This window comes from Methylobacterium sp. Leaf361, assembly GCF_001424445.1.
Classification (GTDB): Bacteria; Pseudomonadota; Alphaproteobacteria; order Rhizobiales; family Beijerinckiaceae; genus Methylobacterium.
The window spans coordinates 1-49,564 of sequence record NZ_LMPY01000024.1; the positions used below are offsets into that span (position 1 = coordinate 1).

Below are 49,564 nucleotides of genomic sequence, written 5' to 3' on the forward strand. Positions count from 1 at the left end.
AGGATCGCGTCAGGGATGCGGGGTGCTTTGCGTCGTGCCATCGGGAACCTCCTTCGGGTCCACTATGGCCGCCCCCACACGAAATTCCTGACAGTCCCGCTGTTCGGAAAGCGCCCCTTCCACGAGTGGTTCGACCTTCGGCAACCTTCTGTTAACTATACCGGGCGAGGTAGCTCCCGCGATCGGCTGGGGGGCTGAGCGCCGGAAGAGCAGCGCCCAAATCCCGGGTGCGGCCTCGTTGGTGCAGTCGCAATAAGCCCGCACCTGGAACACCAGGGCGGGCTTCTATCGTCATGTCACGGGACGGACCCCACCCATCTCAGGTGAGCGCCTGTGGATGCAGCGACGGCGTGCCGGTGTAGGTGTCCAACTTTAGCGGACAGCCCCCATGCGATTTCCGATGGGACATCGACCGACGGACATCAGGCCTGCTGTAGGTGCCAAGGATCATCACCCGGCCGTGACAGGCGGGGCAGCGCTTCAGAGCGGCAGAGTAGGAAACCGCGGCTTCGTTCAAGCTGACGGCTTGCCATAACCCGTCGACCTTCACCTCGCAGGTGAGCGGCTCATCCACCGGCATGCTCTACGTCGTCAGACGCTGATCTCTTCCGCGGACAGGCCACCGGCCCGCAGGTGATCAGGGATGTCGCCGTGGTCGTAGTACCCGGCCTCATGTGCCATGGCATCGAGAGCGGCGATCGGGTCGGACGCCGAGCCGGTCCAGAGAATTGCACCCGTCGCGGCCTGACGGATCTGGAACACCTTCATCATCGGACCCTCAAGCTTCGGCGTATGGTTAAGCGCCATTGCTGCCGCTCGTTCCGAGGCCGCTCGCCGATCCAGAGTGAGCAACGGTGCGCCCGATCATAGGCTGGACCGATTGGCATTCCGGACAGGCGGCTGCTCTATAGGGCGGTGCCCAACTGAATTTTGAATGCAATTGTGGGCCACTTCACCGCTCGGCGCGTTGCCAAGCATGGCCATTGACGATCGATCTGCCCGCACCATCGCGACGCTGAAAGAGCTCGCCCGCGAGCTCAACGTCCCGGTTGAGGCGTTCCTCCGAGCCCCCACGGAAGGCGAAGCAGGAGACCTGCTGACCCTCGTGCGCCTGTGGTCAGCGATACCGGACACACAGGGGCGACGCCGGGTCCTCAGCGTAGCGCGTCAGGAAGCGGAGCGATCCGAGAGCAAGGAGCGCGCCTGATCCGTCCCAATCCATGTTGGGCAACCCCGCTTCTGGTCGCATGGTCTGGCTGCGCCGATCTGCTCACGGCTGACGAGCTCGCGTTGCCGCGTATGTGATAGGGTTGACGGACCCAGTCGTCGGTATGCCCTCTGGACGTATTCCATGACCGAGCGGGGGCGACCGCAACAGTTCGAACGTGGTCAGCCTCTCGAGACTCTCGCTGGCACGATCGAGCGTGTCACTTTCCACAGCCCGGAGACAGGCTTCTGCGTGCTGAAGGTCCAGGCGCGCGGCAAGCGCGACCTCGTGCCTGTGATAGGCCACGCACCCGCGATCAGCGCCGGCGAGTGGATCACCGCCACCGGCATCTGGCACACGGACCGCCAGCACGGCCTGCAGTTCAAGGCTGACACCCTCAAGGTCACGCCGCCCACGGGAATTGAGGGAATCGAGAAGTACCTCTCTTCCGGCCACATGCGCGGCATCGGCCCCGCTATGGCCAAGCGCATCGTGGCGGCCTTCGGGGAAGGCACCTTCGAGATCATTGAGGCCGAGCCCGCCCGCCTGATCGAGGTCGGCGGCATCGGGCCGAAGCGCGCCGCCCGCATCGTCGCCGGCTGGGCCGAGCAGAAGGCCGTGCGCGAGATCATGCTGTTCCTGCACGCCCACGGCGTCGGGACGGCCAGGGCAGTGCGGATCTTCAAGACCTACGGCCACGAGGCGATCGCGGTCATGACCGAGGATCCGTACCGGCTGGCCAAGGACATCCGCGGCATCGGCTTCAAGACCGCCGACGCCATCGCGATGAAGCTCGGCCTAACCAAGGAGGCGCCCCAGCGCCTGCGGGCCGGGATCTCCTTCGCGCTGCAGACCGCCACCGATGCTGGCCACTGCGCCCTGCCGGTGGCGGATCTCGTCGCGCTGGCGGTCGACCTCCTCGGAGTGGAGGCGCCGCTGATCCGCACGGCGCTCCTCGACGTGCTGGAGACCGACGAGGTCGTGCAGGACATCATCGGCGACAAGGCCTGCATCTTCCTCACCGGCCTGCACGCCGCCGAGCGCGCCATCGCCGAGCGGCTCCGGCGCCGGGCGGCGGGCAGCCTGCCCTGGCCGGAGATCGATCTCGCCCGGGCCCTGCCCTGGGTGGCGGAGAAGACCGGCAAGACGCTCTCGCCGTCGCAGGAGGCGGCCGTGCGGCTCGTGCTCGGCGCCAAGCTCGCGGTGGTGACCGGCGGGCCGGGCGTGGGCAAGACCTCGACCCTCGACACGATCCTGCGGGTCCTGCGGGCCAAGGGGGTCCGGGTGCTGCTCGCCGCCCCGACCGGCCGGGCCGCCAAGCGGATGAGCGAGCAGACGGGGCTGGAGGCCAAGACCCTCCACCGCCTGCTGGAGATCGATCCCAAGCACGGCGGCTTCTCGCGCAACGAGGAGAACCCCCTCCCCTGCGACCTGCTGGTGATCGACGAGACCTCGATGGTCGACGTGCCGCTGATGAACGCGCTGACCAAGGCGGTCCCGGAGCACGCGGGCCTGCTGCTGGTCGGCGACGTCGATCAGCTGCCCTCGGTCGGGCCCGGCCAGGTGCTGGCCGACGTGATCGCCTCCGGCGCGGTGCCGGTGGCGCGGCTCACCGAGGTGTTCCGGCAGGCGGCCGAGAGCCGGATCGTGGTCAACGCCCACCGGATCAATGCCGGGAAAATGCCCGAGCCGGCCCCGCGCGGCGCCGAGAGCGACTTCCACGTCATCGAGATCGACGCGCCCGAGCCGGCGGTGCAGACGCTGATCGAGGTGGTGACGCGTCGGATTTCAGCTCGGTACGGCCTCGATCCGGTCCGGGACGTACAGGTGCTCACCCCGATGCAGCGCGGCGTGCTGGGCGCGCGCAACCTCAACCACGAACTCCAGGCGGTGCTGAACCCGAACCCAGCGGTATCGGTGGAGCGGTTCGGCTGGCGCTTCTCCCCCGGCGACCGGGTGATGGAGAGCCAGAACGACTACGATCGGGAGGTGTTCAACGGGGACCTTGGCACCGTGGCGCGCATTGATGAGGACGAGGGCGCCGTGATCGTCGAGTTCGAGGGACGGGAGGTGATCTATCCCTACGGCGAACTCGACACACTGGTGCCGGCCTACGCCACGACCATCCACAAATCGCAGGGCTCGGAGTACCCCGCAGTGGTGATCCCTCTGGCGATGCAGCACTGGACGATGCTGGCGCGCAACCTCCTCTACACGGGCGTGACCCGCGGCAAGCGCCTAGTGGTGCTCCTCGGGCAGCGGAAGGCAGTGGCCGTCGCGGTCCGCGGTGGCACGATGAAGCCTCGCTGGACGAAGCTGCGGGAGTGGCTGGCGCAGCGCCTCTGACGCTTACGGCGATCGAACCAGAGCCCCAGCCCCAGCCCAGAGTGGTCCTGCCTCAGAACATCATGCTGCACAGTGGGACCATAGGTGCGGGCGTCGCAGCGCTTCCACGCCCGCCCTTCGAAAGGGGGCGAGCGCCGGGGCGGGCGTGGACGGCCAGTCGAAGCTGGCACCGTGATCTTCCGGCAGCTGTGGTCCTTCTGGAAGTCAGCCAATGGGCTGATCCTGTCGAATGGGGCTCGCGCATCCAGTGCCAGCTAGTAAGCTGCCGTGAGGAAGGCCAGTTCAGGACCGACCGCACGCGGATCTCACTCGTAAGGTCGTCGCGGTCGGATGCAGAGCAGCCAGACGACTAGCGCGAAGGCTGCACCGCTCGCAGCGGAACAGAGGATGAGGTTCAGTTCGAACCGTGGCGCGGTCCCGAACACGATGAGGCCTGCCAGGACACCCGGCAGGACACCAATGGCCGTGGCCGCCAGCGCACCCGCATCGAGCTTGCGTGCGGCCAAGTTCGTCACGGGCAACGTGATCAGCAGCGTTGGGCTGATTAGGACGGCACCCCACATCCCGAGGAGACCGGTCACCACCGGGGCTGTCCAGAGGGCCTCGAATGCCCGGCTCCAAGTCGTGCCCGCGATTACCGCTAGGCCTCCCGTCCGCAGATCGTCGATTGTCCGCCGTCAGCACTCCTGAGACAAATTGAGGGTCTTCACGAACGGAGGATGGCTGGTTCATCGTAGCCCCCAGGAGCGAAGATGAAACAGACGTCCGGGCCGGCGCGGAAGCCGGCAGAAGCCGTGATCAAGGACATCCGCCGCGCCACGCGCCGGCAGTTCTCGGCCGAGGAAAAGATCCGCATCGTGCTGGAAGGGCTGCGCGGTGAGGACAGCATCGCCGAGCTGTGCCGGCGCGAAGGCATCGCCAGCTCGATGTACTATGGCTGGTCCAAGGAGTTCCTGGAGGCCGGCAAGAAGCGGCTGGCCGGCGACACGGCCCGTGCCGCGACCGCCGACGAGGTCCAGGACCTGCGTCGCGAGGCGGGTGCGCTGAAGGAGGTCGTAGCCGATCTCGTCCTGGAAAACCGCCTGCTGAAAAAAAGTATGACCGGGGCTGGGGGCGACGAGGCATGAGGTACCCGGCCTCTGAGAAGCTGGAGATCATCCGGCTGGTCGAGCAATCCCATCTGCCGGTGCGCGCCACCCTGGACAAGCTCGGCGTCACCCGGGCGACGTTCTACCGGTGGTACGACGCTTTCCAGCGTGGCGGCCTCGAGCCATTGGCGGATCGCCCGTCCCGACCCAGCCGGGTCTGGAACCTGTTGCCCGCCGAGGTTCGCGATCAGATCGTCGCTCTCGCACTGGAGGAGCCAGAGCTCAGCCCACGCGAGTTGGCGGTGCGCTTCACCGACGAGCGGCGCTACTTCGTCTCGGAGGCGACCGTCTACCGCCTGCTCAAGGCCCAGGACCTGATCACCAGCCCGGCCTACATCGTGATCAAAGCCGCCAACGAGTTCCGGGACAAGACCACCGCACCCAACCAACTCTGGCAGACGGACTTCACCTATCTGAAGGTGATCGGCTGGGGTTGGTACTACCTCTCGACCGTGCTGGACGACTTCTCGCGCTTCATCGTGGCGTGGAAGCTGTGCGCGACGATGCAGGTCGGCGACGTCACCGCCACGCTCGACCTCGCGCTGGCGGCGGCCGGGCTCGATCATGTGCAGGTGGCGCATCGGCCGCGGCTGCTCTCCGACAATGGATCAAGCTACGTCGCGGGTGATCTGGCCGACTGGCTCGGCAGCCAGGGCATGACCCATATCCGCGGCGCGCCCCGCCATCCTCAAACGCAGGGCAAGATCGAGCGCTGGCACCAGACGCTCAAGAACCGCATCCTGCTCGAACACGCCTACCTGCCCGGCGAACTGGAGGCGCAGGTTGCCGCCTTCGTCGAGCATTACAACCAGGCTCGGGCTCACGAGAGCTTGGGCAACCTCACTCCCGCCGACGTCTACTTCGGCCGCGGCGAGGCCATCCTGCAGGAGCGGGCGCGGATCAAGCGCCAGACCCTCATCGATCGCCGCTTGCGCCACCACGCGCAGGCTGCCTAACCTCTCAACCCAGAAGGACCAGAGCCTCCGTTCCTGAGCGCCCCAAGTCGTCTCAAATCATCTGACGACGGACAAAACGGCACGAAGAACCACACTTCGGCGACGTTTCGTGAGCTTACGCATGCGGGGGGGCAGCACCCACTTCGGGAGCGAGTTTCACGGCGCTGCCGCCCCCCTTCGCCAGTCTCAGGTCGTGTAGTTACCCGCGAAGACCGCATGCTCGCCCGGCCTACGGGTGACCGTGCCTATGGCCGGCGGCCTCAAGGATGAGGTCCGCTACGGCCTGCGGCTGCGAGATCAGGGACAGGTGGCTCGCCTTGAGCTCCACGGTCCTCGCGTTCATCCGCTTGGCCATGAACCGTTCGAGCTCCGGGTCGATGGTCCGGTCCTCGGTCGACACCGCGTAGAAGCTCGGCTTCGACCGCCATGCCGCCTGGGTGGTCTTCCCCGCCAGCAACGCCTTGTGGAACGGTTGCTGGACCGCGAACAGCACCCGGGCCTTGTCCGCCGGCAGGTCGCCCGCGAAATCCTTCAGGAAGGCCGCCTCGCCCAGGCGCCCCTCGTCGCCGTCAAACACGATGCCGGCCGAGGCGGGTGGCGTCGGGTAGGTCTTGGCCAGCGCCGTGTAGTCCTCGCCGGCGTCCGGCGCCCGGGCCGCGACGTAGACCAGCGCGGACACCTTAGGGTCGACGCCGGCCTCGGTCACGATCATGCCGGAGAACGAGTGGCCGACCAGAACCGTCGTCCCCTCCTGGCGCGCCAGGACGCGCTTCGCGGAGGCGACCGCGTCCTCGAAGGTGGTCAAAGGGTTCTGCACCGAGGTGACGTTCAGGCCCGCCGCCTGCAGCTTCGGGATCACCTCGGACCAGCACGACCCATCGGCGAAGAGGCCGTGGACGAGCACGACGTTGCGCGCCCGCGGCAGGTCCTGCGCGACCGCCGTTCCCGGGAGCAGTGCCGCCGCGGCGCCCGCCGCGAGCGCGCGGCTTAGGTCTCGTCTGGTCATCATGGGTGCATGTCTCCGTCCGGGGTCCGGGAGCCGCGGGGCTCACGGCTGTTCGAAGGTCAACGTGCAAGCGTTACGGCCGAGAGCCGGGCGCAGGCGTCCAACAGCGCCTCCTGGGTGGCCTCGTCCCGCGTGTCCGGGTGCGGATCGCGCAAGGCCTCGTGGTAGAAGTACCGGCCGGTGGATCGGGCGAGCGGGTCGTCGCTGGTGGCGAGCCACGCCTGCGTGACGGGCGCGGCGGCCAGGTCGTCCGGCGCACCCGGGCCGCCCATCCGGGTCGGCACCCAACCCGGCTCCAGGGCGTTCGACAGCACGTCCGGCCATCTCCGGGCGATCCCGAAGGCCAGCAGCACGTCGAGGAACTTGCTCTCGGCGTAGGCCTGCGCCCCGTTCCAGCGCCGCCTCTCCCACTGCAGGTCGTCCATGTCCGGCCGTCCACCCGGATGCATGCCGGAACTGAGGTAGACGAGCCGGCCCGGGCGTTCGATCAAGGCGGTCAGGAGATAGGGCGCGAGCACGTTGACCGCGAACAGGTGGGACAGCCCGTCCTCGGTCACTGTCCGGCGGGGCTCGCGGTAGCCGATCCCGACGTTGTGGATCACGGCGTCGAAGCGGCCCATCCCGTTCGCCTGCTCCGCCACGGCGCGCATCCCGGCGAGGGTGACAACGTCCCCGACCACCACGCCCTGAGCCTCTGGAAGCGCCCGGCGCGCGGCCTCCGCGCGATGCTCGTCCCGGGCGTGGAGGGTCACCCCGTGCCCGTCCCGGGCGAGCAGCTGCCCCGCCATGAGGCCGAGACCGTCCGACGAACCGGTGATCAGGATGCGGGCCATGTCGAAATCTCTCCGGCGTCCGTCGGCGACCTTACCAAGGCAGGGTCGTGTTGAACCGGTCGAGATAGCGCAGGCCCGGCCTGCCCCGGTTGGCATCGACGGTGTCGACGACATGCGGGATGCTCTCCTCGACCGACAGCGCGGCGTCGCTGCCACCCATCTCGGTCCTGACCCATCCGGGCGCCAGCAGCAGCAACGCCCGGGGATCGCCCGGATGGCGGGTGGCATAGCCCTTCATCAGCATGTTCAGGGCGGCCTTGCTGGCCGCGTAGCCCTGCCACGCGGGGTTGTCGTTCTGCGCGATGCTGCCGAGCTCCGAGCTCATCACCGCCACGACGCCGTCGGCGGCCACCAAGCCTTCCAGGATCTCAATGGCCCGCACCGGAGCGAGTGCGTTGGTCCGCATCATGTCCACGAAGTCGTCTTCGGGAAGCGTCGCGGGTGTCGCCTCGATGGAGCGGGCGATGCCGGCGTTGATGAACAGGACGTCGATGCGCCGCCCGTCGAGCCGCCCGCGAAGGGCCTCGATGCTATCGGGATCGAGGATGTCCGCCGTCTCGACCTCAAGCCGACCGGGATGCTCGCTTCTCAGCGCCTCCAACTGCTTCGACGGGGTTCGGACCGTCCCCACGACGTGCCAGCCACGAACGCACCACTCCGCCGCCAGGGCCAGACCCAAGCCGCGCGAGGCGCCGACCACCAAAACCGTCCGATGCTGTCCCATCTCCGCCTTTCCCATGCGTTCGCCTCGTCGAGCGTGATCATGCGCCCTCGACGCTTGGGATTGCAGCGCCGATCTGTCACAACATTCCGGACCTGAGATCCGGAATGGCCATGCCCTACGATGGACGGCTGCTGGCCGGCGTGACGGTGTTGATGGCGGTCGTCGAGGCGGGCTCCATCACCCGGGCCGCGGAGGCGTTGTCGTTGACCCCGTCCGGGGTCGGCAGGGCCGTGCAGCGCCTGGAGACGCGGATCGGGGTGCGCCTGCTGGACCGCACCACCCGCTCCCTCCGGCTCACCGACGAGGGACGCCGCTTCTGGGAACGGGTCGGGCCGCTGCTCGACGGGATCTCCGAGGCCGCCGTCGAGGCGGCGGGTACGGCACAGCGCGTCCGCGGCCGGCTGCGGGTCAACGTCGATCCGTTCGTCTCGCGTCTCGTGCTCGCGGACCGCCTCGCCGGCTTCCTGTCCACGCACCGCGAACTCAGGCTCGAACTCGTCATGCGCGACCATGTCGGCGACCTCGTCGCGGACGGCTTCGACATGGCCCTGCGGTTCGGGGACCCGCCGACCGACAGCTTCACGGTCCGCAAGCTGCTGGACACGCGCATCCTGACGGTCGCCTCCCCGGCATACCTGGCCGACCACGGGCGGCCCAGGCATCCCTCGGACCTCCGGGACCATGAGTGCATCGACTACCGGGACCCGACCACGGGCAGGCCGTTCGCCTGGGAGTTCCGGCGCGGCCCCGAGGTCGTCCCGGTCGCCGTATCGTCGCGGCTGATGGTGTCCGACGTCGACACCATGCTCCACGCCTGCGTCGCCGGCGTGGGGATCGCGCAGGTGATGGCGCTGGGCAGCGCGGGCTTGAGACGCTCCGGCGAGCTCGAAGAGCTCTTTCCGGACTGGCCCGACGAACGCTTCCCGCTCCACGCCATCTACCCGACGCGCCGACACCGGACCGCCAAGGTCCGGGCGTTCACCGAGTTCTGCACGGCGCTGCTCGCCGGGCACGAAGGCCCGGGCTAGACGGCCGCCTTGCCGATGGAGGCTCCGCCGTCGACGTAGAGCGTCTGCCCCGTCATGAAGGCCGCCCCGTCCGACATCAGGAACGCGATGGCGGCGGCGATCTCCTCCGGCCGGCCGAAGCGGCCCATCGGCACCCCGGAGAGGTAGCGCTTCTCGCCCTCGCTGCCCGGCGGGTTGTTGCCCCGGAACAGCTCGGTCTCGGTCGGTCCCGGCGCCACGGCGTTCACGGTGATCCCGGTCGTGGCGAGTTCGAGCGCCCAGGAGCGGGTGAAGCTGACGAGCGCCGCCTTCGCGGCCGCATAGGCCGTGCGCTCGACGCTGCCGAGCACGGTCAGGCTGGCGATGTTGACGACCCGGCCCCAGCCGCGCTGCCGCATGCCCGGCAGGATGGCCTGCACGGCCTGCACCGCCGGGTGGAGGTTGACGCGAAGGACCTCGTCGAGCGCGGGGATCTCGACCGCCCCGAGCCGCTGCGGCCGCACCAGGCCGACGTTGTTGACCACGCCGTCGAAGGCGAAGCGTCCGGTTAGGTCCGCGAGGACCGAGGTAGTGGCCTCGCCGTCGCCGAGGTCGACCGGCACGAGCGTGCCTGGGAAGCCGTCGACACCGCCGCGGGCGAGGCCGACGACGTGGTGGCCCTCACCGGCGAGACGGTGCACCAACGCCAGCCCGATGCCCTTGCTGGCACCGGTCACGAGAAAGGTACGGGACATCCTGGATCTCCTCGGGGTCGTGGGTCCGTCGACCGGGTCAGGCGGCGATGAAGGCGGAGCGGCGGAGCGCCGGCAGCATGTCCGCGGGCTCGGGGCGGCGCGTGTAGTCCGGGTTCACCTCGGCGTAGAGGATCACGCCGTCCTGCCCGACGACGAAGCGCCCGGGCATCGGCAGGGTCCAGCTCGGGTCGCCGTTGAACGCCGGCAGGTCGTTCCTCAGGCCCTTGTAGAGGTCGACGAGGTAGTCGGGCAGCGCGAAGCGCAGGCCGAACGCGGCCGCGACGTCGTTGTGCGGGTCCGACAGGATCGGGAAAGCGAGCCCGTTCTGGCGGACCGACTTCCGGCTGTTGGCCCCCGTCTGCGGCGAGACGGCGACGAGGCTCGCCCCGAGCCGCTCGAAGCTCGGCAGCGCCTCCTGGAGCGCCTGGAGCTCCATGTTGCAGTAGGGGCACCAGACGCCCCGGTAGAAGCTGATCACGAGCGGTCCGCGCGCCAGCAGGTCGGCGGACGAGACGGGCTGGCCGTCCGGGTCCCGCAGTGTGAACGCCGGGGCCCGGTCGCCGGCCTTCAGGGTGCGGGTCGCGGCACCGGAGGCGATCAGCTCCGCGGTGGCCCGGTGCATCGTCGCGATAACCGACGGGGGCACGTTGTAGGGGGGCTTGCCGGCCTCGAAGTCGGCCTTGAACGCGTCGAGCTTGGATTGCAGGGTCATGGTGTAGCTCCCGGAAACATCACCGCGACTGCACGGCGGGGATATCCGGATTGATGCCCCCTCCCCGATGGACAGGGCAGGCAGCCCAGGGCGATAACGCTCATTCCAGGGAGGAATGGCGTGGACCGGTACCAGGCGATGGCGACCTTCGTGCGGGTCGTGGAATCGGGCTCGTTCTCGGGGGCCGCCCGGCTCCTGAACGTCGGCCAGCCCGCCGTCTCGAAGACGGTCGCGCAGCTTGAAGACAGGCTGCAGGTCAGCCTGCTCGTGCGCTCGACCCATGGCCTGAGCCCCACCGAGGCGGGCCTGCGCTTCTACGAGCGGGCCCGGGCGGCCATCGCCGAGGCCGACGAGGCCGAGCTCGCCGCCCGGGGCGCGGGCGCCGGGCTCTCGGGGCGGCTGCGGGTCTCGGCGGCGACGACCTTCGCGCGGCTCCACTTGGTGCCGCTGCTGCCGCGCTTCCTCGCCGAGCACCCCGACCTCGACATCGAGATCGTCCTCGACGACCGGGTGATCGACCTCGTCGGCGAGGGGATCGACCTGTCCTTGCGCATGGGGACCCTGCCGGACTCGGCCGCCGTCGCCCGCAAGCTCGCCACCGGGGGCCGTTCGGTGCTCGCCACGCCCGCCTATCTCGACCGCGCGGGCGAGCCGCGCAGTCCCGCGGACCTCGCCGGCCACGAGGCGGTGGTCTACAGCCGGCAGCCCGATGCCTGGTCCTTCACCCGGGACGGCGCCGAGGTCTCGGTCGCGGTCCACGGCCGCGTTCGTGTCAGCGCGGCCGAGGGCCTGAGGGCGGCCGTGCTGGCCGATATCGGGCTCACCATCGCCTCGGACTGGATGTTCGCCCCGGAACTCGCGAGCGGCGCGGTCCGGCGGTTGCTGCAACCCTGGGCCTTGCCCGAGATCGATCTCTGGGCGGTCTTCCCCACCGGCCGCATGGCCAGCGCCAAGGCGCGCCGCTTCGCCGACTTCGTCCAGGCGGCCATGGCCGGGACACGGGAGGCCCATTCCGCGGCGGCATAAGCCTTATCGCCACGCGCCGTCGTCCGTCGCGGGACCGATCCGGCTACCTCGTCCCCATGCCGACCGAACGGGGCCGGCCACCACGAGGACAGCACCGATGGCCCGTTTCGACAACTACCGCGACGCCTTCCCCAACGCCCGCCTGACCCGCAAGCCGAACGGCGTGCTGGAGGTCATGCTCCACACCGAGGGCGGCAAGCTCGTCTTCAATGGCCACACCCACGAGCAGTTCGTCGACCTGTTCCACGCCATCGGCGAGGACCGCGACAACCGGGCGGTGATCCTGACCGGGGCGGGCGACGCGTTCATGGACGCGATCAGCCCCGANGTTCGTCGACCTGTTCCACGCCATCGGCGAGGACCGCGACAACCGGGCGGTGATCCTGACCGGGGCGGGCGACGCGTTCATGGACGCGATCAGCCCCGAGGGCTTCGATTTCTTCACGCCGCAGGGCTACGACAAGATCCTGCGGGAGGGCCGCAAGGTGCTCGGCAACATCCTCGACATCGAGGTGCCGATGATCGCCGCGCTGAACGGCCCGGTCCTGCTGCATAGCGAGTACGCGCTGCTCACCGACATCGTGCTCGCGACGCCCGAGACGGTGTTCCAGGACAAGCCGCACTTCGAGTTCGGCATCGTGCCCGGCGACGGAGTTCACATCCTGTGGCCCGAGGTGATCGGCTCGATCCGCGGGCGGTACTTCCTGCTGACGCGGCAGGTGCTGGACGCCCGGACCGCCCAGGACTGGGGCGTGGTCAACGAGATCGTGCCGCGGGACCGGCTGCTGGCCCGGGCGCACGAGATCGCGGACGGCATCGCCTCCCTGCCGCCGCTCACCGGCCACTACACCCGGATCGCGCTGACGCAGCGCCTGCGCCGGCTAGTCGAGGAGGGCACCGGCTACGGGCTGGCCCTGGAGGGCATCAGCGCCGCCGACGTGGCTCGGACCATGGCCGCCCAGGCCTGAGCGCACAGCCAATGCGAACCACCCCACGGCGTGCCGGGCCCGCGAGGATGGCCCGGCGCGCCGGAGGCTCAGAAGTAGGCCCGGATCTCCCGGGCGATGTCGTCCACGTTCGTTTCCAGTGCGAAGTGGCCGGTGTCGAGGAAGCGCACCCGTGCGTTCGGGATGTCGCGCTTGAACGCTTCGGCTCCGGGCGGGATGAAGAACGGGTCGTTGCGGCCCCAAATCGCGAGGAGCTTCGGGCGGCGCTCGCGGAAGAAGGCCTGGACCAGCGGGTAGCGTTCCAAGTTGCGCTTGTAGTCGAGCTTGAGCGCGACTTGGCGGTCGGCGTTGCCGGGCCGGGCCAGGATGGCGGCGTCGAGCGTGTATGCCTCGGGCTCGATGACGGACGGGTCGGGGACGCCATGGACGTACGGCGCCTTGACCCCGTCGAGGGTCATGCGGGCGCGGATGGCCTCCACGGCGGCCTCGTTCGGCTTCGCCCAGTAGGCCCGGAGCGGTGCCCAGGCCGCCTCGCCGAGACCCTCAAGGTAGGCGTTGCCGTTCTGGGACACGATGCCAGCGATGCGGTCGGGATGGGCGAGGGCCAGGTCCCATCCCACCGGAGCCCCGTAGTCGAAGGTGTAGAGGAGGTAGCGTCGGAGGCCGAGGGCGTCGACGAAGGCCTCGATTGTTCGCGACAGCGACGTGAAGTCGTAGACGTAGCCGCGGTCGTCCGGGACAACCGTGAAGCCGAACGACGGCAGGTCCGGCGCGATCAGGCGGAACCGGTCCGCAAGGGTCGGCATGAGATGGCGGAAGTAAAAGGACGAATTCGCGAAGCCGTGCAGCAGCAGGAACACCGGGGCGTCGGCCCGGCCGGCCTCGCGATAGAAGACGTCCACGCCGTCGGCCCGGACCGTGCCGTGGCGGACCTCTGCGAGCCCGGCGGGCCGCGTTTCCGCCGCGTCGGCGCCGACCTGGCCTAGGCCGGCCGCCATGACGCTGCCAGCGAGAATGCTCCGCCGCGTCGCCCGGGCAGGCCCCTCTTGGAATGCCGTGTCCTGTCTCATTGCTCCACTCGCATCCATGCGGGCCGGGGAACGTCCGGATGGCTCGCCTCGCGACCGCGGATGTTGCGCATGGCGGGGAGAGGTGTACGCGCCGTCGCCGCGATCCCCCGACCGTGCCGCGGCTTCCAGGCTCGGGACCGGACAGTGGGATCACAATGAACTCTCCTTACGGATTCCGAGAGGTGGGTGGCCCGGCCTCCCTGATGTGGCCGGCCTCTCCTCACCCGGCGGACGGTCGTCCCAAGCCGACGGGTGCGCCGGCGTTCAGGCGGGTTGGACGGCGCCGCTCAGGGACGCGCGGATGCGGGGCGTCGCGAAATCGAGGAACGCCCGAAGCTTCAGCGGCAGGCGTCCGTGCCCGACATGGACGACGCTGACCGGGACGGGGTCGAGCTCGAACGACCGCAGCACGAGGACTTGGCGCCCGGCGGAAACGAGGGGTGCCGCCTGGTATGACAGGACCTGCGTGAGCCCGACGCCGGCCGCCGCCGCGTCGAGCGCCGCCTCGGCCGTGTTGACCTGGAGGCGGGAGCGCACCCGGACCACCTGCACTGCCTTCCTGTCGGGCGTGGCGAAGCGCCAGGCCGGGCCGGCGGCTAGGTCGCTGAAGGTCACGCACGGGATGTCGGCGAGGTCCGACAGGGTTCGGGGCGTCCCGTGGGCGGCGAGGAAGTCGGGACTGCCGCAGACCACGCGCGTGACCGTGCCAAGCCGCGCCGTCACCAGGTCGCTGTCCGGCAGGTGCGAGATGCGGACCGCCAGGTCCACGTGATCCTCCACGAGGTCCAGGGCTCTGTCGGTGAGGACGAGGCGCACGGTGATGTCGGGGAACCGGGACAGGAACGCCGAGACCACCGGCAGGACGTGCAGCCGCCCGAAGACCAGCGGGGCCGTCATCGTCAGTTCACCGCGGGGCTCGGTGTACTCGCCCTTCACCGCCCGCTCGGTCTCTTCGACCTCGTTAAGCAGGCGTCGGCACGCCTCTACGTAGGCGGCCCCCGCGTCGGTCGGGGTGAGCTTGCGGGTGGTGCGCACGAGGAGCCTTGCGCCGAGGTGGGCTTCCAGGTCCGCGATCTTGCGGCTCACGCTGGGCAGGGGGATGCCGAGCTTGCGTCCGGCGGCCGACAGACTCCCGGCCTCCACGGCGGCGACCAGCAGGGTCATGGCCTCCAGCCGGTCCATTTCATCCTCTCGTTTTCGGCAACGGTCACTCTCGGATAAGCCTGATTATACCGAAAATCGCAAGGCGGTATCCATGCCTCACCGACGGCGTGCGGCACGGGCCGCATTGCCGGCACAGGAGGACAAGCGATGACCCAGACCGCCTACCGCACCGTCGACGTCGACGGCCTCAACGTCTTCTACCGGGAAGCGGGAGACCCGGCGAAGCCGGCGCTCCTGCTGCTGCACGGCTTCCCCTCGTCCGGCCACATGTTCCGCGACCTGATCCCGCTGCTGGCCGACCGCTTCCACCTCNGACCCGGCGAAGCCGGCGCTCCTGCTGCTGCACGGCTTCCCCTCGTCCGGCCACATGTTCCGCGACCTGATCCCGCTGCTGGCCGACCGCTTCCACCTCGTCGCCCCCGACCTGCCGGGCTTCGGCCTGTCGGAGATCAAGCCGCGCGACGCCTTCGCCTACACCTTCGACGCGCTGGCGAAGGTCGTCGGGCGCTTCACCGAGGTCATCGGGCTGAAGACCTACGGTCTCTACGTCTTCGACTACGGTGCCCCCACCGGCTTCCGGGTCGCCATGGCGCATCCGGAGCGGGTGACCGCCATCGTCTCGCAGAACGGAAACGCCTACGAGGAAGGGCTGAGCGAAGGTTGGAACCCGATCCAGCGTTACTGGCGCGACCGGAGCGACGCCAATAGGCAGGCGCTGCGCGAACTTCTGACGCCCGCCTCGATCCGCTGGCAGTACGAGCACGGCGTGCCGGACACGTCGTTGGTCTCGCCGGACGGCAGCGCCCTCGACGCGTGGTACATCCAGCGTCCGGGGGGCGACGAGATCCAGCTTGACCTGTTCGGCGACTACGCCAGCAACGTGGCGCTCTATCCGGAATTCCAGGCCTACTTCCGCACGCATCGGCCGCGGCTGCTGGCGATCTGGGGCCGGAACGACCCATTCTTCCTGCCGGCCGGCGCGGAGGCGTTCCGCCGCGACATCCCGGACGCCCAGGTCCGCTTCCTCGACACGGGGCACTTCGCCCTGGAGACGCATGCCGGCGAGATCGCCGGGGCCATCGCGGGCTTTCTGCGATCCTGAGCCCCGGTCCGCGCTCCTGCACTGCGGATGACCGCCGTTCACGGTTGCCCGACAGGCGGCGGTCCATCAGCAGGAGCGTCATTGGGCGGTGGCGGGGGCAGATGCGAGGCAGCACCCGGCCGAGGCTCGGCGGGGTGGGCAGGCCGAGATCCTCGGTCGGCTGGGGTGCTTCGTCGTTCCTGTCCTTGTCGTCGCCCATCCAGATGACAAACTTCGCTAGCTCGGGAGCAAGCCCATTCGGCGGTAGCTCTCGATCAACTCGTCGAACAGTTTCACATCCGCTCGGCTGCGGGCGATGATCTGCGCCCCGGCGACGGCGGCATAGATGGCGCGGGCCCTCGACTCACCCTCGGCCGGCGAGGCGAGTTCGGCGGCGACCAAATGCTCGCGGAGCCAAGCGGTGTTCACGTCGGCGAACGCTTGGACCTCCTTCAGCACCGGCTCAGGCAACTCGTCACGTTCCGTCGCCATGAAGCTGCTCAGGCACATCCGATTGTCGCGCTCCAGGGATAGCCGGAAGATGCTCGGGTACCGCTGCAACGCCTCGGCCGGGTTTCGGGCATTCGTCGAGATGGCTTCGAGATCGCGGGCGATGTCTTCCCAGTAGCGCTGGGCGACCGCCTCGCCGAGGTGGGCCTTGGTGGCGAAGTGGTAGGTGATGCTGGCCGCCTTGATGCCGACGATCTCCGCGAGGTCGCGGAAGTTGAGGCCGCCGTAGCCATAGGCCATCGCCGCCTCCCTGGCGGCCAAGAGGATGGCCTCCCTCACGTTCCCCTTCGATGTCGCTGCCATGTCCAACCTCCGTCTGTCATATGACAGACAGGGGTCGACGGCACAAGATCCTCGCCATAGCTTGATACCTGTCATCTGACAGACAGGCAGCCAGGAAAGCGAGACGACGATGGCCGACAAGCTCAAGCTCTTCACCTCCCCCTCGGCGTTCCCGAACCCGCAGCGCCTGCGGATCTTCATGCACGAGAAGGGCATCGCCGACCGCTTCGACGAGACGGTCTACGACATGTCGCCGGTGGGCGAGCAGCGGGGCTGGCGGCACCTGAAGATGAACCCGTGGGGCGAGACGCCGACCCTCGCGCTCGCGGATGGCTCCTACCTCAGCGAGACCTCCGCCATCGCCCGCTACCTCGACGACACGTTCGAGGGCCGCAAGATCATGGGGGCGACGGCGCACGAGCGCGGTCTCGATCAGATGTGGGACAACCGCGTGTGGGTTCACGTCCTCTATCCCATCGTCACCGCCTTCCACGTCCTGCACCAGGGATTGGGCCCGAAGCTCGAACTGACCAGCAACCCGGCCTAGGGCGAGCATTCCCGCAAGGTGGCGCTGGCGCATGCCGGTCTCGTGGACCGGCATCTCGCGGACGGGCGCGATTGGCTGCTGGGTGGCGATCAGCCGACGTTCTCCGACATCACGTTGGCGACGGCGATTGCGTTCTCCAAGTTCCCCGTCAACGCCACCCCGCTCGACGAGCGGTTCGAACATCTCGATGCCTTCTGGCGGCGCTGGCAGGCTCGGCCGGCCTTCGTCGCCGCGTATGCCGACCGTAGCAGCGGTGTGCCGGAGATCGACAATCGCACGTGAGCGTTCCGCGGTCGGGCTGGCAACCGCCCGACCGCACTACCGCTCGGACCGACTTCGAGTGGCGCTCTGCGATGGCTGCTTCGGGGATGCGACAGCGAAGGTCCCTACGACCGGCTCGGGCGGAAGCCGCTGGTCCGCTGACCGGGAAGCATGCGTGGAAGCGGACGTCGCCGCTGCGCCGGCTTGCCAGCGCCCTCCGACGGTCAGAGCGTCCGCTTCTCGGCCATAGCTACCGCCAGGAGTCCGCCGCGCGTCAGTCGCTAGCCGGGCTCAAACCGGCGAGCAGGGGAGCGTGGGCCACAAGCCTGCGGACCAGGAAATCGTTGAACAGCCGCACGCGCTTCGTCTTCCGCGCTTCCCCCTGGGTGAGGAGCCAGAGCGTCCCGTACATGTGCAGGTCGGTCCCCGGCACCCTGACAAGGAGGGGGTCGGCATCCCCGACGAAACACGGCAGCGTCGTGATCCCGAGCCCTTGCCGGACCGCCGCGATCTGGGACCCGGCATCCGTGACCCTGATCGGGACCTCGGCGACGCGAACTTCGCCCTCGCCGGCCCAGTCCGGGACCCCATGGGCGCTGATGACGATCCAGCGTATGGGTTCGGACGCGCCTGCACTCCGCGCGGCGATGCAGTCGCGGGAGACGTAGACGCCCCCGAACAGGTCGGGCCCCTTCAGGCCGTGGAGATTGAGCGGCAGGCTCTTGCGGTCGTAGACGACCCGGATCGCGACGTCGGCTTCCCGGTTCGTCAGGTTCGCCAACTCGCCGGACGACGAGATGTCCATCTCGATGTCCGGATGCAGGCGCGCGAATTCGGCGAGGTCGGGCATAAGGAGGTGGGTCGAGAGGAACGGCGCGAGCGTCACCCGCAGGAGCCCGCGCACGCCCTGGTCCCGTCCGAAGACGCGGCCCTCCAGCAGGTTCGAGGTCGCCTCCATCCGGTCCGCGAGTTCGAGGACCTCCTCGCCCGCGCCCGTGATGCGGTAGCCTGACGGCAGCTTCTCGAACATCTGCACGCCGAGCCGTTCCTCAAGCTGGCCGACGCGCCGAAGCACGGTCGCGTGGTTCACGCCGAGGCGTTGGGCGGCCGCCCGCACCGAGCCGGCGCGCGCCACGGCCAGGAAATAGCGGACGTCGTCCCAGTCGATCATGGTGCGTCCTGTCACCGGGGGCACCCCTTCTAGGGCTCGTGTGCTGACGTCCCGGACGCCAACGCTTCGGCATCATCAAGAGCGATGTGTTGAAGAGGCTATGGTCTGCTGGTTCTAGCCGGCGCCACCCGTCTGCGCCATCCGGCTTCCGCGCCGGGTGGATCGATTTCGCACCACCCTTGTGCGCACCTTCGTACTCAACATCCGGCGGCGACGGATGCATCTCGGGGCTCTCGGGGACATCCCCAGTGTCAGGAACGGAGCACCGCAATGGCAGTCATGAAGAGGCTCGAAGGCAAGGTCGCGGTCATCACCGGCGGAAACAGCGGGATCGGATTGGCCACGGCCAAGCGCTTCATCGAGGAGGGCGCCCACGTCGTGATCACCGGGCGGCGGGAGAAGGAGTTGCAGGAGGCGGCGGCCTCGATCCGGGACAACGTCACGACGGTCGTGGGCGACGTCACCCGGCTGGAGGACCTGGACCGGCTCTACGCGGTCGTGAAGGAGAAGCACGGCCACATCGACGTGCTTTTCGCGAACGCCGGCTGGGGTGAGCTCGCACCACTCGCGGCGGCCACCGAGGCCCACTTCGACAAGACCTTCGACCTGAACGCGAAGGGGACGTTCTTCACCGTTCAGAAGTCCCTTCCCCTGTTCAGGGACGGGGGCTCGATCATCCTGACCTCCTCGGTCGCGAACGTCCGGGGAGACATGGCCTTCACGGCCTACGCCGCCGCCAAGGCGGCCGTGCGCTGCTTCGCCCGCGGCTGGACGGTGGAGCTGAAGGATCGAAGGATCCGCGTAAATTCCATGAGTCCCGGCCCCATCGAGACTCCGGCCCTGGAGAAGGTGGGCCTCACCGCCGAGCAGGTGGAGCAGGCGGTCGCCAGTTTCGCCTCGCAGGTCCCGCTCGGCCGCCGGGGCAAGCCCGAGGAGGTCGCGGCCGCCGTCCTGTTCCTCGCCTCGGACGAAAGCTCCTTCGTCACCGGCGTGGATCTCGCCGTCGACGGCGGCATGGCCCAGGTCTGACCTCGCACCGTACCGGATCGGGGTAAGCCATCATGAGCACCGAGCAGAACGTCCGGACGGTGAAGGACTTCTTCGCCGCTATGGAAAGGGGCGACGGGGAGGCGCTGCTGGCGCTGGTCGCCGAGGACATCGAGTGGATCGTCCCGGGCAAGGACTGGCCGCTGGCGGGAACGTACCGCGGGCGCGCGGGCCTGGCGCGGCTGCTGGAGACGGCGTCCGGCTCGCTGGAAACGTCGACGGAACCCCGGGAGTTCGTCGCCCAGGGCGACCGGGTGCTGGTCGTCGGCTTCGCCAGGGGGAAGGTGAAGGCCACGGACAAGCCGTTCGAGGATGATTGGGTCTTCGCCATCACGGTCCGGGACGGCAAGCTCACCCGCGTCCGGGAGTATGTCGACACCCAGGCCTTGACGCGGGCCGCCGAGACGGAGACGGCCCCGGCGCCCTCATCCACCGGGTCCTGAGCCGTAGGGCAAGCCTCACGAGGCTTGCCCCAACACAGCGCGCGCCGCGGAGCGACGTCTCGACGTCTCGACGCCGCGCGCTCGTCGCATGTCCGACCTGAAGGAGATCCCGATGTACGACCAAGCCACGCAATCCGAACTGGTCCGGTTCGCGCGCGTCGACGCGGGCGCCACGGTCATCGACGTCTACCCAGGGGGCGGTGACTGGACCCGCGTCCTCTCGGACGTCGTCGGACCCGAAGGCCGGGTCTACAGCTTCGTGCCGGCCGAGGTCGCGCACTTCAAGAACGACCCTGTCGGCCTCATGCGGACGCTGGCGGGTGAGCCGAGCCGGGAAAACGTCGACGCCGTCACCGCGGACCTCGTCGCGTTGGCGGAGGTCACGCAGCCCGCGGACGTCTTGTGGCTCCACCTGTTCTACCACGATCTCCACACCGCGCTGATCCAGGGCAAGGGCGCGACGGCGGCCGCCTTCAACGGGGCCGTCCATGACCTTCTGAGGCCGGGCGGGCGTTACGTCGTCGTCGACCACGCCGCCGCCGCCGGGTCGGGCACGAGCGACGCCCAAACCCTCCACCGGATCGATCCTGCGTTGGTCCGCGAGGAGGTCGAGGCGGCCGGCTTCGTGCTGGAAGCCGCGAGCACCTTGCTCGCAAACGAGGAGGATCCGCACTCGATCAAGGTGTTCGATCCGTCGATCAAGGGGCGGACGGATCGTTTCGCCTACCGGTTCATGAAAATCTAAATGGCTTGGCCGGTCCACCTCCCGATGTCCCGCAGGCACCTTGGGCGTGTCCGCTTCGGAGCAGATCAACAGATCTGATGAATGACTGAGCTGGGTGATCTTTTGCTGTTCCGCTTTCGGACCCGAAACCGCAGAAAGCGGACGCTCAGGGATTTGCTGATGGCCTGTTGCCTTTCGGGACAAGGCTGCACCGGTCTGGGCACTTTGGATCAGCTGGACGAGTCGCGCGGCCGGGCCGGCTTACGTCGACAGCGCGTCTACAGCGGAACGGAAGGCCTTCTGGCCGGCCTTGCCGAGCTGGCCCGCGCAGGCCGCCTGGGCTTTCTCCCAGAGGGGGTACGCCCGTGACAGGAGCGCCCGCCCTTCGTCCGTGGGAATGACGCGCCTGACACGCCGGTCATCGGCATCGGGCTGGATCGCGAGGAGCCCACGGTTCTCCAAGGGCTTAAGGTTGGCGGTGACGGTCGTCCGGTCCATCGCCAGGTTGTGCGCCAGGGTGCCTATGGTCGGTGCCTCGTCGCGGATGAGCATCATCATCAACGTGAATTGCCAGTTCGACAGTCCCGTCGGACGCAGGGCCGCGTCATAGCGGCGGCCGATGGCGCGGGCCGCCCGCTGGGCCGCGAAGCTGAAGCAGGTTTGCTCGACGGACGCGGCGATGGTCGAGGTCATTTCGGCGCCGGATGCCACGTGAAGCTCCCGAGAATAGTTGATACCAACGATATGAGGGGCATCTGCGCGACCCGCAATCCCCGAGGCCGAAAACGGACCGAGCACGAGATAAATGTTGATATCAACTCATGTGCGGCGGCGCACGGCGGCCCGCCATAAAGAGTTTATATCAACGTAATCGCAGCACGCCGAGGGGCCGGTCTGCACGGACCACGCAGCTTCCGACGCTCACTTGAGAAGGAGACCCATCATGACCGTTCGATCCGCTTTCGCCGCCGCAGCCCTCGCCACCAGCCTGGCGACCATCGCAGCTCCGGCCCTGGCCCAGCAGGCACAGACCTTCGAGGCCTGGGGACACACCTTCAACGTGCCGGGCTCGCGTCCAGGCGTCCCCTTCGCGGCGCACCGCGGCAGAAGCGCCGAGGCCAAAGCCTCCGTCTCACCCGGTCAGTCCTACGCCTCTGGCTTGGCGGGGTCTGTCACGAACGCGACCACAGTCGACCGGCAGGCTCCCCGCAGAATCAATGTCTGGGGCTCGTGGCTCGACGCCCCGAATTACTGAAGCATCTCGGCCGAAAATTACCGGTCACCGCAAGCAAGACCAATGTCATCGAAGAGTGCGTCGATGGCATTCGTCCCAATCTCGGCATTCGGCAAGTCATACGGCGACTGAACCGGGGCTCAATCCCTACGCATCCCGAAGGAATGACGTCATGAACATGCGTTCGCTCGTTCTCTCCGCCTTCGCGACCGTGATCATGGTGGGCGCGGCAACGGCGGATGACCGCATCAACGTCACGCCGCCGATCTATCGCGAGCAGGCCCGCATCACAGCGTCGGTGCATCCGGCCTCGGACTTGACCACCACGCCGTCCTTGGTACCGCCCGCCGGCGCGTCCCGGCCCGTCGTCGCCGTGGCCGGCAGCGTGGCGGACCGTTGAAGCGAAAGCCTCGGCCTCCGGTTGGCGAGGGCCCTCGAACCCGCACCGACGCGTGAATCATCGCTGAGGGCGCACCGGAAGGGAGCGGCCCGCCAAGCCTTTGTCGCGGGCTCCGGCCGCGAGCCGGTCGCGTCGTGGACTGGCCGGCCCGGGACACGTCACGACCGACGGTCCCGGATCGCGCCACGGACGCCGCGCGCGCCGCGCGTCCAGGAACCGTCGGAGCCCATCGTGTGGCCCGATGCTCCCAGGACGCGTCACGTCTCAGGTGGACGCAGCCACAAGCGCCTCCCGCAGGCGTCCGTCGAGCTCGCCCGCCACCGCATCGACGTCCTTGTCGCCGAACTGACCGAAACTGGTCTTCGGCCGGTCGTACTCGAAGACGGCGCGTCCGTCGTGGTCCTCGCTCAGGAGCACCCTGATCGGGGCGTAGAGCGCGGACGAGAGGACGTGGCGCGTCATCTCGGAGGCCGTGAGCGGGTTGCCGATGTCGTACTGGATTGCCCGGCGTTGCAGTCCGGCGACCTGCAGCAACTGGCCATGGTTTCGCGTACCGAAGATCGAGAGGGGTGCCTGCTTCCATAGAAGGTCGCGGGCCGCATCCACCTTTCCAGCAGCCAGGAGCTGAACGTAGGCATTGTCGATGAGGGGCACCGCGGCCTCCAAGGCCGCCCGCACCGCCTCGAACGGCTTCGCTGAACGGATCGTGACGTGTTCGGTCGTGACGGGAACGGACGATATCTCGGGGTTCTTCATCGGGACTCCTGCTCCTCCCTGGGAATGCCCGGCGCCGTGTGCGGCGTTACCGGCGAGCACGAGGGCTCCGCTCCCGAACAACACGGTTCGGCGGGACGGGCCGCTGGCCGCTCGTGGGATCCGCCCCGCGGCATTCGACGGCCGCCAGTGCCGGGAATGCCGCGAGACCATGGTCGCATCGGACATATCGGGCTTCCTACGTTCAGTTCGTCGTGGCCGAGACGACGACGTTCGCCCAGTCCTGAGGACGCTCAAGCGCGCTGAAATGGCCAGTGTTTGCGAGGGTGATGACCTTCGGCGCAGGCACGCTCCGTTCGACGCCGGCGCGGTCCTCGCGGGAAGACCAGTCGCGATCACCCCAGACGAGCGTGACGGGGGCCTTGATGGCGCCGTAACGCGAACGGGCCGCGACGAAGCTCGGGAGCGCCTTCAGGAGCCGTCGCATGCCCTTCCCGTAATCGCGACGCATGCCCACCCGCGAGATCTCGTCGAGCAGGTCGTCGGGCAGCTTCCGCGGGTCGGCGAAGCCGCCCTTGAGGATGCCGCCGGTGATCGAACGGTTCTCGGTGGCCGCGAAGACCGGGCCTATCAGGGGAGCACGCACGCTCTTGACGATGATGGACGCGAGCAGGTTGGCCCGTTCCAGACCGGGCAGGTAGTCGTAGGTGTTGAAGGCCACGACGCGTTCCACCCCGTCCCCGAGTTCCGCCGCCAGCGAGAGGGACAGCGTGGCACCTATCGACTCGCCGGCCAGGATCGGCCGGCGGAGACCGAGGACCTGCAGGAATTCCTTGAGCTGCGCCCGGAGCGTCGGCTCATCCTTCGGCCGCTCCGGCAGCAGGTCCGACCAACCGAAACCCGGCAGGTCGAGGGCGTAGACGGTGAAGTGCCGCGACAGCAGGGGAATCACGAACTGGAAGATGTCCAGCTGCGTGCGCACGGTGTGCGTCAGGACGAGATCCGGCCCTTCTCCGGACCTGACGTAGCGCATCCGGGTCCCGCCCTTCAGCGTGGCGTAGGCGATGTCACCCGCGTGGAGCCAGCGGCGCGTGTACTTCCGGGCGTCATCCTCGACGGTGTCGAGCGTTACTTGCGACATCACTACGCCTCCCTTCGGCAACCAGATCTTCGCGACCATCCCGCGCTCGTTGAGAGCCCGGCCTCCGGTGCCGCTCAGGGTGGGCAGGACGGCTCCGCCGCTCTCGACCGGTCGGCGAGAGGCGGAAGGCCGGTCCGTGCGCGCAACTCGGCCATCTCCGCTTCGAGCCGTGAGATGCGTCGGTCGTGGATCTCGGCCTCGGTCGTGGCCAGGGCGGCCTCCATCGCCGCGAGCCTTTCCCAAAGGCTTCGCCACGTAGCCGGAGAGCGCAGTTTCTGAACCGTGGACCCGATCATGGCCATGTCCTCGCTTGTCGACTGCGGGCTACGGGGCGGCCGGAACACGCGACGCCTCCAGGTTACCGGGCGTCGCCTACTCGACGTCGGCGGAGCGCAGGTTGAAGCTCGGTGCTTCCCGGCCGTCCTTGGATGCCGCGGAAAGCAGCGAGAGCTGGCCCTCGGCGACCCAGATTCTGTGGCCCACGACCGTCACGCCCGTCGGGCCGGCGAACTGCGCGATGGGTTCGATCCGCGCCTGGTCGCCCGAGACCGTGACGCGGCTCAAGGCGCCGCTGCCCTCGACCATCACGAAGCCGTCACGGAACATGCGCAGCCCGTCCGGAAACTTCAGGGCCCGCGTCGTTCCGAGCCGGGTGACCGGGCCGGCGGCGCCGTTCGTCACGCCGATGCGGAACATCTCCCCGCCCAGGAATGTGTTCACGTAGAGGTTCCGGTCGGCCCCGAATGCAATGCCGTCGAGCCCGTTCTTAAGGGCGTCGTCCTCGACGAAGACCTCGAACGTCGCGGCGCCCGGCTTGAGCCTCAGGATACGCGGCGCCAGCGTGTCGGTGACGTAGAGCGCGCCGTCCCCGTCCAGGGCAAAGTCGTTCGCCAGGGCCTTTCCGCCGGGCAGCCGGACGCTCAGCTTAAGGTCTCCCGACGCAAGATCGAAAGCCTTGACCCACCCGCCTTCGGTAGCGGTTGGCCCGGGCGCGCCGATGGCCGTGGCGTCATTCGACGCGACCCACAGGGTGCCGCGCCGTTCGTCGGCCAGCAGCCCGAACGTCGACCGCGTGCCGTGTTCACCGGGTTTCAGGAAAGGCGTAGCCGTCGCCACGCCGCCCGCGATCCTCAGGATACCCCCGTCGGCGATGCTGCTGACGAAAAGCGTGCCGTCGGCGAGGGACGTCACGCTCTCCGGGAAACGGGCGGTGTCCGGCAGCCGTATTGCCGTCGGCCCATCGGCGGCAGACGCGGGCAAGGCCGCCCAGGCAATCGCCAGCGACAGCGCCGGGATCCCCAGCGCGTGCCGAACCGTCCGAATGCGTAACATGGAACGACCTCTTCGTTCGCCGGGTGGCGGGGCGGTTCGGGTCCAGGGCGCTTCGCAGAAGCCGGTGAGACCAGGCGCAGTCCGGAGTAGGCCAGTCAGGCGGCCTCGACCGCGAGCGCGATGCCCTGTCCCCCGCCGATGCAGAGGGTGACCAGGCCGCGCCGGATGCCGTCGCGACGCATGGAGTGGAGCAGGCGGGTCGTCAGGACCGCGCCGGTAGCGCCGATGGGATGGCCGTGTGCGATGGCGCCACCCTCGACGTTGATGATGTCCTCCGGCAGGCCGAGTTCCTTGGCGACCGCCAGGGGCACGACCGCGAACGCCTCGTTGATCTCGACGCGCTCCACGTCGCCGAGCGACCACCCGGCACGCTCCAGCGCCTGGCGGACGGCGGGCACCGGCCCCAGTCCGAACAGGCCCGGCTCGCAGGCCCCGATGCCGTAGGCCACGAGCCGTCCGAACGCCTCCAGGCCGTTGGCGTCGGCAAAGCCGCGCTCGGCCACGAGCATCGCCGCCGCACCGGAGTTCAGGCCCGGCGCGTTTCCAGCCGTGATCGTCCCGTCCTTGCGGAAGGCGGGCCTCAGCCTCGACAACGTGTCGATTGTGGTCTCCGGCCGCGGCGCCTCGTCGAGGGCGAAGGTCTCCACGCCCTTGCGACCCTTGACCTCGACGGCGACGATCTCGGCGTCGAACGCACCGGCGGACTGGGCTTTCTCGAACCGCGCCTGGGAGCGGGCCGCCCAGGCATCCTGGGCCTCGCGGCCTATCTGGGCGCGCGTCGCCAGGTCCTCGGTGTGCCACCCGGAATGCTCGCCCGAGAAGGCGTCGTTCAGCCCGTCGCTCAGCATGCTGTCGAGGATCTGGGCATGGCCCATGCGATGGCCCCAGCGACCGCCCTCCATCAGGTACGGCGCCCGGTCCATGTTCTCCATGCCGCCCGCGAGCGCGACATCGTGGTGGCCGAGCCGGATCTCGTCGGTGGCCGTCGCGATGGCCTGGGCGCCGGAGCCGCAAACCCGGTTCACCGTGAGGGCCGGCACCGAGACAGGGATGCCCCCGTTCACAGCGGCCTGGCGGGCCGGGTTCATGCGGTTCCCGGCCTGGACGACGTTGCCCATCGTCACGCTTCCGAGCCTACCACCGTCCAGCCCCGAACGGCGTATGGTCTCGCGGATCGCGGTCGCGCCGAGTTCGGTCGCGGCGACGCCTTTCAGGCTCCCGCCATAGGCGCCGATAGCGGTCCGCACGGGATTGCAGAGGACGATGTCACGCATGGTCAGGCCTCCATGTCCGTCGAAAGCGTGGCGTCAACAGATCTTGTACCAGTCGGACACATCCCAGCTTCGGTCTGGCTTAGCTGGGACGCTGGTGTCGGGCGTGTCGACGATGAGGCAGGTCATCGTCGCCTTGGCGCAGGTCTGCCCCTCGGCATCGTCGAGATGCGCTTCAGCGATCATCCGCTGCTCTCCGACGTCGATGATCTTGGCTGTTACTGTCAATTCGCCCGTCGTGGCCTTAACGGGACGCAGGTAGCTGATCCGGGTGTCCAGCGTGGTGTAGGTCCGACGGTCCGGCAGGACGGACTGGAACGCGGATCCGAGCGCCAAGTCGAATAGGGCGGCAACGGTGGTGCCATGGGCCGGCCCGAAGGGCTCGTAGAGATAATCGACGGGCCGTCGGCGCAGCCTCGCGTTGCCCTCGGCGACCGATACGAATTCGATGCCGAGCAGGCTCATCGGGGACGGTGGCAGGATCTCCCCCGTGGCCATGGCGCGGAGCAGGGTCAGTCCTGGCCCTCCACCTCCGAGGCGGCCGGTGCCGCCGCGGGTTTTTGGCGCGTCCGGGGGCATGTCGGCTTCGAGCGCATTTGCGTCAGCGTCTGGCTTGAGATCGTCCATGGGGTGCGAACTCCAGTGCCGTGCCTGAGGTGACGTGGTCGGACCCATCCGGGGCAGTCGCGCCACAATAAATATTATGACCAACATCTATTATGGCAATGGCGGCGCGTCAACCGCCGTGTCGGTTCATCCGCGGATGACTTTCTTTCGGGAGCGTGGTCCCTCGGCCGATGGGCATCCGTCTCAGGACGATGCTCGCGTTCACGCCCCCAAATCCGAAGCCGTTCGAGAGTGCGTAGTCCACGGTTGTCCGCCGCGCCGTCGGACCGATCAGGTCCAGGCCGTCGGCGGCCTCGTCTGGGTCCGTCAGGTTGAGCGTGGGCGGGAGCATGCCCTCGCGCAGCGCCTGCACCGTGATGATGGCCTCCAGGCCGCCGGCCGCGCCGAGGAGATGCCCGGTCGCTGACTTGGTCGAGGAAATCGCCGGGCCGCCTTCGCCGAAGACGGACCTGAGCGCCGCCAGTTCGCCCGCATCACCGACCGAGGTCGCGGTCGCGTGCGCGTTCACGTAGCCGATGGCGGCGGGTTCGAGCCCCGCCATCGCCAGGGCCGTGGTGATCGCCTGCCGGGCGCCGCTCCCGTCCGGCGGGCCGGCGGTGAGGTGGTAGGCGTCCGCGCTGGTGCCGTACCCGACCAGTTCGGCCAGCGGGACGGCACCGCGCGCCCGTGCATGGTCCAAGGTCTCCAGCACGAGGATGCCGGCACCCTCGCCCATGACGAAGCCGTCGCGGCTTCGGTCGAAGGGACGGGAGGCGGCCTCGGGCGTGTCGTTGTAGGCCGTCGAGAGGCTGCGGGCCGCGGCGAAGCCGCCGAGCGCGACCCGGGTGACGCAGGCTTCCGCGCCGCCGCAGACGACGACGTCCGCCTCGCCGCCGCGGATGAGGCGCATTCCGTCCCCGATGGCCTGGACGCTCGCGGCGCAGGCGGTGACGGGCGCGCCGAGCGGCCCCTTGAAGCCGTACCGGATGGAGACGTGGCCGGCGGCCAGGTTGACCAGGAAGGACGGCACGGTGAAGGGAGACAGGCGCTGCGCGCCGCGGGTGCGTACGGTCTCCACCGCGTCGGCGATGCTCTGGAAACCACCGATGCCTGACGCCACGACGGTCGCGGTGCGGATGCGTTCCGACTCGCTGGACGGTGTCCAGCCGGACTGTCGGAGCGCCTGGTCCGCCGCCGCCAGCGTGAACTGGATGAAACGGTCCATCTTGCGGCGGTCCTTCACCGGGATAAGGGCGTCCGGATCGAACCCATCCGGGTCCTCGTCACGGGACGGCACGAGCCCGGCGACCTTCGCGTCGATGTCGGGGACCAGGTCGTCCGGCAGGCGCCGCAGGCCGGACCCGGATGCGACGAGCCTGCGCCACATGCCCTCGACGCTGCATCCGAGGGGGGACACGACGCCCATACCGGTGACCACGATCCGCTCGCGCATGGATATCCTCTCGCCGAGATCGTGCGCGTAGCGGCGCACGGCACAGGCAGGTCCCGACAGAGGCCGGGCACCGGCATTCCTTCAGGCCGTCAGGGACGCGCCGCCGTCAGGCGTGAGCCGGCACGGTCGGCCCGGTCCCGTGGATGTCATGCCGAGACCGAAGTCCGCGCCGCCTCGATGAGCTCGGTCGCCAACGCCTCGTCGTCGACGGCCCGCGCCAGGACGACGGCACCGACGAGCGTCGACAGAGTCGCCAGGGACCGTTGCCTGCGGCGCTCCTTGGCTGCCTTGGGCGTCAGGCCGGCGAGGATGGAGGACATGCGCTCGACCCCCTGGGTGAAACGCGCACGGACGGGGCCGCCCCGCGGCTCCCGCGCGACGTCGTTCGCCAGCGCGGCGAGCGGACAGCCCATGCCGGGTGCCCGGACGTGCCCGAGGGAGAGATAGTTGGCGATGATGGTGTCGACGGTCCCGCGGTTGTCCTCGTCCAGCGCGGTATCGAACGCCTCGGCGGTAAGCGCTTCCTTGTTGGCGAACTGGCCGTAGAACCCCCCATGGGTGAGACCGGCGGACGCCATGATGTCGGCCACGCCGACGCCATTGATGCCGCGCTCCCGGAACAGCAACGCGGCGGCCTCGACGACGCGTCGGCGGTTGAGCTTGGCCTGTTCCTGCGAGACCCTGGGCATTGCTTGATCCTCCGGCGTTCTTCAGTCCAATATAGATGCGAAACGTCATCTAAGAAGGGTCGTCCCTCGTGCGGTGGCCCGCTGCTGCCGAGAAAGGCGAAGCGAACCCGGCACGACAACCGGCCGGCCTGCGTAGGGGGGCTTGGTCGCAGGCCGGCCGGTGCACCGCGCGTTCGGCCGACGAACGCGCGATCCCGGAATGCCCCGTCACCGGGACATCGGTCCGTGTCCCTGGATCAACGCTGCGCCTGAACCGGCATCGCGTCGGATCCAGACGCGACGCCGGTTTCGACGGGCGCCCGGTTGACCCGGAACCAGAGGGCGTAGAGGGCAGGCAGGAACAGCAGCGTCAGGAGGGTGCCCACGCCGACGCCGCCGATGAGGACGTAGGCCAGCGCGCCCCAGAACACCGAATGCGTCAGCGGGATGAAGGCCAGCATCGCCGCCGCCGCCGTGAGGATCACGGGACGCGCGCGCCGCACCGTCGATTCGACGATGGCCTCGTAGTCCGACAGGCCCGCCGCGCGGTCGTGGTGGATCTGGTCCACCAGGATCAGGGTGTTGCGCATCAGGATGCCCGACAGCGCGATCAGGCCGAGGATGGCGTTGAAGCCGAAGGGCTGGTGAAAGACCAGCAGCGTCGGGACGGCGCCCACGAGGCCGAGCGGCGCGGTTGCGAACACCATGAACATGGTGGTGAACGAGCGCACCTGCAGCATGATGACCGTCAGCGTCACGATCAGCATCAGCGGGAAGACCGCGACCAGCGCGTTCATCGCCTTCGCGCTCTCCTCCACTGCGCCGGCCGTGTCGATGCGGTAGCCGGGCGGAAGCTTCGCCTTGATCGCGTCGAGCTCGGGGAAGATTTGCGCGTGGATGTCCGGCGGCTGCTTCCCGTCGAGCACGTCGCCCTGCACGCGGATGTACGTCTCGCGGTTGTAGCGCTTGAGCACCGCGTCCTCGGTGCGGCTCTCCAGGTGCGCCACCTGCGAGACCGGCACCTGGCGCCCGTCATGGGTGGTCAGGGTCAGGTCGCCGATGTCGCCGAGCGAGCGCCGCTCCGGGCCGGGGCTGCGCAGGAGCACGTCGACCGAGCGCAGGTTCTCGCGGACTTGCGTGGCCGGCGTGCCGTTGAGATAGCTCTGCAGTTGCAGGCCGGCCTCCTTGGGCGTCAGGCCGATCAGCCGCAGGCGCTCCTGGTCGAGGACGAGGTGCTGGCTCGGGGTCTTGTCGCCCCAGTCGAGGTGGACGAGGCGCATGTTGGGGTTCGCCATCATGACGTCTCGGACTTGATCAGCGATGCCGCGGATGACGTCGGGATCGGGTCCCATCACGCGGAAGGCGACGGGGAAGCGGATCGGCGGGCCGAATACGATTTGCAGGACGCGCACCCGCGCTTCCGGGAACAGCCCGTCGGCGACGAGCTTGCGCAGCTTGATGCGGAGCGCGTCGCGGGACGCGGCGTCGGAGCTCTGGACGACGATCTGCGCGAAGGCGGGATCCGGCAGTTCGGGGTCGAACGAAAGCACGAAGCGCGGCATGCCCTGGCCGATGTAGCTCGTGATCTCGCGCGCCTCGGGGAGCCCCCGGACGGCCGCCTCGACCTTCTTCACGCTCGCCTCGGTGGTGGCGAAGGCGGAGCCGGTGGGCAGCGTCACCTCGACGATCAGTTCCGGGCGCTCCGAGTTCGGAAAGAATTGCTTCTCGACCTTGCCCATGCCGACGACGGCCGCCGCGAACAGCATCACGGTGATCCCGGCGGCCAGCCATTTGTGGTCGACGGAGCCCCGGACCACGCGGCGCAGGCGCTCGTAGTTCTTCGTGGCGTAGATCGCCTCGTGGCCGCCCTCGACCTTCTTGATGTTGGGCAGGAGCTTGACGCCGAGGTACGGCGTGAAGGTCACCGCCACGATCCACGAGATGATCAGCGAGAAGCCGACTACCCAGAAGATGTTGCCGGCGTACTCGCCCGCCGTGGAGGCGGCGAAGCCGACCGGCAGGAAGCCCGCGATGGTGACGAGCGTGCCGGTGAGCATCGGCGCGGCGGTGGCGCTCCAGGCATGGGTCGCGGCCTCGACGCGGTCGTAGCCCTCCTCCATGCGCACGACCATCATCTCGATGGCGATGATGGCATCGTCCACGAGCAGGCCGAGCGAGATGATCAGGGCGCCGAGCGTGATGCGGTCGAAGTCGCGCCCGGTGAGCATCATGACCACGAACACGGCGGCGAGCGTGATCGGGACCGCGAGCGCGACGACGATGCCGACCCGGAAGCCCAGCGCCACGAGGCTGACCACGATGACCACCGACAGGGCGGTGAAGAACTTGACCATGAACTCGTGGATGGCGTCCTCGATGACCTTCGCCTGGTCGGTGATCTTCGCGAACGTGATGCCGGTCGGCAGTTCGTGGTGGATCGTCACCTCCTCGGCGTTGAGCGCCTCGCCGAGCGCCAGGCCGTTGAAGCCCGGCTTCATCACGAGGCCGAGCATCAGCGCCGGCTCGCCGTCGTTGCGGATCTCGAAGACCTTCGGGTCCTCGTAGCCGCGCTTCACGTCGGCGATGTCGCCGAGCTTGAGGCTGCGGTCGCCGACCGCCACCGGCAGGTTGCGGATCGCGTCGAGGCCGTCGATGGCGCCGTCGAGTCGGAGGTAAACGCGCGGGCCGGCGGTCTCGACGAAGCCGGCCGGCGTCACGTCGTTCTGGTTGGCCAGCGCCGCGAGCAACTGCTGGCCCGTGATGCCGAGCGTCGCCAGGCGCTGATAGGAGATCTCGACGAAGATCTTCTGGGCCTGCTCGCCGAGGATGTTGATCTTCTCGACTCCAGGAACGCGCAGCAGCCGCTGGCGCAGGTCCTCGGCGCGAAGCACGAGGTGCCGGTGCGGCAGGCCCTGCGCCTGGAGGGCGTAGAGGGCGAAATAGACGTCCGAGAACTCGTCGTTGAACAGCGGCCCCATCACGCCCCGTGGCAGGGTGGAGGCCTGGTCGGACAGCTTCTTGCGCGCTTGGTAGAACTGCTCCTGCAGCTTCGCCGGCGGCATGCTGTCCTTGAAGTAGACCTTCATCAGCATGAGCCCGGGACGGACCGTGGTCTCGACGCGGTCGTAGTAGACGAGTTCCTGCAGGCGCTTTTCCAGCGGGTCGGCGACCTGCCGCTGAATCTCCGAGGTGGTCGCGCCGGGCCACGCGGCCGAGACCGACATGGTCTTGACGGTGAAGGCCGGATCCTCGGCGCGGCCGAGCTTCTGGAAGGCGAAGAATCCGGCGGCGGTCACCGCGATGATCAGAAAGAGCGTGACGGCGCGCTCGCGGACCGCCAGGGCGGAGAGATTGAAGCCGGTCATTGGGCGACTCCCGTCAGGCTCGCGGGGGCCTGCCGGACCGCTTGGCCGGCCTTCAGGAGGTGGGCGCCGAGCGACACGATGCGGTCGCCCGGGCTGAGGCCCGCTACGACCTGGGCGCTTTCCTCGGACATGCGGGCGACGGAGACCGCCTGGGCGGTGACCGTCTTGGTGTCGGCGTCGAACTTCCAGACCGCCGAGCCTCGCCCGAGGTCGAACAGGGCCCCGAGGGGTACGTCGACCGATGCCGTGCGCTGTGCATCCAGCGGCTTGAGCCGGAGCGTCACGGTCGCCCCGAGCGGCGCGGTCTCGCCTCCGCCAGAGAGGATGTAGCGGGCGCGATAGGTCCGTGTGGCCGGATCGGCGGTGGCGGAGAGTTCCCGTAGCTTGGCCGGGTAGGTGGTCTCGCCCTCGGCGTAGAGGGTCGCAGATGCTGAGCCCTTCGCGAGCTGCCTGCTGCCCTCCGGCAGGAACACCTCCGCTTCGCGGGCACCGTCGCGGGCGAGCTTGACGACGGTCTGGCCGGCGGCGACGACCTGGCCCGGCTCGGTCGGGACCTCCATCACAACGCCGTCGGCATCGGCCTGGAGCTCGGAATAGCCGGCTTGGTTCGCCACTTGGCTCGCCTGCGCCTCCGCGTTGGCGAACTGGGCGACGGCGGCGTCCGCGGCGGCCTTGTTCTGGTCGTAGGTCTGCTTTGAGGTCCAGCCGTCGCCGACGAGCTTGCGGCTGCGCTCATCGTCGGCCTTGGCCTTGATCATCTGTGCCCGGGCCGCCTCGACCGAGGCCCGCGCCGCGTTGAGCGCCAGGGTGAAGTCCGTCCGGTCGAGGCGCATCAGCGGCTGACCGAGCCGGACGTGATCCCCCGGGTCGACGAGGCGCTCGTAGATCTTGCCGCCGACCCGGAAACCGAGGTTGCTCTCGGTCCGGGCGCGGATGACGCCGGTGTAGCGCGCGATGCCAGCCGCCGCCGGCGCGACCGCGACCGTCTGCACCAGCGGCGGCTCCGGGGGCACTGCGGTCTCGGCCGGCGAGCAGGCTGCCAAAGCCAGCGGGGTCAGAACAAGGAGAGCCCTGGGGTCCATCACACCGCTCCTCTGCGGCCATTTTCGACCGCAACAATCATTATGGTCGACATTTATTTTGATCTGGGACGGACGTCAATGCCGCCGCTGTTCGGATGTCCCGGCCAGGGGTGCCGAAGCGCACGATGTCGGCAGGCGGGCCGGTCGGACACCTCCCCGGATGTCGTGGAATGGCCTAAACGATACAGGCCGCACGGGATTGGCTTGTCGAATAGGGGCAATTGCACATATTGGTTTCGACGGGTGGTTGCCCGGACGCATGATCACGGACGAACGAAGATGATCCAGGAATTGCGTGTCCAACACGTCGAGCACGTCGTAACGCAGTCGTTCGAGACGGTCGTCGCCGCCTTCGAGGACGCTGTGGGGTCAATCGAGGAGGTCGGCTGGCTGGCCCTTCCAGGTGGTGCGCATGACGAGGGCGAGTTCCGGAGCCGGGTCGAGAAGCATCTTGGACCGAGCGGCTTCACCCGCTTCCTCACGCTCGACCACGGAGACTGGCTCAAGCTCTACGGACAAGACGCCAAGGTGGTGATGTACACCCTGGGCAACCCGCTCATCGCCATCACGATGCTGCGCCATGACATCCGGGCCGGCCTCAACGTTCCCGTCCGGCTCGTCATCTACCGGGATGAGGCCTCCGCCACGACGCGCCTCGCGTACGACGTGCCTTCCACGCTGATGGGCAACATCGCGGATGAGGCGTGCCTCGCCGCGGCGCGAGGCCTCGATGCCAAGCTTGCCGCCCTCGCGGAACAGGTGACCGGCACCACGGCGTGAACCCGTCCTCGCTCAAACAGGAGAACGCCATGCGCCTGCTCGTCGTGGGGGCCGGATCGACCGGCGGTTACATCGGGGGCCGGCTCGCCCAAGAGGGCCAGGACGTGACCTTCCTCGTTCGACGGGGCCGCGCCGAACGGCTGCGACGCGACGGCCTCAGGATCGTCAGCCCGCTCGGCGACGCGACCGTCGAGCCGCAACTCGTGACAGCCGACACCCTGGACGAAACCTTCGACGTCGTCCTCTTATCGGTGAAGGGCTTCCAGCTCGATGCGGCGCTCGACGACCTCGGTCCGGCCGTCGGGCCGGACACAATGATCCTACCAGTGCTGAACGGCATGCGGCACATGGAGATCCTGGCTAGGCGCTTCTCGGCCGGGAACTTGGTCGGTTGCGCCCTCAAGATCGCGACCATGCTCGACGACGAGGGGCGCGTGGTGCACCTCAGCCCACTTCAGGATCTCGCCTACGGGGAGCTTGACGGCGGCACGACGCGACGCATCCAGGCGCTGCACGAGCTGATCCGGGCGGGCGGATTCCAGCCACGCCTGTCCCGCGAGATCCGGCGCGAGATGTGGGAGAAGTGGATCCTCCTGGCCACCATCGGCGCCGTGACCTGCCTGATGCGCGGGCCCATCGGGGAAATCGAGGCCGCGCCCGGCGGTCCGGCCTTCGCGCTCGCTGTCCTGGACGAGGCCGTGGCGACCGTCCGGGCCATCGGCACAGGCCCCTCGGAGGCTTTCCTGACTGCGACGCGCGATCAACTGACCGCCAAGGGCTCGCCCCTGACGTCCTCGATGTACCGAGACCTCCTCAATGGACGCCAGGTCGAGGTCGAGAATATCATCGGCGACCTCGTCCGCGCCGCGGCTGGCGCCGGCATCGAGACGCCGCTGCTCGCCGCCGCCTACACGCATCTCTCGGTCTTCCAGAACAGGCTCGGAAACGCCTGAGACGAACCGACCCTGCCTGTTATCCGGCGAAGGCACGCCTAACGGGCCGTACCGGGAAGATCGGTCGTGGTGACCTGGCGCATCAGGTTTTTGAGACCGGCTGCCTCATCCTGCCCGAAGCTGGCCTGGAAGCCTTCCTCGGCGGACTTCCAGAGTGGCTTGGCCAAAGCGAGGAGCGCGCTTCCCTCCGGCGTGAGCGCCACGACCCGTCTTCGGCCATCGCTCGCCGATTGCCGGACGGTCAGAAGTCCGCGCCTGTCCAGTGGTCGCAGGAGATGGCCGAGGGTCGAGCGATCCATGACCAGAAGCGCGGCGAGTTGCTGGACCGACGGCTCGCCGTGGCGGTCGACCTTGGCCAGGATGGAATACTGGTTGAGGCCGAGGCCAATTGGAGCCAGCACGCCGTCATAGAGACGCGTCAGGTGCCGGGCGGCCTGCCTCACGGCGGAGCAACTGCAGGCCTCCGGTGGCAGGTCGTCCATATGTGCTTCTCGCTCCCTTGGCGTCCACGGCCCATTGCCGGCATCGAGATGGCGGCAATTGCCCCTGTTCGCAACGAGGGAATCAAGGTCCGCTCATGTTCGAGCGGAGAGCAATGGCCTCACTGGCGATCCGAGGAAGTAGGCTCTTCGGCTGCCTTCAGGAGCGCGGCGACCGCATGCTTGGCGGACACGAACGGTGAACCGTCGCCGTAAACCTGCGAGAGCAGCAGGGCTCCCTGGAACAGCACGTTGATCTGCTTGCCCACCTCGGCCGGCCTTGAGAGCCCGGCCCGCTCGCAGAGGTCGACGAAGCGTCGCTCGACGTAAAGCGCCGCATGCTTCCCGTGCGCGGCCAATCCGGGGTGCTTGCCGACGAACTCCTGGGCCGCCTTGATGCCCAGGCAGCCGCGCGTCGGGTTCTCGTCGATCATCGCCCTGCGGGCATCGAAGAAGGCCATGATCTGCTGGCGCGGCTGGTCGTTCGAAGCCGCCACGGGATCGAAAAGCTTCCCGACGATGAATTGTCCGTAGTGCTCAAGGACTGCCTCGATGAGGTCGTCCTTGGTCGGGAAATACTTGTATAGCGTACGCTTCGAGATGCCGCTCTCCGAGAGGACGGCATCGACGCCGGTCGCATGGAAACCGCCGTCGTAGAAGCGGTCGAAAGCCTGCCGCACGATCTCCCGTTTTTTTTCCTCGCCCCGCGCGTCGCCCGCCATCGGCACCCCTTTTCGCCTCGCCGTACCATACCGAACGACCTTGACCGGGTAAACCGATCTGTTTACGTGACACCAATGTAAACAGATCGGTTTACACCGCCGCGGGACGGGTCCCGCGTGCGACGCCTATCGGAGGAGATATCATGTCCCTGCAGAACAAGGTGGTCCTGGTCACCGGCGCCAACCGCGGCATCGGTGCGGCCGTCGTCCGCGAGTTCCTCAAGGCGGACGTGGCGAAGGTCTACGCCGCCGCGCGCAGCGTGGCTTCCCTGCCCGACTTCGGCGACCGCCGGGTCGTGCCGCTGCAACTCGACGTGACCAGCGACGCATCCGTCACCGCGGCCGCCGGCACCGCCAGGGACCTCGACATCCTCGTCAACAACGCCGGCACCATGGCGTTCGGCGACTGGATCGCCACCAGCCAGGACGCGGTCGAGGCCGACATGAACGTCAACTACTACGGCACGATGCGGGTCATCCGAGCCTTCCTGCCGCATTTCACCGGCCGTGGATCGGGGACGATTGCCAACGTCGTCAGCGTCGTCGGCCTTGCGCCCGTGCCGCTCCTGGCCGGTTACTCGGCCTCCAAGGCCGCCCTGCAGTCGCTGACCCAAGCGCTACGAGGCACCTTGGCGAAGTCCGGGGTCACCGTCGTCGGGATCTATCCCGGCCCCATCGACACGGACTTGGCCAAGGACATGCCGATGGAGAAGGCGTCGCCCGAACATGCGGCCGCCCACATCGTCCAGGGCCTCGCCGAGGATCAGACCTCGATCTTCCCGGACCCCACGGCGCAGCAGATCGGCCAGCTTTGGTCCCAGACCGGACCGCAGCTCGAAGCCGCGCTGCAGGCCGGTGGCTGACAGACCTCGTCATTTGGCTTTCCGGTGCCTGCGGGCCCGACGCATCGAGGCGGGGGTGGCGACAGTCGCCGCCCTCACTCGGACAGCCGCAGCGTCGCCCACGCATGCGCGTGGACCGAGCGGGTGACATCATGCCGGCTTCATTGCGCTCCGCCGTACCATTCGGGCTGGCGTGCATCGGAAAGAGTGCCGTACGCCGAGGTATCGCGCCGGCGGTAGCCGCCTGTATAGGATGCCGCCGGCCGTCGATATTTCCGTGGCCGGTCGCCTAGCGGACCTCGCGGCATTCCGGTCCTTCATCGCCGCAACCGCGGGTCGTCCTGCGTGACGCGGCTGCGCACCGTGAAGACACCGCCCCCGGACAGGATGGCGCTTCGGGCGAGGAGACGGCCGCCCTGCCAGTTGGACAGCCCGAGCTCGGGCTGGTTAAGGGCATATTGCCCGTCGACCCACCGGGTGAACCCGTCGCCGACAAAGGGCGCGTTCACCGTGTCGTAGAAGCGGCGATGCGCCTCCGGGTACCGGCTGATCAGCGAGGCGGCGAAACGCGGGCTGTGGCGATTGAACAGGGTCACCGCGTGATCGAGATCGTCCACGATCTTCAGGCTGACCTCGGGCGTGTCCTCCCACTCCCATTCGTGGCCAAGATCACCCTCCGATTGGATCTCCGTCAGCGGTTCGGTCTGCTCACCCTCGGCGCGCCGGACCCGGACGGTGGCGGTGCGCCAAGCCTCCGGTAGAACGGTCTCGTCGCCAACGACCACGTGAAGCTTGCATCCGAAGCCGCGCACGCGGCCGGCGGATTCCAGGGCCGCCAGGAAAATCGGCAGCAGGTCCGCCACCCGGGCGCGATGGATGCAGCACACGTTCAGCGTGTTGCAGACCTTCCGGTCCAAGGAAGCTTCCACGGCTGCGGAGAAGCGCTCCGCATCCGCATCGCTGTCGGCGACCATCCACGCACCGCCGGTTCCATGCAGGCTGACCGCCGTGCCGGCTTGTCGGGCGACGCTCCCGAGCTGGGCCACCGCCCGACCCGAGCCGCGTGCCACCGCCAGCGAGAGGCGACGGTCCGCGAAGAGCGCCCAGCCGGTCGACCGTTCCGGGCTCTCGACGAGCGAGATGGCCCCGGGCGGAAGGCCGGCCGCCGCCAGCGCGGGCATGAGGGCGTGCCGCATGATGGCCTGTGCGGTGCCGAGTGCGTCGCTGCCGATGCGGAAGACGGCCGTGTTGCCGCTGCGCAGGACACCTGCGGCATCGGCGAGGACGTTGGGACGCCCCTCGAAGACGAAGCCGACCACGCCGAGCGGTGCCGCCACCTGCTCGACCGTCCAGCCCGCATGGACGATGCGTTCGACGACCCGGCCGCGCGGCGTCTCGCTGTCGCGCCACGCCCGCAGGCCCGCGATCATGTCCTGCCGCATCCGGTCGGTGGCGAGGAGACGGGTCGTCGAACGGCCACTGCCCTGGGCGCGCCCGACATCCTGCCGGTTCGCCTCGGCGATGGCGTGCCAGGCCGAAGGGTCTTCGAGGAGCACGGCGAAACGGTCGAAAAACCGCTCGATGCCTTGATCCGGTATCGCCGACATCTGCATGAAGGCTGCATGCGCCCGGTCCACCGCGGCGGCCGCCATGGCGATCTGGGCCGCGGGGATATGGAGCAGGTCTCCGGTCTCCTGCAGGACCAGTAGGTGGTCGCCAGGTCGGAAGGCCTCCGCGAGTTCCGGTGTGATCACGGTCATGCGGTCGCCGCCGAAAGGCACGGGGGTTCCCGACACAAGGCGCGTGAGGGTGTCCATCTTGGAAGCGGGCATAGGGAAGGGCGGCCTTCGGGATTGACGCTAAGCTCCAGCTACGGCTGGCCGGAGTCGGAAGCAGGAGGTCCGCTGGTTGACGAACCGGCATGATAGGCAGCGCGTCATGTCCTGTGCTGTGCCGGTGGCGGAGCGGTCGTCCGAGCTCGTCCGAGCCACGCCCCGGACGCCAGGGCCCCGGCATTGATGAAAGCAAGGGTGGCAAGGCCAGCGCCGAGAGCGAGGAACAGGCCGTCCAGCCCGTAGCCGAATTGCAGGGCCAGCAGGCCCCCGCCGAGCGCGACGGTGACGCGTAGCAAGCCTGCAACCAGCGGCCACCCCACCTGTCCGGCCCCCTGGGCGGCGAAGTAGAGGGCGAGCCCCACGCCGAAGAGGCCGTAGAAGGGCCCGACAACACGAAGATAGAGCGCACCGACCGCGAGCATGCCGCTATCCTGGTCGAACAGGCGCAGCCAGGCCTCGGGCCGTAGCGCGGCGCCGAGCCCGATGGCTTCCGCAAGGAGGCCGGCGATCACCGCCCCCGTCCAGGCCACCTGCCGGGCGCGGGCCATATCGCCCGCCCCCACCGCGGTTCCGACCATCGCGGCAAGCGGCGCCCCCAGGCCGAACACCATGGGCACGAGGAGGTACTCCAACCGCGCCCCCGTGCCGTACCCGGCGACCGCCGCCGGCCCGGCCACGCCCACGAGGCCGGTCGCCGTGGCGATGGTCACGTTCGTGGTGGCGCTGACGACGGCCGAGACGGCGCCGATCCGGAGGATCGACGCCAGCGCGGCCCGGGAAAGGGCCGGCGGCCGGACCGGAGGATGCAGGACCCCGCGGCCGGACCAAAGGTAAGCGGCGAAGACGACGATCCCGGCCACGTAGTAGGCCAGGACGGCGACCGCTCCGCCGACCACGCCGAGTTGCGGCAGAGGCCCGATGCCGAAGATCAAGGCGGGGGAGAGCGGGATGAGGGCGACCGTGCCCGCGCACATCACCCCGGCCGGGAGCAGCATGTTGCCGGTGCCCCGGATCACGGCGGCCAGCGCGTTGAACAGCCAGAGCAGCACGGCGCCCGCGAAGACCACGTCCGAATAGGCCAGCGCGGCCACGAGCGAGGCGCCGCTTCCTCCCATGGCGGCATAGAGTTGCGGGCCGGCTAGCAGGGCCGCGACGGTGGTAAGCGCACCGAGCCCGACCGAGATCGCCACCGCGTGCCAGACCAGACCGTTCGCCTCCGCCAGCCGACCGCCGCCGAGCGCCCGCGAGACGGCCGAGAGCACGCCACCCCCGACCGCACCGGCCGAGACCATCTGGATCAGCATCAGCATCGGGAAGACGAGGGCCATGCCGGCCAGGGCATCGGTGCCGAGGCGGGCGATGAAGTAGGTCTCGATCAGGCCCGTCGAGGCCTGGGCGGTGGTCATCAGGACGTTGGGTCCCGCGAGGCGCAGCAAGGTCCCGAGGACCGAGCCCCTTAGCAGGCGTTCCGTGCGGGCATCCCGTGGGGACGGCCCGCTCCCGAGGCCGGGCGGGTCGAGATCGAGCGCCGAGACCGCCGGCCGGGCGGGACGAGCGGCCGTCACGAGACTCGCGTCCGGGCCGCCACGACCGGTTCGGTCGCCGGGGGCGGCAGGTCGATCAGCAGGCAGGTGGTGCTCGCCGTGGCGCAGAGTCGTCCCGCCCCGTCGGAGAGCCGCGCCTCGGCCACCGCCTGCCGGCGTCCGGCATGGACGACCTCTCCCACCGCCGTGAGCGGGCCGGACGCGGCCGTGACCGCGCGCAGGTAGTTCACCTTGATCTCCAGCGTGGTGTAGCCCCGGCCCAGGGGCAGCGTCGCATGCACGGCGCAACCCATCACGCTGTCGAGGAGCGACGCGAGCGCGCCGCCGTGGACGGAGCCCAGCGGGTTGTAGAGGTACTCGCCCGGCCCCATCCGCATCGTCACCCGGCCGAGCTCCGCCGAGACGAGGTCGATGCCGAGCAGGGCGATCAGCGGCGGAGGCGGAGCGTCCCCCGCCATCATCGCCCGCAGGAAGGCAAGGCCGTCGAGGCCCTGGCCTGCCTTCGCCACGAGGGCAGGGTCGGACCATTCCACGACGCGGCGGCGGGCCGGTGCGGTATCGAGGGCGGCATCAGTGGGCATCGGCGACGGGTCCTTTCGGCGGTCCGACCCTGCGCATCAGCGGTACGAGGGCGGTGGCGAGGGCGAAGCAGCCGGCGATGACCACGAAGGCATCGGCATAGGTCATCGTCTGAGCCTCGCGGTAGGTCAGCGACCAGAGCTGGCGCAGGGCTGCGGCGTGCCCGTGGGCCGGGTCACCGGCGAAGCCGTTCGCCATCCGCGCCTCCATGCCATGCAGACTCGCGAGCATCGCCGGATTCGCCGAATTGAGGTGCTCGGCGAGCCGCAGGAAGTGCAGGTTCGTGCGGTCGTTGAGGATTGTCGCGCAGGCCGCGATGCCGATGGCGCCGCCGAGGTTGCGCATCAGGTTGAACAGGCCGGAGGCGAGTTTCAGCTTCGCCGGGGCGAGACCGCCCAGCGTCAGCGTCACCGTCGGCGCCACGGCGAATTGCTGCGCGAAGCCCCGCATCGCCTGCGGCCATAGCAACTCGCGCCAGCCCCATTCATGGGTGATCGGCGTGAACGACCACATGCTCAGGCCGAACAGGCCGAGCCCGAACATCATCAGCCAGCGCAGGTCGATGCGCCGGGCGAGAATCGCGTAGACCGGGATCGCCATCACCTGGAACACGCCGGTCGAGAACACCGCGAGCCCGATCTGCAGGGCCGAGAAGCCGCGCACCCGGCCGAGGAACAGCGGCGTCAGGTAAATCGTGGCGAAGATGCCGATGCCGGTGACGAAGGAGAACAGGCAGCCTAGGGCGAAGTTGCGGCTCCTGAGGGCCGTCAGGTCGACGATCGGGTGCGCGTAGGTCAGGCTGCGCCAGAGGAAGCCGATGCCGGCAAGCCCCGAGATCCACGCCGTCGTGCGGACAGTGGCGTCCTCGGTCCAGTTCCACCGGGGGCCTTCCTCCAAGGTGTATTCGAGGCAGCCCAGGAATAGCGCCATGAGCGCGATGCCGAGCCAGTCGGCGGTCTTGATGAGGGCTGGTTCGGGCTCGTCCACCCGCACCATCACCGGCACGACGACGGCGACGAAGATCCCCGGCACGAGGTTCACGAAGAACAGCCAGTGCCAAGAATAGTTGTCGGTGATCCAGCCGCCCACCGTCGGCCCCAGGGTCGGGGCCAGCGAGGAGAGCGCACCGATGGTCGCGGCGGCCACCACCATCTTCTTGCCGGGGAAGAACGCGAAGGCCGTGGTGAACACGGTCGGGATCATCGAGCCGCCGAGGAAGCCCTGGAGCGCCCGGAAGGCGATCATGCTCTCGATGTCCCAGGCCCAGCCGCAGAGCAGGCTGGTGGCGGTGAAGCCGGCGGCCGAGACGCAGAACAGCCAGCGGGTCGACATCACCCGGGCGAGGAAGCCCGAGAGCGGGATCACGATGATCTCGGCGATCAGGTAGCTCGTCTGCACCCAGGCAACCTCGTCCGGGCTCGCCGAGAGCCCACCACCGATCTCCTTCAGGGAGGCCGAGACGATCTGGATGTCGAGGAGCGCGATGAAGAAGCCGACGCACATCACCGCGAAGGCAAAGACCTTGCGACCCTCGCTCAGCTCTGCACGGCCGTCGATGCTCACCGGCCGAGCGCTCCGACCACGACCGCAGCACTAGCGTCGGGGATGTCGGACCGGGGCGATCCGCCCCGGCGGTCGACCGAGGCGGTCACCGACAGACCGGGGCGCAGGCGGCCGAGGCGTCCCCCATCGCCGTCGAGGCGGATACGCACTGGCACCCGCTGGACGATCTTGGTGAAGTTGCCTGTGGCGTTCTCGGGCGGCAGCACACTGAACTGCGCGCCGGTAGCCGGAGCGAGGCTTTCGACATGGCCGGTGAAGGTCTCGTCCGGTAGCACGTCCGCGACGATGCCGACGCTCTGGCCGGGACGCATCTGCGCGAGCTGGCTTTCCTTGAAGTTCGCGTCGACCCAGAGGCCGTCCGCCGGCACGAGGGCGATGAGCCCGGCGCCGGTCGTTGCGTAAGAGCCCGCCCGAGCGCTGCGGTTGCCGACCACGCCGTCGGTCGGCGCGCGGATCTCGGTGTATCCGAGATTCAGCCGGGCGGCGTCGCGCTCGGCCACGGCCTGCGCCCGGGCTGCGTCGGCCTGCCGGCTCTGCGTGTCGATGACGGCGATCCGTCGCTCGGCGGCATCGAGGCTGGCCCGAGCCTTGGCGACGGCGGAGGTCGCCTTCTTGTCGTCGGCATCCGCCTGCTGGAAGCGCTGCTCGGATGCGTAGCTCTTGGCCGAAAGCTCGCGATAGCGGTCGACGTCGAAGCGAGTGCGGGCCGCCTCGGCCTCTGCCCCTGCGAGTTCGGCACGGTTCTGCGCGATCACCGCCGCCTGCAGACGCCTTGTGGCGGCGAGGTTGAGGAGCGTGGCGTCCTGACCCTCCACCGACGCCTCAGCCTTCGCCAGGGCCGCGCGGTAATCCCGGTCGTCGAGGCGGATGAGAAGGTCTCCGGCTGCGACGCGCTGGTTGTCCCTCACCAGCACCTCGGCCACGATGCCCGGGACACGGGGGGCGATCACCGTCACGTCGCCGCCGACATAGGCGTCGTCGGTGCTCTCGATGAACCGGCCGGTTTCCCACCAGTACCGGCCGTACAGTCCACCACCGGCCAGCGCCAGAAGCGCGATACCGCAGAACGCTGCCCGCTTGCGCGACAGGCGTCGCCTCGGTGCCACGAGATACTCCTCGCCATCGCCCTTCACGAACGCATCGGCTGTCGCGGCGTCGCCCATTCCCGTAGCTCCCGCTGTCAGATCGAGGTGTTGGGCTCGAAGCGGCGCCGCAGCCTTTCGCTGGCGGCCGGGCCCGCCGCCACGCGCACACCCTCTTCGAGGGGGCGGCCGGTACGCCGGTCCACCACGACGGGATCGACGGGCAGGCCGGTGGCCGGATCGGTCAGGATCACGCTCTCGCCTTCGGGTGCGAGGTGGCGGTTGCCCCAGGCGAACAGGGTCCAGAGCACCGGCCGGAAATCGCGGCCCTTCTCCGTCAGGACGTATTCGTACCGGGCCGGTCGCTCCTGGTAGGGCCGCCGCTCCAAAAGACCCGCTTCGCACAGGGCCTTGAGCCGGCGGGTCAGCATGTTCGGCGCGATCCCGAGGCTCTGCGCGAATTGGTCGAACCGGGTTAGCCCGTAGAAGGCGTCCCGGAGGATGAGAATGCTCCACCACTCGCCGACGCGGTCCAGGGATCGGGCGACGGGACAGGGCATCTGATCGAAGGGCGTGCGTTGCATCGGCCTAACATGGCCGAGTCACTTGCATCATGCAAGTCAAGATGTCTGGGAGGAAAGGGCGTTTCGGTCTATGTTCATGCGGAGGAGCGATGCCGCTTTCGGCGTCGAACCGAGCGAAGTCCAGGTGCATTGCGATCCGCACCGCCTCAAGCGCCTGCCGATGACCGGCATGGGAAGGGGCAGGATTGTCACGTCCCCGCGGCGGTCGAAATTGTTTCTCGCATCGCCAGCAGCCAGCTACATCACGGGGGCGTTGCTGCTGGCCGGTGACGGCGCATCCGCGTAGGCGTGCGAGCGAAATCATCTTCGCCTGCGCCGTCAATTTTATGGAGGTTAGTCAAGTGCGCCTAAGTGGCGACCCGCCTCCTTCTGAGATGCAGGCATCCCTTGTTCAATCCGAAGGGTTCTACTTGGAAGATCTCTCGACACCCTGTGAGCGATTGGCATGGGCACGATGCTGGAGCCGGATCTCGGGTGCCACGTGTAGGCGCCGATACTCGGCGGGCGTCGTGCCGACCCGCCGCATGAAGGCCCGCCGTAGCGTATCGGCATCCCGGAAGCCGCAGGCGCCTGCAACCTGCTTCAGTGAGACCTCGCCGGTTTCAAGGAGGCGGCGAACCGCCTCGATCCGCACCGTCTCGACGTAAGCCGCCGGAGTCATGCCGGTCTCTGCCCGGAACACGCGCGCGAAGTGACGGGGGCTCATGCCGGTCCGGCTGGCCAGCCGGTCGACACCATGATCCTCGGCGGGATGTGCCGCCACCCAGCGTTGGGCTTCCTGCAGCGCCGAGCGGCCGGACGACGCGCTCATGCCGCGACGGCTGAACTGCATCTGGCCACCGCCGCGCTTGAAGAACATGACGAGTTGGGCCGCCACCCGACGGGCGACCTCGGCCCCGAGATCCTCCTCTACGAGCGCCAAGGCGAGATCGAGCCCGGCCGTGACGCCGGCAGCCGTTCGAAGCGGGCCATCGAACAGGCAGATGGCGTCCACCTCGACTCGCGCCGCCGGGAAGCGTGCGGCCAGCATCTCCGCGACCGCCCAGTGTGTCGTCACCCGTCGGCCGTCGAGAAGGCCGGCTTGCCCGAGCAGGAACGCTCCGCTGCAGACCGAGCCGTAGCGCCGGCAGCGCCCGGCCGCGTTCCGGAGCCACGCGAGCAACTCGGGGGCGACCTGAGCCTCATGCATCCGAGGGGCGCCAGCCACCAGCAGAGTGTCGAAGAACGGGCTCGCATCGTCGGGGGCGACGTGGTCCGGCAACAGACGCCGTCCCGAGGAGGTGGTGATCGGGCCCGGTGCCGTCCCGACCACGGCGAGGGCATAGACCTCCCGGTCGCATTGGGCATTCGCCTCGGCGAAGACGTCGAGTGGGCCGGCGACGTCGAGGAGCTGGACGTCGGGCAGGGCGAGGAGGGCGACTGGTCGGGACGTCATGAGGACCGGTGTCCGACGATGCACGTATGTTGGCAGAAATCGTCGTAACACGGCGATTGATGCCAGACATGGCCTCTCGTAGCTCAGGACGACACGCAGCACAAAGGAGCCCGTCCATGAGCATCGTCCAGGAAGCCGCCATCCCCGACAGCAAGCTCGCCCGTGCGGTCACGGAGTTCGTCCGGGACACCGAGACGGAGTTGCTCTTCAACCATTCGAGCCGGGTCTACCAGTTCGGCGCCCTCGCCGGCGCGCACCGCGGCCTGGCCTTCGACCGTGAGCTCCTCTACGCCGGCGCCATGTTCCACGACGTCGGCCTGATGCCGGGTCACGGCAGCGCGGCGGAGCGCTTCGAGGTGGACGGAGCCAACGCCGCCCGCGACTTTCTCAAGGCGCACGGCGTGCCCGAGGCGGACGTCTACACCGTCTGGACCGCCATCGCGCTGCACACCACGCCCGGCATTCCTGTCCACATGCACCCGGTGGTGGCGCTCGTGACGGCCGGCGTCGAGATGGACGTGCTCGGCCTGACGTACGGCGAGTACACGGACGCCGAGCGCGAGGCGGTCGTGTCAGCCTTTCCCCGCACCCCGGACTTCAAGGAGGACATCATCCAGGCCTTCTACGACGGCATCAAGCACAAGCCGGACACCACCTTCGGCAACGTCAAGGCCGACGTGATCGCCGACAAGGAGCCGGGCTTCCGCAAGGGCAACTTCTGCAGCGTGATCCGCGCCTCGCGCTGGCCCGGCGGGACGCATGCACCGGGATGCGGCTGCGGCCAGCATGACTGAGCGTCGCCGGCCGGCCCCCGGGCTTGTGGCCGGCCCCGTCGACCGGTCGAACCCGTGGATGGCCTGCCGGGTGGGGATGACGACGGACGCCAGGACCGCCACGGTCGGGTTCGTCACCCCCCGGAAATCGCAGCCGCCGGACATCGTCGGACCTGCCGACGCGTTCGCGCGGGCTCCCGGGTGGGGTGAGCCGGAGGGAACGGATCAGACCGCTTCTTCCCCGTGCGAGCTCCCCGCCTCCAGCCCCATGCGGACCATGACCTCCCTCAGCCAGCGATGGGCGGGATCGCGGTCATAGGAAGCGTGCCACAGCATCGAGATGACGATCTCCTCGGTGGGCACCGGCACCGGGCTCGTCGCCAAGCCGAGCTGGGCCGCGAAGGTCGTGGCCAGTTCGTCGGCCATCGTGGCGATCAAGGGCGCGGCCTGGACGTGGAACGGCACGGTGGCGAAGCGCGGCGTCGTCGCCGCCAGCCTCCGCGCCCGGCCTACCTTGGCGAGCGCCGTGTCCACCACCCCCGGACCGACGCCGGTCAGGTACGTCAGGATGTGCGGGAACCGGACGAAGTCGTCGAGCGACAGCGGACCGCTCACGCCGAGCAGCCGGGGGTTGAACAGGCTCAGGAAGCCGAAGCGATAGAGCGGCCGAACCTTATGGTGGACCTGGCCCTCGGAGATCATGCCGACGGCCACGTCGATCCTGTCGGCGTCGAGGTCCCCCAGCACGCTGCCGTAATCGAGGCCGACCAGGTGCAGGCGGATGCCTGGCGCCTCGTGCGCGAGGAACGCAAGCAGGCGCGGGATGAGCCGCACCTCGACGCTGCCGGGGATGGCGAGCGTGAAGGACCGCTCCACCGTCGAAGGGTCGAAGTCGTCCTCCCGGAGGACGATGCCCTGGAACTGGCGCAGGGCGGCTCGGACCGGCTCGACGAGGGCGAGCGAGCGCGGCGTCGGGCGCATGCCGTCAGGCGTCCGGGTCAGGAGCTCGTCGCCGAGGAGCCTTCGTAGGCGCGCGAGGCTGCTGCTCATGGCCGACTGCGTGATGCCGACCTTCGCGGCGGCGCGCGTGACGCTGCTCTCGGTCAGGAGCGCATCCAGCGCCACGACCAGGTTCAGGTCGATGCCGGCGAGGTCACGGTGCTTGATCGTCATGGCTCGGCCCGCTCGTCATTCCCGATCAGATCCCCGACGGCCCGACGGTGCAGGATCCGGCAAGCGAAGCCGTGAGGCGCCCTGACGGAATGAGACGACGACAGGGCGGGCGTAGATGTACCATCATTCACGGCGTGAATGATGGCTATCGGTCACATCTGTTTGATGAATACGACTTTGGGCTGCATCTTCTCCTCGAACGACGGGTTCCCGTCACGCCGAGAGGATCGAAAGATGACCCACCGTACCATCACCCTCACCGCCGCCCTGACGATGACCGTTGCGGCCCTCCTGCCGGCCGCAGGGTCGGAGGCGACCCTCGGCACCGCCGCGCACGGCGCCTTCTCCGTCCCCGCCGTCATCGGCGCGGCCTACCACACGCCGGGTCTCGCGCTCAGCGCCGCCGACGTGCGTGCGCAGGGCGGTCTCCTCGTGCCGGCACTTACGCGCTGGCAGGGGGCGCGGCCGACAACCGCCTCCGTCGAGCCCTTCAAGGCGCCCGGCACCATCACCGTTGCCTACCGGAACCGGAACGTGGCGACGGATGCCGCGCAGGTCCTCAAGCAGGGCGGCTTCGCGACCGCGGGCGTCGTCCGGTGGCTGCCCACCGCGCCTGTCACGGTCGAGGCCAACGCGGGCACGGTTAAGCTCGGGTCGCTTGAGCCCATGAACTGAGCGGACAGCCTGACAGGCCAGGGACTGGCAATCGCGGCCTGCGACGCAGGCCGCCCACTCTTCGAAGTTCGAGGATGGAATCACGACCGGTCAGCTCACTTCGACCACGGTCACGGTCGAGCACACGGCCGGCTGGGCGCTTCTGTGCTTCGACGGAAGGTCGCCCGAGGCAGGTGCTTCGCTGCTAGACGCCATCGAGGCCGTGACGCCCTGGCCTTGGGTGCGGCCGCGCCTAGGGCGTCTCTGCAAACTCATGTGAGCCAGAGCATGGTCATGCCGAGGGTGACCATGGCGAGGTAGTTGGCAGCCCGCTTCTCGTAGCGGGTGGCGATG

50 protein-coding genes and 2 pseudogenes are annotated in these 49,564 nt (G+C 68.8%); 20 read left to right on the plus strand and 32 right to left on the minus strand.

What is annotated here, in order from left to right:
- Positions 1 to 319: 319 nt before the first annotated feature.
- Together ASG32_RS32715 and ASG32_RS18850 are read right to left on the minus strand one after the other, a co-directional pair.
- On the minus strand, positions 320 to 580 hold the full coding sequence (locus tag ASG32_RS32715; protein ID WP_082557950.1) for a hypothetical protein: 261 nt from the start codon (positions 578 to 580) through the stop codon (positions 320 to 322).
- Positions 581 to 591: 11 nt separating this feature from the next.
- On the minus strand, positions 592 to 771 hold the full coding sequence (locus tag ASG32_RS18850; RefSeq protein WP_157862016.1) for a hypothetical protein: 180 nt from the start codon (positions 769 to 771) through the stop codon (positions 592 to 594).
- A gap of 205 nt (positions 772 to 976) precedes the next feature.
- Here ASG32_RS18850 and ASG32_RS34010 point away from each other — a divergent pair, with 205 nt between their 5' ends.
- Both ASG32_RS34010 and ASG32_RS18855 read left to right on the plus strand, forming a co-directional pair.
- Positions 977 to 1,207 carry a hypothetical protein gene (locus ASG32_RS34010; protein ID WP_157862017.1) on the plus strand — a complete coding sequence of 77 codons (231 nt, stop codon included), beginning with the start codon at positions 977 to 979 and terminating at the stop codon, positions 1,205 to 1,207.
- A gap of 144 nt (positions 1,208 to 1,351) precedes the next feature.
- A complete protein-coding gene (locus ASG32_RS18855; RefSeq protein ID WP_056529330.1) occupies positions 1,352 to 3,553 on the plus strand; it encodes an ATP-dependent RecD-like DNA helicase in 2,202 nt (733 codons plus the stop codon).
- A 305-nt stretch (positions 3,554 to 3,858) separates the two neighbouring features.
- Here the strand turns inward: ASG32_RS18855 and ASG32_RS18860 are convergent, their stop codons facing one another.
- Positions 3,859 to 4,134: a hypothetical protein gene (locus ASG32_RS18860; protein WP_157862018.1), complete on the minus strand. Its 276-nt coding sequence runs from the start codon at positions 4,132 to 4,134 to the stop codon at positions 3,859 to 3,861.
- A 171-nt stretch (positions 4,135 to 4,305) separates the two neighbouring features.
- Here ASG32_RS18860 and ASG32_RS18870 point away from each other — a divergent pair.
- Positions 4,306 to 5,657 (plus strand): IS3 family transposase gene (locus tag ASG32_RS18870; protein ID WP_244492038.1). Its coding sequence is split into 2 segments (ribosomal slippage): positions 4,306 to 4,641 and positions 4,644 to 5,657, totalling 1,350 coding nucleotides; the frame shifts between segments, so codons are not numbered across the junction.
- Positions 5,658 to 5,886: 229 nt separating this feature from the next.
- Here ASG32_RS18870 and ASG32_RS18875 read toward each other — a convergent pair.
- From ASG32_RS18875 to ASG32_RS18885, 3 genes are read right to left on the minus strand one after another with little or no spacing between them, the layout of a single operon-like run.
- Positions 5,887 to 6,666 (minus strand): alpha/beta hydrolase, encoded by a 780-nt coding sequence (locus ASG32_RS18875; protein WP_056529339.1) that lies wholly within the window; start codon positions 6,664 to 6,666, stop codon positions 5,887 to 5,889.
- Positions 6,667 to 6,722: 56 nt separating this feature from the next.
- Positions 6,723 to 7,496, minus strand: a complete 774-nt coding sequence (locus ASG32_RS18880) for an SDR family NAD(P)-dependent oxidoreductase (protein WP_056529341.1) — start codon at positions 7,494 to 7,496, stop codon at positions 6,723 to 6,725.
- Between the two features lie 31 nt (positions 7,497 to 7,527).
- Positions 7,528 to 8,235 carry an SDR family NAD(P)-dependent oxidoreductase gene (locus tag ASG32_RS18885; protein WP_244492040.1) on the minus strand — a complete coding sequence of 236 codons (708 nt, stop codon included), beginning with the start codon at positions 8,233 to 8,235 and terminating at the stop codon, positions 7,528 to 7,530.
- Between the two features lie 95 nt (positions 8,236 to 8,330).
- Between ASG32_RS18885 and ASG32_RS18890 the strand changes: the two genes are divergently transcribed.
- Positions 8,331 to 9,248 carry a LysR family transcriptional regulator gene (locus tag ASG32_RS18890; protein WP_056529446.1) on the plus strand — a complete coding sequence of 306 codons (918 nt, stop codon included), beginning with the start codon at positions 8,331 to 8,333 and terminating at the stop codon, positions 9,246 to 9,248.
- Here the strand turns inward: ASG32_RS18890 and ASG32_RS18895 are convergent.
- Together ASG32_RS18895 and ASG32_RS18900 are read right to left on the minus strand one after the other, a co-directional pair.
- On the minus strand, positions 9,245 to 9,961 hold the full coding sequence (locus tag ASG32_RS18895) for an SDR family oxidoreductase (RefSeq protein ID WP_056529345.1): 717 nt from the start codon (positions 9,959 to 9,961) through the stop codon (positions 9,245 to 9,247). The genes ASG32_RS18890 and ASG32_RS18895 overlap by 4 nt on opposite strands.
- Before the next feature lie 37 nt (positions 9,962 to 9,998).
- Positions 9,999 to 10,673, minus strand: a complete 675-nt coding sequence (locus ASG32_RS18900) for a peroxiredoxin-like family protein (RefSeq protein WP_056529348.1) — start codon at positions 10,671 to 10,673, stop codon at positions 9,999 to 10,001.
- Between the two features lie 120 nt (positions 10,674 to 10,793).
- Between ASG32_RS18900 and ASG32_RS18905 the strand changes: the two genes are divergently transcribed.
- Entirely contained in the window at positions 10,794 to 11,699 is a 906-nt protein-coding gene (locus ASG32_RS18905; protein WP_056529351.1) for a LysR family transcriptional regulator, read from the plus strand.
- A 338-nt stretch (positions 11,700 to 12,037) separates the two neighbouring features.
- Positions 12,038 to 12,667 carry an enoyl-CoA hydratase/isomerase family protein gene (locus tag ASG32_RS18910; protein WP_280141591.1) on the plus strand — a complete coding sequence of 210 codons (630 nt, stop codon included), beginning with the start codon at positions 12,038 to 12,040 and terminating at the stop codon, positions 12,665 to 12,667.
- Between the two features lie 68 nt (positions 12,668 to 12,735).
- Here ASG32_RS18910 and ASG32_RS18915 read toward each other — a convergent pair whose 3' ends face one another.
- Both ASG32_RS18915 and ASG32_RS18920 read right to left on the minus strand, forming a co-directional pair.
- Positions 12,736 to 13,716: an alpha/beta hydrolase gene (locus tag ASG32_RS18915; protein WP_056529355.1), complete on the minus strand. Its 981-nt coding sequence runs from the start codon at positions 13,714 to 13,716 to the stop codon at positions 12,736 to 12,738.
- 264 nt (positions 13,717 to 13,980) lie between these two features.
- A complete protein-coding gene (locus ASG32_RS18920; protein ID WP_056529358.1) occupies positions 13,981 to 14,898 on the minus strand; it encodes a LysR family transcriptional regulator in 918 nt (305 codons plus the stop codon).
- Between the two features lie 129 nt (positions 14,899 to 15,027).
- Between ASG32_RS18920 and ASG32_RS35160 the strand changes: the two are divergent.
- Positions 15,028 to 15,192 (plus strand): annotated as a pseudogene (locus ASG32_RS35160) (alpha/beta hydrolase); the annotation flags it as partial.
- A 1-nt stretch (position 15,193) separates the two neighbouring features.
- Positions 15,194 to 15,982, plus strand: a pseudogene (locus tag ASG32_RS18925) (alpha/beta hydrolase); the annotation flags it as partial.
- Between the two features lie 216 nt (positions 15,983 to 16,198).
- Here the strand turns inward: ASG32_RS18925 and ASG32_RS18930 are convergent.
- Positions 16,199 to 16,774: a TetR/AcrR family transcriptional regulator gene (locus tag ASG32_RS18930; protein ID WP_056529361.1), complete on the minus strand. Its 576-nt coding sequence runs from the start codon at positions 16,772 to 16,774 to the stop codon at positions 16,199 to 16,201.
- Positions 16,775 to 16,883: 109 nt separating this feature from the next.
- Here ASG32_RS18930 and ASG32_RS35165 point away from each other — a divergent pair, with 109 nt between their 5' ends.
- Entirely contained in the window at positions 16,884 to 17,300 is a 417-nt protein-coding gene (locus tag ASG32_RS35165) for a glutathione S-transferase (RefSeq protein ID WP_244492041.1), read from the plus strand.
- An 18-nt stretch (positions 17,301 to 17,318) separates the two neighbouring features.
- On the plus strand, positions 17,319 to 17,582 hold the full coding sequence (locus tag ASG32_RS35170) for a glutathione S-transferase C-terminal domain-containing protein (RefSeq protein WP_244492043.1): 264 nt from the start codon (positions 17,319 to 17,321) through the stop codon (positions 17,580 to 17,582).
- A 253-nt stretch (positions 17,583 to 17,835) separates the two neighbouring features.
- Here ASG32_RS35170 and ASG32_RS18940 read toward each other — a convergent pair whose 3' ends face one another.
- Positions 17,836 to 18,732 carry a LysR family transcriptional regulator gene (locus ASG32_RS18940; RefSeq protein WP_056529362.1) on the minus strand — a complete coding sequence of 299 codons (897 nt, stop codon included), beginning with the start codon at positions 18,730 to 18,732 and terminating at the stop codon, positions 17,836 to 17,838.
- Between the two features lie 279 nt (positions 18,733 to 19,011).
- Between ASG32_RS18940 and ASG32_RS18945 the strand changes: the two genes are divergently transcribed.
- The 3 genes from ASG32_RS18945 to ASG32_RS18955 all read left to right on the plus strand — a co-directional run bounded on the left by ASG32_RS18945 (position 19,012) and on the right by ASG32_RS18955 (position 20,967).
- Entirely contained in the window at positions 19,012 to 19,761 is a 750-nt protein-coding gene (locus ASG32_RS18945; RefSeq protein WP_056529365.1) for a glucose 1-dehydrogenase, read from the plus strand.
- A gap of 32 nt (positions 19,762 to 19,793) precedes the next feature.
- Positions 19,794 to 20,222, plus strand: a complete 429-nt coding sequence (locus ASG32_RS18950) for a nuclear transport factor 2 family protein (protein WP_056529369.1) — start codon at positions 19,794 to 19,796, stop codon at positions 20,220 to 20,222.
- Between the two features lie 112 nt (positions 20,223 to 20,334).
- Positions 20,335 to 20,967 carry a class I SAM-dependent methyltransferase gene (locus ASG32_RS18955; protein ID WP_056529452.1) on the plus strand — a complete coding sequence of 211 codons (633 nt, stop codon included), beginning with the start codon at positions 20,335 to 20,337 and terminating at the stop codon, positions 20,965 to 20,967.
- A gap of 240 nt (positions 20,968 to 21,207) precedes the next feature.
- Here the strand turns inward: ASG32_RS18955 and ASG32_RS18960 are convergent, their stop codons facing one another.
- A complete protein-coding gene (locus ASG32_RS18960) occupies positions 21,208 to 21,657 on the minus strand; it encodes a MarR family winged helix-turn-helix transcriptional regulator (protein WP_244492045.1) in 450 nt (149 codons plus the stop codon).
- 232 nt (positions 21,658 to 21,889) lie between these two features.
- Between ASG32_RS18960 and ASG32_RS34020 the strand changes: the two genes are divergently transcribed.
- Together ASG32_RS34020 and ASG32_RS18965 are read left to right on the plus strand one after the other, a co-directional pair.
- Positions 21,890 to 22,201 carry a hypothetical protein gene (locus ASG32_RS34020; protein WP_157862019.1) on the plus strand — a complete coding sequence of 104 codons (312 nt, stop codon included), beginning with the start codon at positions 21,890 to 21,892 and terminating at the stop codon, positions 22,199 to 22,201.
- A gap of 151 nt (positions 22,202 to 22,352) precedes the next feature.
- Entirely contained in the window at positions 22,353 to 22,580 is a 228-nt protein-coding gene (locus ASG32_RS18965; protein ID WP_056529375.1) for a hypothetical protein, read from the plus strand.
- A gap of 264 nt (positions 22,581 to 22,844) precedes the next feature.
- Here the strand turns inward: ASG32_RS18965 and ASG32_RS18970 are convergent, their stop codons facing one another.
- From ASG32_RS18970 to ASG32_RS19015, 9 genes are all read right to left on the minus strand, one after another.
- A complete protein-coding gene (locus ASG32_RS18970) occupies positions 22,845 to 23,336 on the minus strand; it encodes a DUF302 domain-containing protein (RefSeq protein ID WP_056529378.1) in 492 nt (163 codons plus the stop codon).
- A 202-nt stretch (positions 23,337 to 23,538) separates the two neighbouring features.
- Positions 23,539 to 24,435 (minus strand): alpha/beta hydrolase, encoded by an 897-nt coding sequence (locus ASG32_RS18975; protein WP_082557955.1) that lies wholly within the window; start codon positions 24,433 to 24,435, stop codon positions 23,539 to 23,541.
- A 372-nt stretch (positions 24,436 to 24,807) separates the two neighbouring features.
- Positions 24,808 to 25,767 carry a hypothetical protein gene (locus ASG32_RS35175; protein ID WP_056529383.1) on the minus strand — a complete coding sequence of 320 codons (960 nt, stop codon included), beginning with the start codon at positions 25,765 to 25,767 and terminating at the stop codon, positions 24,808 to 24,810.
- Between the two features lie 95 nt (positions 25,768 to 25,862).
- The gene (locus ASG32_RS18990; RefSeq protein WP_244492046.1) at positions 25,863 to 27,041 is read right to left on the minus strand and encodes an acetyl-CoA C-acyltransferase; all 1,179 of its coding nucleotides are present in this window, start codon (positions 27,039 to 27,041) and stop codon (positions 25,863 to 25,865) included.
- A 33-nt stretch (positions 27,042 to 27,074) separates the two neighbouring features.
- A complete protein-coding gene (locus tag ASG32_RS18995; RefSeq protein ID WP_157862020.1) occupies positions 27,075 to 27,665 on the minus strand; it encodes a PaaI family thioesterase in 591 nt (196 codons plus the stop codon).
- Between the two features lie 109 nt (positions 27,666 to 27,774).
- A complete protein-coding gene (fabF, locus tag ASG32_RS19000) occupies positions 27,775 to 29,097 on the minus strand; it encodes a beta-ketoacyl-ACP synthase II (protein ID WP_082557952.1) in 1,323 nt (440 codons plus the stop codon).
- Positions 29,098 to 29,243: 146 nt separating this feature from the next.
- The gene (locus tag ASG32_RS19005; protein WP_056529391.1) at positions 29,244 to 29,786 is read right to left on the minus strand and encodes a TetR family transcriptional regulator; all 543 of its coding nucleotides are present in this window, start codon (positions 29,784 to 29,786) and stop codon (positions 29,244 to 29,246) included.
- Positions 29,787 to 30,022: 236 nt separating this feature from the next.
- Positions 30,023 to 33,130, minus strand: coding sequence for an efflux RND transporter permease subunit (locus tag ASG32_RS19010; protein ID WP_056529394.1), 3,108 nt, complete (start codon positions 33,128 to 33,130; stop codon positions 30,023 to 30,025).
- Entirely contained in the window at positions 33,127 to 34,212 is a 1,086-nt protein-coding gene (locus ASG32_RS19015) for an efflux RND transporter periplasmic adaptor subunit (protein WP_056529397.1), read from the minus strand. The genes ASG32_RS19010 and ASG32_RS19015 overlap by 4 nt, the downstream gene beginning before the upstream one ends.
- A gap of 279 nt (positions 34,213 to 34,491) precedes the next feature.
- On the opposite strand from ASG32_RS19015, the gene ASG32_RS19020 reads away from it, so the two are divergent.
- Positions 34,492 to 34,992 (plus strand): DUF302 domain-containing protein, encoded by a 501-nt coding sequence (locus tag ASG32_RS19020; RefSeq protein ID WP_056529400.1) that lies wholly within the window; start codon positions 34,492 to 34,494, stop codon positions 34,990 to 34,992.
- A gap of 29 nt (positions 34,993 to 35,021) precedes the next feature.
- Complete coding sequence (locus ASG32_RS19025) at positions 35,022 to 35,945, plus strand: ketopantoate reductase family protein (RefSeq protein ID WP_056529402.1); 924 nt, start codon at positions 35,022 to 35,024, stop codon at positions 35,943 to 35,945.
- A gap of 38 nt (positions 35,946 to 35,983) precedes the next feature.
- On the opposite strand, the gene ASG32_RS19030 is transcribed toward ASG32_RS19025, so the two are convergent.
- Together ASG32_RS19030 and ASG32_RS19035 are read right to left on the minus strand one after the other, a co-directional pair.
- On the minus strand, positions 35,984 to 36,427 hold the full coding sequence (locus tag ASG32_RS19030; protein ID WP_056529405.1) for a MarR family winged helix-turn-helix transcriptional regulator: 444 nt from the start codon (positions 36,425 to 36,427) through the stop codon (positions 35,984 to 35,986).
- A 119-nt stretch (positions 36,428 to 36,546) separates the two neighbouring features.
- Positions 36,547 to 37,146, minus strand: coding sequence for a TetR/AcrR family transcriptional regulator (locus tag ASG32_RS19035; RefSeq protein ID WP_056529407.1), 600 nt, complete (start codon positions 37,144 to 37,146; stop codon positions 36,547 to 36,549).
- A gap of 143 nt (positions 37,147 to 37,289) precedes the next feature.
- Here ASG32_RS19035 and ASG32_RS19040 point away from each other — a divergent pair, with 143 nt between their 5' ends.
- Positions 37,290 to 38,009 (plus strand): SDR family oxidoreductase, encoded by a 720-nt coding sequence (locus ASG32_RS19040; RefSeq protein ID WP_056529409.1) that lies wholly within the window; start codon positions 37,290 to 37,292, stop codon positions 38,007 to 38,009.
- A 296-nt stretch (positions 38,010 to 38,305) separates the two neighbouring features.
- Here the strand turns inward: ASG32_RS19040 and ASG32_RS19045 are convergent, their stop codons facing one another.
- The 7 genes from ASG32_RS19045 to ASG32_RS19080 form a co-directional block, all read right to left on the minus strand.
- Positions 38,306 to 39,820, minus strand: coding sequence for an aldehyde dehydrogenase family protein (locus ASG32_RS19045; RefSeq protein WP_348271895.1), 1,515 nt, complete (start codon positions 39,818 to 39,820; stop codon positions 38,306 to 38,308).
- A gap of 104 nt (positions 39,821 to 39,924) precedes the next feature.
- The gene (locus ASG32_RS19050; protein ID WP_082557954.1) at positions 39,925 to 41,259 is read right to left on the minus strand and encodes an MATE family efflux transporter; all 1,335 of its coding nucleotides are present in this window, start codon (positions 41,257 to 41,259) and stop codon (positions 39,925 to 39,927) included.
- A 125-nt stretch (positions 41,260 to 41,384) separates the two neighbouring features.
- The gene (locus tag ASG32_RS19055; protein ID WP_056529415.1) at positions 41,385 to 41,948 is read right to left on the minus strand and encodes a PaaI family thioesterase; all 564 of its coding nucleotides are present in this window, start codon (positions 41,946 to 41,948) and stop codon (positions 41,385 to 41,387) included.
- The gene (locus ASG32_RS19060; RefSeq protein ID WP_056529418.1) at positions 41,938 to 43,509 is read right to left on the minus strand and encodes a DHA2 family efflux MFS transporter permease subunit; all 1,572 of its coding nucleotides are present in this window, start codon (positions 43,507 to 43,509) and stop codon (positions 41,938 to 41,940) included. Before ASG32_RS19060 ends, ASG32_RS19055 begins: the two co-directional genes overlap by 11 nt.
- On the minus strand, positions 43,506 to 44,672 hold the full coding sequence (locus ASG32_RS19065) for an HlyD family secretion protein (protein WP_056529421.1): 1,167 nt from the start codon (positions 44,670 to 44,672) through the stop codon (positions 43,506 to 43,508). The genes ASG32_RS19060 and ASG32_RS19065 overlap by 4 nt, the downstream gene beginning before the upstream one ends.
- A 17-nt stretch (positions 44,673 to 44,689) precedes the next feature.
- Positions 44,690 to 45,175 carry a helix-turn-helix domain-containing protein gene (locus ASG32_RS19070; protein WP_056529424.1) on the minus strand — a complete coding sequence of 162 codons (486 nt, stop codon included), beginning with the start codon at positions 45,173 to 45,175 and terminating at the stop codon, positions 44,690 to 44,692.
- A 406-nt stretch (positions 45,176 to 45,581) separates the two neighbouring features.
- Positions 45,582 to 46,610, minus strand: a complete 1,029-nt coding sequence (locus tag ASG32_RS19080; protein WP_056529430.1) for a GlxA family transcriptional regulator — start codon at positions 46,608 to 46,610, stop codon at positions 45,582 to 45,584.
- A 116-nt stretch (positions 46,611 to 46,726) separates the two neighbouring features.
- On the opposite strand from ASG32_RS19080, the gene ASG32_RS19085 reads away from it, so the two are divergent.
- Positions 46,727 to 47,404, plus strand: coding sequence for an HD domain-containing protein (locus ASG32_RS19085; RefSeq protein WP_056529433.1), 678 nt, complete (start codon positions 46,727 to 46,729; stop codon positions 47,402 to 47,404).
- A gap of 204 nt (positions 47,405 to 47,608) precedes the next feature.
- Here the strand turns inward: ASG32_RS19085 and ASG32_RS19090 are convergent, their stop codons facing one another.
- Positions 47,609 to 48,556 (minus strand): LysR family transcriptional regulator, encoded by a 948-nt coding sequence (locus tag ASG32_RS19090; protein ID WP_056529436.1) that lies wholly within the window; start codon positions 48,554 to 48,556, stop codon positions 47,609 to 47,611.
- Between the two features lie 234 nt (positions 48,557 to 48,790).
- Here ASG32_RS19090 and ASG32_RS19095 point away from each other — a divergent pair, with 234 nt between their 5' ends.
- The gene (locus tag ASG32_RS19095; RefSeq protein ID WP_056529439.1) at positions 48,791 to 49,231 is read left to right on the plus strand and encodes a hypothetical protein; all 441 of its coding nucleotides are present in this window, start codon (positions 48,791 to 48,793) and stop codon (positions 49,229 to 49,231) included.
- The last annotated feature ends 333 nt before the right edge of the window (positions 49,232 to 49,564 follow it).

Bases quoted from the DNA above. Each gene is read 5' to 3' on its own strand.
- ASG32_RS32715 (WP_082557950.1), bottom strand. From the start codon at position 580: ATGCCGGTGGATGAGCCGCTCACCTGCGAGGTGAAGGTCGACGGGTTA.
- ASG32_RS18850 (WP_157862016.1), bottom strand. From the start codon at position 771: ATGATGAAGGTGTTCCAGATCCGTCAGGCCGCGACGGGTGCAATTCTC.
- ASG32_RS34010 (WP_157862017.1), top strand. From the start codon at position 977: ATGGCCATTGACGATCGATCTGCCCGCACCATCGCGACGCTGAAAGAG.
- ASG32_RS18855 (WP_056529330.1), top strand. From the start codon at position 1,352: ATGACCGAGCGGGGGCGACCGCAACAGTTCGAACGTGGTCAGCCTCTC.
- ASG32_RS18875 (WP_056529339.1), bottom strand. From the start codon at position 6,666: ATGATGACCAGACGAGACCTAAGCCGCGCGCTCGCGGCGGGCGCCGCG.
- ASG32_RS18880 (WP_056529341.1), bottom strand. From the start codon at position 7,496: ATGGCCCGCATCCTGATCACCGGTTCGTCGGACGGTCTCGGCCTCATG.
- ASG32_RS18885 (WP_244492040.1), bottom strand. From the start codon at position 8,235: ATGGGAAAGGCGGAGATGGGACAGCATCGGACGGTTTTGGTGGTCGGC.
- ASG32_RS18890 (WP_056529446.1), top strand. From the start codon at position 8,331: ATGCCCTACGATGGACGGCTGCTGGCCGGCGTGACGGTGTTGATGGCG.
- ASG32_RS18895 (WP_056529345.1), bottom strand. From the start codon at position 9,961: ATGTCCCGTACCTTTCTCGTGACCGGTGCCAGCAAGGGCATCGGGCTG.
- ASG32_RS18900 (WP_056529348.1), bottom strand. From the start codon at position 10,673: ATGACCCTGCAATCCAAGCTCGACGCGTTCAAGGCCGACTTCGAGGCC.
- ASG32_RS18915 (WP_056529355.1), bottom strand. From the start codon at position 13,716: ATGAGACAGGACACGGCATTCCAAGAGGGGCCTGCCCGGGCGACGCGG.
- ASG32_RS18920 (WP_056529358.1), bottom strand. From the start codon at position 14,898: ATGGACCGGCTGGAGGCCATGACCCTGCTGGTCGCCGCCGTGGAGGCC.
- ASG32_RS18930 (WP_056529361.1), bottom strand. From the start codon at position 16,774: ATGGCAGCGACATCGAAGGGGAACGTGAGGGAGGCCATCCTCTTGGCC.
- ASG32_RS35165 (WP_244492041.1), top strand. From the start codon at position 16,884: ATGGCCGACAAGCTCAAGCTCTTCACCTCCCCCTCGGCGTTCCCGAAC.
- ASG32_RS18940 (WP_056529362.1), bottom strand. From the start codon at position 18,732: ATGATCGACTGGGACGACGTCCGCTATTTCCTGGCCGTGGCGCGCGCC.
- ASG32_RS18945 (WP_056529365.1), top strand. From the start codon at position 19,012: ATGAAGAGGCTCGAAGGCAAGGTCGCGGTCATCACCGGCGGAAACAGC.
- ASG32_RS18950 (WP_056529369.1), top strand. From the start codon at position 19,794: ATGAGCACCGAGCAGAACGTCCGGACGGTGAAGGACTTCTTCGCCGCT.
- ASG32_RS18955 (WP_056529452.1), top strand. From the start codon at position 20,335: ATGTACGACCAAGCCACGCAATCCGAACTGGTCCGGTTCGCGCGCGTC.
- ASG32_RS34020 (WP_157862019.1), top strand. From the start codon at position 21,890: ATGACCGTTCGATCCGCTTTCGCCGCCGCAGCCCTCGCCACCAGCCTG.
- ASG32_RS18965 (WP_056529375.1), top strand. From the start codon at position 22,353: ATGAACATGCGTTCGCTCGTTCTCTCCGCCTTCGCGACCGTGATCATG.
- ASG32_RS18970 (WP_056529378.1), bottom strand. From the start codon at position 23,336: ATGAAGAACCCCGAGATATCGTCCGTTCCCGTCACGACCGAACACGTC.
- ASG32_RS18975 (WP_082557955.1), bottom strand. From the start codon at position 24,435: ATGTCGCAAGTAACGCTCGACACCGTCGAGGATGACGCCCGGAAGTAC.
- ASG32_RS35175 (WP_056529383.1), bottom strand. From the start codon at position 25,767: ATGTTACGCATTCGGACGGTTCGGCACGCGCTGGGGATCCCGGCGCTG.
- ASG32_RS18990 (WP_244492046.1), bottom strand. From the start codon at position 27,041: ATGCGTGACATCGTCCTCTGCAATCCCGTGCGGACCGCTATCGGCGCC.
- ASG32_RS18995 (WP_157862020.1), bottom strand. From the start codon at position 27,665: ATGGACGATCTCAAGCCAGACGCTGACGCAAATGCGCTCGAAGCCGAC.
- fabF (WP_082557952.1), bottom strand. From the start codon at position 29,097: ATGCGCGAGCGGATCGTGGTCACCGGTATGGGCGTCGTGTCCCCCCTC.
- ASG32_RS19005 (WP_056529391.1), bottom strand. From the start codon at position 29,786: ATGCCCAGGGTCTCGCAGGAACAGGCCAAGCTCAACCGCCGACGCGTC.
- ASG32_RS19010 (WP_056529394.1), bottom strand. From the start codon at position 33,130: ATGACCGGCTTCAATCTCTCCGCCCTGGCGGTCCGCGAGCGCGCCGTC.
- ASG32_RS19015 (WP_056529397.1), bottom strand. From the start codon at position 34,212: ATGGACCCCAGGGCTCTCCTTGTTCTGACCCCGCTGGCTTTGGCAGCC.
- ASG32_RS19020 (WP_056529400.1), top strand. From the start codon at position 34,492: ATGATCCAGGAATTGCGTGTCCAACACGTCGAGCACGTCGTAACGCAG.
- ASG32_RS19025 (WP_056529402.1), top strand. From the start codon at position 35,022: ATGCGCCTGCTCGTCGTGGGGGCCGGATCGACCGGCGGTTACATCGGG.
- ASG32_RS19030 (WP_056529405.1), bottom strand. From the start codon at position 36,427: ATGGACGACCTGCCACCGGAGGCCTGCAGTTGCTCCGCCGTGAGGCAG.
- ASG32_RS19035 (WP_056529407.1), bottom strand. From the start codon at position 37,146: ATGGCGGGCGACGCGCGGGGCGAGGAAAAAAAACGGGAGATCGTGCGG.
- ASG32_RS19040 (WP_056529409.1), top strand. From the start codon at position 37,290: ATGTCCCTGCAGAACAAGGTGGTCCTGGTCACCGGCGCCAACCGCGGC.
- ASG32_RS19045 (WP_348271895.1), bottom strand. From the start codon at position 39,820: ATGCCCGCTTCCAAGATGGACACCCTCACGCGCCTTGTGTCGGGAACC.
- ASG32_RS19055 (WP_056529415.1), bottom strand. From the start codon at position 41,948: ATGCCCACTGATGCCGCCCTCGATACCGCACCGGCCCGCCGCCGCGTC.
- ASG32_RS19065 (WP_056529421.1), bottom strand. From the start codon at position 44,672: ATGGGCGACGCCGCGACAGCCGATGCGTTCGTGAAGGGCGATGGCGAG.
- ASG32_RS19070 (WP_056529424.1), bottom strand. From the start codon at position 45,175: ATGCAACGCACGCCCTTCGATCAGATGCCCTGTCCCGTCGCCCGATCC.
- ASG32_RS19080 (WP_056529430.1), bottom strand. From the start codon at position 46,610: ATGACGTCCCGACCAGTCGCCCTCCTCGCCCTGCCCGACGTCCAGCTC.
- ASG32_RS19085 (WP_056529433.1), top strand. From the start codon at position 46,727: ATGAGCATCGTCCAGGAAGCCGCCATCCCCGACAGCAAGCTCGCCCGT.
- ASG32_RS19090 (WP_056529436.1), bottom strand. From the start codon at position 48,556: ATGACGATCAAGCACCGTGACCTCGCCGGCATCGACCTGAACCTGGTC.
- ASG32_RS19095 (WP_056529439.1), top strand. From the start codon at position 48,791: ATGACCCACCGTACCATCACCCTCACCGCCGCCCTGACGATGACCGTT.